General features: G+C 64.5%; 48 protein-coding genes and 1 pseudogene (1 of these 49 only partly in view). 36 read left to right on the top strand and 13 right to left on the bottom strand.

The window, feature by feature from the left end:
* Positions 1 to 27: 27 nt before the first annotated feature.
* Both ACPFMJ_RS06660 and ACPFMJ_RS06655 read right to left on the bottom strand, forming a co-directional pair.
* Positions 28 to 1029, bottom strand: coding sequence for a DMT family transporter (locus tag ACPFMJ_RS06660; protein ID WP_424363049.1), 1002 nt, complete (start codon positions 1027 to 1029; stop codon positions 28 to 30).
* Positions 1030 to 1246: 217 nt separating this feature from the next.
* Positions 1247 to 1441, bottom strand: coding sequence for a hypothetical protein (locus ACPFMJ_RS06655; RefSeq protein ID WP_424363048.1), 195 nt, complete (start codon positions 1439 to 1441; stop codon positions 1247 to 1249).
* Between the two features lie 131 nt (positions 1442 to 1572).
* Here ACPFMJ_RS06655 and ACPFMJ_RS06650 point away from each other — a divergent pair.
* From ACPFMJ_RS06650 to ACPFMJ_RS06570, 17 genes and pseudogenes are all read left to right on the top strand, one after another.
* A pseudogene (locus tag ACPFMJ_RS06650) lies at positions 1573 to 2590 on the top strand (30S ribosomal protein S2).
* Between the two features lie 144 nt (positions 2591 to 2734).
* The gene (gene tsf, locus ACPFMJ_RS06645; RefSeq protein WP_424363803.1) at positions 2735 to 3661 is read left to right on the top strand and encodes a translation elongation factor Ts; all 927 of its coding nucleotides are present in this window, start codon (positions 2735 to 2737) and stop codon (positions 3659 to 3661) included.
* A 389-nt stretch (positions 3662 to 4050) separates the two neighbouring features.
* Positions 4051 to 4947, top strand: a complete 897-nt coding sequence (locus tag ACPFMJ_RS06640) for an SDR family oxidoreductase (RefSeq protein ID WP_424363802.1) — start codon at positions 4051 to 4053, stop codon at positions 4945 to 4947.
* Positions 4948 to 5044: 97 nt separating this feature from the next.
* A complete protein-coding gene (gene pyrH, locus ACPFMJ_RS06635) occupies positions 5045 to 5770 on the top strand; it encodes a UMP kinase (protein WP_424363047.1) in 726 nt (241 codons plus the stop codon).
* Between the two features lie 149 nt (positions 5771 to 5919).
* Positions 5920 to 6480: a ribosome recycling factor gene (gene frr, locus ACPFMJ_RS06630; RefSeq protein ID WP_424363046.1), complete on the top strand. Its 561-nt coding sequence runs from the start codon at positions 5920 to 5922 to the stop codon at positions 6478 to 6480.
* A gap of 83 nt (positions 6481 to 6563) precedes the next feature.
* Positions 6564 to 7340, top strand: a complete 777-nt coding sequence (locus ACPFMJ_RS06625) for an isoprenyl transferase (protein ID WP_424363045.1) — start codon at positions 6564 to 6566, stop codon at positions 7338 to 7340.
* On the top strand, positions 7337 to 8191 hold the full coding sequence (locus ACPFMJ_RS06620) for a phosphatidate cytidylyltransferase (protein ID WP_424363044.1): 855 nt from the start codon (positions 7337 to 7339) through the stop codon (positions 8189 to 8191). The genes ACPFMJ_RS06625 and ACPFMJ_RS06620 overlap by 4 nt, the downstream gene beginning before the upstream one ends.
* Before the next feature lie 7 nt (positions 8192 to 8198).
* Complete coding sequence (gene dxr, locus ACPFMJ_RS06615) at positions 8199 to 9431, top strand: 1-deoxy-D-xylulose-5-phosphate reductoisomerase (protein ID WP_424363043.1); 1233 nt, start codon at positions 8199 to 8201, stop codon at positions 9429 to 9431.
* Positions 9432 to 9508: 77 nt separating this feature from the next.
* Entirely contained in the window at positions 9509 to 10648 is a 1140-nt protein-coding gene (locus tag ACPFMJ_RS06610; RefSeq protein WP_424363801.1) for a M50 family metallopeptidase, read from the top strand.
* Between the two features lie 292 nt (positions 10649 to 10940).
* Entirely contained in the window at positions 10941 to 13433 is a 2493-nt protein-coding gene (gene bamA, locus ACPFMJ_RS06605; protein WP_424363800.1) for an outer membrane protein assembly factor BamA, read from the top strand.
* A 73-nt stretch (positions 13434 to 13506) separates the two neighbouring features.
* Entirely contained in the window at positions 13507 to 14568 is a 1062-nt protein-coding gene (gene lpxD, locus ACPFMJ_RS06600; RefSeq protein ID WP_424363042.1) for a UDP-3-O-(3-hydroxymyristoyl)glucosamine N-acyltransferase, read from the top strand.
* Positions 14569 to 14618: 50 nt separating this feature from the next.
* Complete coding sequence (gene fabZ, locus ACPFMJ_RS06595) at positions 14619 to 15083, top strand: 3-hydroxyacyl-ACP dehydratase FabZ (RefSeq protein ID WP_424363041.1); 465 nt, start codon at positions 14619 to 14621, stop codon at positions 15081 to 15083.
* A gap of 24 nt (positions 15084 to 15107) precedes the next feature.
* Positions 15108 to 15911 (top strand): acyl-ACP--UDP-N-acetylglucosamine O-acyltransferase, encoded by an 804-nt coding sequence (lpxA, locus tag ACPFMJ_RS06590; protein WP_424363040.1) that lies wholly within the window; start codon positions 15108 to 15110, stop codon positions 15909 to 15911.
* Positions 15908 to 17047, top strand: a complete 1140-nt coding sequence (lpxB, locus tag ACPFMJ_RS06585) for a lipid-A-disaccharide synthase (RefSeq protein ID WP_424363039.1) — start codon at positions 15908 to 15910, stop codon at positions 17045 to 17047. Before lpxA ends, lpxB begins: the two co-directional genes overlap by 4 nt.
* A gap of 124 nt (positions 17048 to 17171) precedes the next feature.
* Positions 17172 to 18602 (top strand): amino acid permease, encoded by a 1431-nt coding sequence (locus ACPFMJ_RS06580; protein WP_424363038.1) that lies wholly within the window; start codon positions 17172 to 17174, stop codon positions 18600 to 18602.
* Between the two features lie 68 nt (positions 18603 to 18670).
* Complete coding sequence (locus tag ACPFMJ_RS06575) at positions 18671 to 20089, top strand: cryptochrome/photolyase family protein (RefSeq protein ID WP_424363037.1); 1419 nt, start codon at positions 18671 to 18673, stop codon at positions 20087 to 20089.
* A gap of 72 nt (positions 20090 to 20161) precedes the next feature.
* A complete protein-coding gene (locus tag ACPFMJ_RS06570; protein WP_424363036.1) occupies positions 20162 to 21061 on the top strand; it encodes a metallophosphoesterase in 900 nt (299 codons plus the stop codon).
* A 263-nt stretch (positions 21062 to 21324) separates the two neighbouring features.
* Here ACPFMJ_RS06570 and ACPFMJ_RS06565 read toward each other — a convergent pair whose 3' ends face one another.
* From ACPFMJ_RS06565 to ACPFMJ_RS06555, 3 genes are all read right to left on the bottom strand, one after another.
* Positions 21325 to 22656: an AmpG family muropeptide MFS transporter gene (locus ACPFMJ_RS06565; RefSeq protein ID WP_424363035.1), complete on the bottom strand. Its 1332-nt coding sequence runs from the start codon at positions 22654 to 22656 to the stop codon at positions 21325 to 21327.
* A 92-nt stretch (positions 22657 to 22748) separates the two neighbouring features.
* Entirely contained in the window at positions 22749 to 23156 is a 408-nt protein-coding gene (locus ACPFMJ_RS06560; RefSeq protein WP_424363034.1) for a VOC family protein, read from the bottom strand.
* Positions 23153 to 24142, bottom strand: coding sequence for a small ribosomal subunit Rsm22 family protein (locus ACPFMJ_RS06555; RefSeq protein WP_424363033.1), 990 nt, complete (start codon positions 24140 to 24142; stop codon positions 23153 to 23155). Before ACPFMJ_RS06555 ends, ACPFMJ_RS06560 begins: the two co-directional genes overlap by 4 nt.
* A 239-nt stretch (positions 24143 to 24381) precedes the next feature.
* On the opposite strand from ACPFMJ_RS06555, the gene leuC reads away from it, so the two are divergent.
* Entirely contained in the window at positions 24382 to 25797 is a 1416-nt protein-coding gene (leuC, locus tag ACPFMJ_RS06550) for a 3-isopropylmalate dehydratase large subunit (RefSeq protein ID WP_424363032.1), read from the top strand.
* A gap of 69 nt (positions 25798 to 25866) precedes the next feature.
* Here the strand turns inward: leuC and ACPFMJ_RS06545 are convergent, their stop codons facing one another.
* Complete coding sequence (locus tag ACPFMJ_RS06545) at positions 25867 to 26613, bottom strand: GGDEF domain-containing protein (protein WP_424363031.1); 747 nt, start codon at positions 26611 to 26613, stop codon at positions 25867 to 25869.
* A gap of 159 nt (positions 26614 to 26772) precedes the next feature.
* On the opposite strand from ACPFMJ_RS06545, the gene ACPFMJ_RS06540 reads away from it, so the two are divergent.
* Together ACPFMJ_RS06540 and ACPFMJ_RS06535 are read left to right on the top strand one after the other, a co-directional pair.
* Positions 26773 to 27216: a metallopeptidase family protein gene (locus tag ACPFMJ_RS06540; RefSeq protein WP_424363030.1), complete on the top strand. Its 444-nt coding sequence runs from the start codon at positions 26773 to 26775 to the stop codon at positions 27214 to 27216.
* A 2-nt stretch (positions 27217 to 27218) separates the two neighbouring features.
* Positions 27219 to 27617, top strand: coding sequence for a YbaY family lipoprotein (locus ACPFMJ_RS06535; protein ID WP_424363029.1), 399 nt, complete (start codon positions 27219 to 27221; stop codon positions 27615 to 27617).
* A 9-nt stretch (positions 27618 to 27626) separates the two neighbouring features.
* On the opposite strand, the gene ACPFMJ_RS06530 is transcribed toward ACPFMJ_RS06535, so the two are convergent.
* Complete coding sequence (locus tag ACPFMJ_RS06530) at positions 27627 to 28448, bottom strand: EAL domain-containing protein (protein WP_424363028.1); 822 nt, start codon at positions 28446 to 28448, stop codon at positions 27627 to 27629.
* A 243-nt stretch (positions 28449 to 28691) separates the two neighbouring features.
* On the opposite strand from ACPFMJ_RS06530, the gene ACPFMJ_RS06525 reads away from it, so the two are divergent.
* From ACPFMJ_RS06525 to ACPFMJ_RS06510, 4 genes are all read left to right on the top strand, one after another.
* Positions 28692 to 29831 (top strand): hybrid sensor histidine kinase/response regulator, encoded by a 1140-nt coding sequence (locus ACPFMJ_RS06525; protein WP_424363027.1) that lies wholly within the window; start codon positions 28692 to 28694, stop codon positions 29829 to 29831.
* A 50-nt stretch (positions 29832 to 29881) separates the two neighbouring features.
* The gene (locus tag ACPFMJ_RS06520; RefSeq protein ID WP_424363026.1) at positions 29882 to 31123 is read left to right on the top strand and encodes a TadE/TadG family type IV pilus assembly protein; all 1242 of its coding nucleotides are present in this window, start codon (positions 29882 to 29884) and stop codon (positions 31121 to 31123) included.
* 38 nt (positions 31124 to 31161) lie between these two features.
* Entirely contained in the window at positions 31162 to 33957 is a 2796-nt protein-coding gene (locus ACPFMJ_RS06515; protein WP_424363025.1) for an ATP-binding protein, read from the top strand.
* 65 nt (positions 33958 to 34022) lie between these two features.
* A complete protein-coding gene (locus ACPFMJ_RS06510) occupies positions 34023 to 35720 on the top strand; it encodes a class I SAM-dependent methyltransferase (RefSeq protein WP_424363024.1) in 1698 nt (565 codons plus the stop codon).
* Here the strand turns inward: ACPFMJ_RS06510 and ACPFMJ_RS06505 are convergent.
* A complete protein-coding gene (locus tag ACPFMJ_RS06505) occupies positions 35687 to 38125 on the bottom strand; it encodes a glycosyltransferase family 4 protein (RefSeq protein ID WP_424363023.1) in 2439 nt (812 codons plus the stop codon). The two genes, ACPFMJ_RS06510 and ACPFMJ_RS06505, sit on opposite strands and share 34 nt — an antisense overlap.
* A gap of 207 nt (positions 38126 to 38332) precedes the next feature.
* On the opposite strand from ACPFMJ_RS06505, the gene ACPFMJ_RS06500 reads away from it, so the two are divergent.
* The 5 genes from ACPFMJ_RS06500 to ACPFMJ_RS06480 all read left to right on the top strand — a co-directional run bounded on the left by ACPFMJ_RS06500 (position 38333) and on the right by ACPFMJ_RS06480 (position 46128).
* Positions 38333 to 39955, top strand: a complete 1623-nt coding sequence (locus tag ACPFMJ_RS06500) for a glycosyltransferase (protein ID WP_424363022.1) — start codon at positions 38333 to 38335, stop codon at positions 39953 to 39955.
* Between the two features lie 15 nt (positions 39956 to 39970).
* The gene (locus ACPFMJ_RS06495) at positions 39971 to 42817 is read left to right on the top strand and encodes a glycosyltransferase family 4 protein (RefSeq protein WP_424363021.1); all 2847 of its coding nucleotides are present in this window, start codon (positions 39971 to 39973) and stop codon (positions 42815 to 42817) included.
* A gap of 483 nt (positions 42818 to 43300) precedes the next feature.
* Entirely contained in the window at positions 43301 to 43717 is a 417-nt protein-coding gene (locus ACPFMJ_RS06490; RefSeq protein WP_424363020.1) for a hypothetical protein, read from the top strand.
* A 33-nt stretch (positions 43718 to 43750) separates the two neighbouring features.
* Positions 43751 to 45595 carry an FG-GAP-like repeat-containing protein gene (locus ACPFMJ_RS06485; RefSeq protein WP_424363019.1) on the top strand — a complete coding sequence of 615 codons (1845 nt, stop codon included), beginning with the start codon at positions 43751 to 43753 and terminating at the stop codon, positions 45593 to 45595.
* 239 nt (positions 45596 to 45834) lie between these two features.
* On the top strand, positions 45835 to 46128 hold the full coding sequence (locus ACPFMJ_RS06480) for a hypothetical protein (protein ID WP_424363018.1): 294 nt from the start codon (positions 45835 to 45837) through the stop codon (positions 46126 to 46128).
* Positions 46129 to 46163: 35 nt separating this feature from the next.
* On the opposite strand, the gene ACPFMJ_RS06475 is transcribed toward ACPFMJ_RS06480, so the two are convergent.
* The 4 genes from ACPFMJ_RS06475 to ACPFMJ_RS06460 form a co-directional block, all read right to left on the bottom strand.
* Complete coding sequence (locus ACPFMJ_RS06475) at positions 46164 to 46808, bottom strand: hypothetical protein (RefSeq protein ID WP_424363017.1); 645 nt, start codon at positions 46806 to 46808, stop codon at positions 46164 to 46166.
* Complete coding sequence (gene gspM / locus ACPFMJ_RS06470; protein ID WP_424363016.1) at positions 46805 to 47395, bottom strand: type II secretion system protein GspM; 591 nt, start codon at positions 47393 to 47395, stop codon at positions 46805 to 46807. The genes ACPFMJ_RS06475 and gspM overlap by 4 nt, the downstream gene beginning before the upstream one ends.
* Positions 47392 to 48522 (bottom strand): PilN domain-containing protein, encoded by a 1131-nt coding sequence (locus ACPFMJ_RS06465; RefSeq protein ID WP_424363015.1) that lies wholly within the window; start codon positions 48520 to 48522, stop codon positions 47392 to 47394. The genes gspM and ACPFMJ_RS06465 overlap by 4 nt, the downstream gene beginning before the upstream one ends.
* A gap of 114 nt (positions 48523 to 48636) precedes the next feature.
* Positions 48637 to 49353, bottom strand: a complete 717-nt coding sequence (locus tag ACPFMJ_RS06460) for a DUF1190 domain-containing protein (RefSeq protein WP_424363014.1) — start codon at positions 49351 to 49353, stop codon at positions 48637 to 48639.
* A 130-nt stretch (positions 49354 to 49483) separates the two neighbouring features.
* Between ACPFMJ_RS06460 and ACPFMJ_RS06455 the strand changes: the two genes are divergently transcribed.
* From ACPFMJ_RS06455 to ACPFMJ_RS06430, 6 genes are all read left to right on the top strand, one after another.
* On the top strand, positions 49484 to 51235 hold the full coding sequence (locus ACPFMJ_RS06455) for a GspE/PulE family protein (protein ID WP_424363013.1): 1752 nt from the start codon (positions 49484 to 49486) through the stop codon (positions 51233 to 51235).
* Between the two features lie 4 nt (positions 51236 to 51239).
* Entirely contained in the window at positions 51240 to 52460 is a 1221-nt protein-coding gene (locus tag ACPFMJ_RS06450; RefSeq protein ID WP_424363012.1) for a type II secretion system F family protein, read from the top strand.
* Positions 52461 to 52504: 44 nt separating this feature from the next.
* Entirely contained in the window at positions 52505 to 52921 is a 417-nt protein-coding gene (locus tag ACPFMJ_RS06445) for a GspH/FimT family pseudopilin (protein WP_424363011.1), read from the top strand.
* Entirely contained in the window at positions 52906 to 53322 is a 417-nt protein-coding gene (locus ACPFMJ_RS06440) for a type II secretion system protein (protein ID WP_424363010.1), read from the top strand. The genes ACPFMJ_RS06445 and ACPFMJ_RS06440 overlap by 16 nt, the downstream gene beginning before the upstream one ends.
* On the top strand, positions 53319 to 53975 hold the full coding sequence (locus ACPFMJ_RS06435) for a PulJ/GspJ family protein (RefSeq protein ID WP_424363009.1): 657 nt from the start codon (positions 53319 to 53321) through the stop codon (positions 53973 to 53975). The genes ACPFMJ_RS06440 and ACPFMJ_RS06435 overlap by 4 nt, the downstream gene beginning before the upstream one ends.
* An 80-nt stretch (positions 53976 to 54055) precedes the next feature.
* Positions 54056 to 54961: a right-handed parallel beta-helix repeat-containing protein gene (locus tag ACPFMJ_RS06430; protein WP_424363008.1), complete on the top strand. Its 906-nt coding sequence runs from the start codon at positions 54056 to 54058 to the stop codon at positions 54959 to 54961.
* A gap of 22 nt (positions 54962 to 54983) precedes the next feature.
* Here ACPFMJ_RS06430 and ACPFMJ_RS06425 read toward each other — a convergent pair whose 3' ends face one another.
* Complete coding sequence (locus ACPFMJ_RS06425; RefSeq protein ID WP_424363007.1) at positions 54984 to 55631, bottom strand: prepilin peptidase; 648 nt, start codon at positions 55629 to 55631, stop codon at positions 54984 to 54986.
* Positions 55632 to 55977: 346 nt separating this feature from the next.
* Here ACPFMJ_RS06425 and gspD point away from each other — a divergent pair, with 346 nt between their 5' ends.
* Positions 55978 to 57671: the 5' portion of a type II secretion system secretin GspD gene (gspD, locus tag ACPFMJ_RS06420; RefSeq protein WP_424363006.1), read on the top strand. The gene runs 652 nt beyond the window's last position; only the first 1694 of its 2346 coding nucleotides appear in the window; it begins with the start codon at positions 55978 to 55980; its stop codon lies off the right edge, out of view.

The raw sequence follows: 57671 nt of genomic DNA, 5'->3' as shown, positions 1-57671 counted from the left end.
GAGATCGGGTCTGGAAGGGAGAGTTCCCTAATTGTTCCGGGCCTCGGTCGGCGGCTCGAAGTCCTTGCGCAGGAAGCCTATTCGCGAGGCGCCGCCTTGCCAAGGCGCATTTGCGGAAGGAGCCGTTGGGGCGCGTTTCGCAGTGCGGAGCTTGATGTTGCGCATCGCGGGCCCCACTTCGGCGAGCGCGACGCCCAGCAGGATAAGAACGCAGCCCATGATCGCCGGGCCGCTCAGGCGCTCGGAAAGAAGCGCGGCGCCGGCCAGAGCGGCGAAAACGCTTTCGAGCGACATGATGAGGCCGGCCTCGGCCGGGGGCGTATATTTCTGGGCGACGATTTGAAGCGTGAAGGCGACTCCCCCCGAGAGAAGGCCGGCATAGAGGATCGCGGGAAGCGCCGTCGCGACCCCCTCCAGGGAGAAAGACTCGAAGCCGAGCCCGCCGAGGACGCCCAGCGTCGCCGCGACGCCATATTGCGCGAAGGCGAGGAAGAACGGGCGATTGGCGCGCTTCAGGAAGATGGGTACGAGGCTGATTCCCGTCGCCCATGCAATGTCGGAGATGAGCACCAGGCCGTCGCCGCTATTCCATCCCTCGAACCGGCCTTGTTCCGTCAGCAGCCAGGCTCCGGCAATGGAGATGACGCTCGCGATCAGGACCATCGGCCGGGGCCGGGCGCCCGTGATCATCCATACGATGAAGGGGAGGAGAATGACGTAGAGAGCGGTCAAAAATCCCGCATTCGTCGCAGTCGTCGCGACAAGGCCGATCTGCTGCAACGTCGAGCCCGAAAAGAGGCAGAGACCGATCAGCCCGGCAAGGCCGATATCCTCGATTTTTAGCGCCGAGCGCGCCCTTTTGCTTTCGAATAGGGCAAGCGGCAGCAGGGCCGCCCATGACACAAGGAAGCGCGCGCCGACGAAGCTGATCGGCCCCATGGCGGCGTTGCCATGCTTCTGCGCGATGAAGGCTGTTCCCCAGATAACCGAAACGGCCAGAAGCAATAAATCGGCGCGCAACCGGTTCATCAGGGTCCTGATTGTTTGGGAAGGGCAAGTTCTTTAGCCGCACCGCGTCGGAAACGCCTGTCCCGAGAGCGAATAAGCGGGGCCAAAAAGCGGAAGCCGACGCCCGAACAAGTCGAGAGCGTCGGCTCCAAATCGATCTGCGCCGTTACCGGGCGGATCGCCCTTCCATAGACAAGACCGGGAGCGTGAACCCCCGGCAAGTCGTTCGGCAGGGGTATTACTGGATCATACGAGCGGTCGAGCCGGTGCCAGCGGTGCCGAGAGCATCGCGGCCATTGCCGGTGCCGTTCGTGCCCTCGGGGGAGATCCAATCCGGAACCCACGTAAGAGCGACGACGACGAAGCCGACGAAAGCGGCAACCCAGATCAGCATCTTGCCGACGTCGCCGGAGTTGTGAACGTTGACGGCCATGCGTTTTCCCCCTGTTTGTGTTCATCCCACAGGCGAAGGTAGTACGGCGTCTGATCCAAGACGTCGTTTCCGGTGGCCGGCTTCCGGCCTCTACACCTTGCTTTCGCCGAGGCTCAACCGGAGAAATGAAAATGGCGCTTCCTGACTTTTCCATGCGCAGCCTTCTCGAGGCGGGCGCGCATTTCGGCCACCAGTCGCACCGCTGGAACCCGAAGATGTCCCCCTACATCTTCGGCGCGCGCAACAACATCCACATCATCGACCTCGCCCAGACGGTGCCGCTGCTGCACCAGGCGCTGAAGACGGTTTCCGACACGGTGGCCAAGGGCGGCCGCGTTCTCTTCGTCGGCACCGAAGCGCCAGGCGCAGGACCAGATCGCCGACGCCGCGAAGCGCAGCGCGCAGTATTACATCAATTCCCGCTGGCTCGGCGGCACGCTGACCAACTGGAAGACGATTTCCGGGTCGATCAACCGCCTTCGCAAGCTCGACGAGATGCTCTCCGCCGGCGCCCAGGGCGTCACGAAGAAAGAGCGCCTCCTGCTGACGCGCGAGCGCGACAAGCTCGAAAAGGCGCTCGGCGGCATCAAGGACATGGGCGGCACGCCGGACCTGATCTTCGTCATCGACACGAACAAGGAGCAGCTCGCGATCAAGGAGGCCAACCGCCTCAAGATCCCGGTCGTGGCGATCCTCGACACCAACTGCGATCCGGACGGCGTGACCTATCCGGTTCCCGGCAATGACGACGCCGGCCGCGCCATCGCGCTTTATTGCGACCTGATCGCGCGCGCGGCGATCGACGGCATCGGCCGCAGCCAGGGCGCGCTGGGCCTCGATCTCGGCGCCTCCGAGTCTCCGGAAGTCGAATCGGCGGTCGCCGAGGCCGACGCGGGCGAAGCCTACGCCTCGGCCGAAGTGTTCGAACTGCTCGCGGCCCCGCGCGGCGCGCCCGACGATCTCGCCAAGCTCAACGGCGTGGGCCCGCAGCTCGTCAAGAAGCTGAACGACGCCGGCATCTTCCACTACTGGCAGCTCGCCGCGATGACGCCGGCGGACGTCGAGAAGGTCGACGCCGACCTCAAGCTCAACGGCCGCATCGGCCGCGACGGCTGGATCGATCAGGCGCGCGCGCTGCTGTCCGCGTAAGCCTGACCGTCATCTTTCGCTTTTCCGTTCGAGGAACGCCGTTAGGCGTCCTGTCGCATAAACACCCGTCATCTAAACGCCCCCCGAGAGCCCGGAATGCCGCGATCCGACGCGCTTCCGCGGCCGAAACAGAAGGATTTCAACATGGCCACGATCACCGCCGCCCTCGTCAAGGAACTGCGTGAGAGCACCGGCGCCGGCATGATGGACTGCAAGGCCGCCCTGACCGAGACCGACGGCGACTTCGAGGCCGCGATCGACTGGCTGCGCAAGAAGGGCCTGTCCAAGGCCGCCAAGAAGGCCGACCGCGTCGCCGCCGAAGGCCTCGTCGCCGCGCTGACTGGCGACAAGACCGGCGTCGTCGTCGAGGTGAACTCCGAGACGGACTTCGTCGCGCGCAACGCCGACTTCCAGGCGCTTGTGAAGAACGTCGCCGAGGTCGCGCTGAAGACCGGCAAGACGGACGCCGCCGAACTCGGCGCGCAGGCCTATCCGGGCGGCGGCACGGTCGCCGAGAACGTCACCAGCTCCATCGCCACGATCGGCGAGAACCTCACCTTGCGCCGCGCCGCCAATCTGACGGTCAGCGACGGCGTCGTCGGCCGCTACGTTCACGGGCAGGTCGTCGACGGCCAGGGCAAGATCGCGGTCATCGTCGCCCTCGAATCGACCGGCGACAAGGAAGTGCTCGCCAAGCTCGCCCGCGAGATCGCCATGCATGTCGCCTCGGCCAATCCGCAGGCGATGGACGCCGCCGGCCTCGACCCGGCCGTCGTGGAGCGCGAGGCGAACCTGCTGCGCGAGAAGAACGCCGGCAAGCCCGCCAATGTGCTCGAAAAGATCGTCGATTCCGGCATCAAGACCTTCGCCAAGGAAGTCTGCCTGCTCGACCAGCCCTCGAACCATCCCGAGCACAACGGCAAGACCGTCGCTCAGGCCGTGAAGGAGCTGGAAGGCAAGGCCGGCGCTCCGATCGCGATCAAGGGCTTCATCCGCTACGCGCTCGGCGAAGGCATCGAGAAGCAGACCAGCGACTTCGCGGCGGAAGTCGCGGCGGCCGCGAAGGGCTGACGCGCCAACAGCCGATATCGCAATCTGAAGAAGGCGGACGCAGGAGCCTGCGTCCGCCTTTTTTGTTTCGGCTATGCGCTCGTCATGCGCGCGTTTCGTCCCGGGAATTCAAGCGACGCGGCTACGGCTGGATAGCAGGTCAGCTACGTTGGTCGGTGGGGCGGCCTCGCGCGGTGGATGGCCGGGACAAGCCCGGCCATGACGGCTTCGGCGCAGGTTGAAACCGACCGCAAAACCTTGCAGCGAAACATTTTCCCCACCCCCCGCGTTTGGCCCGACTGGCGGGGCGCCGGGAGGTCGCGATGCCTGCGCAGGAACAATCGGTCCAGGAAACGATCCGGGAAAACGTCTCGGTGAACGGCATAGAGAGCGAGGCGCCGCTGCCGGCCATGCCGATACAGGCGGACGGGCTCAAAAACCCGCGCGACCTCCATCCAAAGCCTCCCTTCGAGAAGCAGCCGCAGCCATGGCCGGGACTTGCGAGCAAGATGAATCCCGTCCCGGATCACGGCGAGAGGAGCTATCGCGGCTCTGGGCGGCTCGCGGGGCGCAAGGCGCTCATCACCGGCGGCGATTCCGGCATTGGCCGCGCGGCGGCGATCGCCTTCGCCCGCGAGGGCGCCGACGTTGCGATCAGTTATCTCCCCGAGGAGGAGCCCGACGCCCGGGAAGTCGCCGAACTCATCTGCGACGCGGGCGGCAAGGCTGCCACGCTTCCGGGGGACATTCGCGACGAAATGTTCTGCAAGCGTCTCGTGGAGGACGCCGTGAACGAACTGGGCGGGCTCGACATTCTTGTCAATAACGCCGCCCGCCAGCATGTTCACGAGTCGATCATGGAGATCACGACGGAAGACCTCGACTGGACCTTCCGCACCAATCTCTATGCGCTGTTCTGGATCACCAAGGCGGCGATCCCGCATATGCCGCCCGGCGCCACCATCATCAACACGACCTCGATCACAGCGTTCGAATCGTCGCAGCATCTGCTGGATTATGCAGTGACCAAGGCCGGCATCCTGAATTTCACCTGGGGCCTCGCCAAGCAGCTCGCTTCGAAAGGCATTCGCGTCAACGCCGTCGCGCCGGGGCCGTTCTGGACGCCCTTGCAGCCCTCCGGCGGCCAGACGCAGGACCATCTGACCGAGTTCGGCGGCGACACGCCGCTCGGGCGTCCGGGCCAGCCGGCGGAGATTGCGCCGCTTTATGTTTTGCTCGCCTCGGCCGAGTCGAGCTATGCGACGGGACAGGTTTTCGGCGCGACCGGCGGCGAGGTGGGGCCGTAACGCTTTGTTGAGCCTGTCGTGACGAGGGTCACTTGCCGGGGCGGCGCGCGGTTCGTATGTAGATTGCGCCCCGCCCAAGCCAGCAAAGAGACCCGCCATGACCGATCGCGCATCGAAGACGTATAAACGCGTGGTCGTGAAACTTTCCGGCGAGGCGCTGCAGGGGGCGTCGTCACATGGGCTAGACGCGGCCACCCTGGAGCGCATCGCGAAAGACCTCGCGACGGCCTCCGAGAACGGCCACGAAGTGGCCGTCGTGGTGGGGGGCGGGAATTTCTTCCGGGGCATAAAGGGCGCCGATACGGGCATCGAGCGCGCCCGCGCCGATTCGATCGGCATGCTGGCGACCGTGATGAACGGCCTCGCCCTGGAGCAGGCGATCGAAATGCAGGGTCGCCCCGCACGCTGCCTCTCCGCCATTCCAATGCCCGCGCTCTGCGAATCCTTTTCGCGCCGCGCCGCCCTTCATCACCTGAACAAGGGCAGGGTGGTGATCGCCGCCGGCGGCACCGCCAATCCGTTTTTCACCACCGACACCGGCGCCGTGCTGCGCGCGGCCGAGCTTTCGGCCGACGCCGTGCTCAAGGCGACGCAGGTCGACGGCGTTTACACAGCCGACCCAAAGCGCGACCCGAACGCGCGCCGCTATGAGCGTCTGACGCATGACGAGGCCATCGCCCAGAACCTGGCCGTGATGGACACCGCCGCCTTCGCGCTTGCGCGCGAGAACAAGATACCCATTATTGTGTTCTCGATTGCGGAGCCGGGGGCCATCGCCTCGGTCCTTTCGGGCGGGGGGCGCTCGACACTCGTTGCGCCATAATTGCGCGCGCCTTTCTGGCGCGCGAATGAAAAAACATGCCATAAGGGCCCGCCGCTCGTCGTCTGCTGAAAGCGTTTCATGGGTCAGATGGCGGATGGCCGGCGCGCGCCTCCGGACGCGCCGGCTCGACAAGACAGGTTGTGGAGATCATGACGGATAAATTCGATCTCGCGGATATTAAGCGCCGCATGCAGACCTCAATCGCGACGCTGAAGCACGAATTTGGCGGCCTGCGCACCGGCCGCGCCTCGGCGAGCCTTCTCGATCCGGTGCATGTCGACGCCTATGGCCAGCATTCGCCCCTCAATCAGGTCGCGACCGTCAGCGTGCCGGAGCCGCGCATGCTCTCCGTCCAGGTGTGGGACAAGGCGCTGGTCATCGCCGTCGACAAGGCGATCCGCGAGGCGAATCTGGGTCTTCAGCCGACGGTCGAGGGCCAGACCCTGCGCATCCGCATGCCGGAGCTGAACGAGCAGCGCCGCAAGGAGTTGGTCAAGGTCGCGCATAAATACGCCGAGGAGGCCCGCGTCGCCGTCCGTCACGTGCGCCGCGACGGCATCGACGTTCTCAAGAAGCTCCTGAAGGATCACGCGATCCCCGAGGACGACGAGAAGCGGCACGAGACGGAAGTTCAGAAGGCGACGGACGAGGCGGTGAAGGAAATCGACGCCGCGCTGGCCGCCAAGGAAAAGGAAATCATGCAGGTCTAGGCCCTTTGGGAGCGACCAGTTGAGCGCGACAGCGCGCGCCCGCCTCCTTTGCTAAGATCGGCCGGCGATTCGGACACGCAACGATGGCGGAAGGCGATTTTCTCGAAATGGCGACGACCGCCCTCGGCATAGAAGCGCCCCCGCGCCACGTCGCCCTCATCATGGACGGCAACGGCCGCTGGGCCGCGGCGCGCGGCCTGCCGCGCTTCGAAGGCCATCGGCGCGGCGTCGAGGCGCTGCGCCGGGCGGTCCGCGCGTCGATCGAGCTCAAGATTTCCTATCTGACCGTCTACTCCTTTTCGGCCGAAAACTGGTCGCGTCCGCGCGAAGAGGTGCAGAGCCTGCTGGGCCTCCTGCATCGTTTCATTCGCAACGATCTCGCCGAGCTTCACGCCAATCATGTTAGGGTCCGCGTCATCGGCGCCCGCGCCGATCTCGCGCCCGAGATCGCCGATCTGCTCAAGGAGGCGGAGCAGGTGACGCAGGGCAATACGGGCCTGACCCTCGTCGTCGCCTTCAATTACGGCGCCCGCCAGGAGATCGCCGCAGCCGCCCGCGCGCTGGCCGCGATGGTGGCCGAGGGTCGCCTCAAGCCGCAGGACATCGACGCCGACGCCATTTCCGCCCGACTCGACACGGCCGACATACCCGACCCGGACCTCATCATCCGCACCTCGGGCGAGCAGAGACTCTCTAATTTCCTCTTGTGGCAGGCGGCTTACGCCGAATTTGTCTTCCTCCCGATCCTCTGGCCGGACTTCGACCGCGCCGCCATGATTGCGGCCTTGCAGGAATATGCGCATCGGGAGCGCCGTTTCGGTAGGGTCGCGGCGCCGCGCAGCGCCAAGACGGCCTCATGAGCGGGGCCGTGGAAAAGGGGCCCGCCAAGGGCGGGGGATTTGCGGATCTTGGGCCGCGCGTCGCCTCCGCCGTCGTGCTCGTGGCTGTGGCGGTCGTCACGCTTTACCTGGGCGGCGACGTTTTCGCCGCCTTCTGGCTCGTCGCCGGTTTCGCGGTGAACTGGGAGTGGCAGGGCCTCGTCGGCGGCGAGCGCCGCATGGCTCGGGTCATCGCCGGAGGCGCCGCGGTCGCGGCGGCGGCGGCTTTCGGCCGCTACGGACTCGCCGGCGTCGCGGCGCTGGAGATTGCGGTTTTCGCAGCAATCGCCGCCATTCTGGCGGGGGCAGGGAGCCGTGTCTGGGCGGCGACCGGCGTCGTCTATGCCGGCGTCTTGACGTTTTCTGTCTGCTGGCTGCGTGAGTCGCCGGACTTCGGCGCGCTCGCAATCGGCTTCCTCTTCGCGATCGTCTGGGGCACGGACATTTTCGCCTATTTCGGCGGCCGACTGATTGGCGGGCCGAAACTTTGGCCGCGCGTCTCCGCCGGCAAGACATGGTCCGGCACGATCACCGGCGTCGTGAGCGGGGCGCTGCTGGGCCTTGCGACGGCCTATGTTGCGGGCGGTCCGTCGCTTGCAAGCCTTCCGACCTTTATGGTCGCGCTGGCGACGGCGGCCATCTCTCAGATGGGCGACCTTTTCGAATCCTCGGTGAAGCGCCGCTTCGGCGTCAAGGATTCGAGCCAGCTCATTCCCGGCCATGGCGGCGTAATGGACCGCCTGGACGGCTTCATCTTCGCCTGCGCCTTTGCGGCGGCGCTCGGATTGGCGAGAGGAAACCCGTCGGCGGCGGCGAACCTCTTTTTCTGGTGACAGACTGATGGCTTTGAATAATGGACACGCCAACGGCCGCGCGAAAGCGCCGCGCCGCATCGTCCTCCTAGGCGCGACAGGCTCCGTCGGCCGCTCCACCGTCGATCTTCTGGAGCGCGATCCCGAAGGATTTTCCGTTTCCGCCGTCGCGGGCGGCCGCGACGCCAGGGCGCTCGCCGAGATCGCGCGCCGCACCAAGGCGGAATTCGCGGCGATCCGCGACGAAAACGCCTATTCCGAGCTGAAGGAGGCGCTCGCCGGGACCAACACGCAGGTCGCGGCAGGCCGCGAAGCGGTGATCGAAGCCGCTGTGCGGGAGGCCGACCTCGTGGTCTCGGCCATTGTCGGCGCGGCCGGCGTCGAGCCCACACACGCAGCCCTTGCGGCGGGCCGGGACGTCGCGCTCGCCAACAAGGAATGCCTCGTCTGCGCCGGCGCGCCCTTCATGCGCACGGCCAAGAAGATGCAGGTCCGCCTCCTGCCGGTCGACAGCGAGCACAACGCCATCTTCCAGGCTCTCGGCGGCGAGGATCCCTCGCGCATCGAGCGCATGATCGTCACCGCCTCGGGCGGTCCTTTCCGCACCTGGAGCAAAGAGCGCATCGCCGCCGCGACGGTCGAAGAGGCGCTCAACCACCCGAATTGGGCCATGGGCCCCAAGATCACGGTCGACTCCGCCGGCATGATGAACAAGGGCCTCGAGTTGATCGAGGCCCACCATCTCTTTGGCGTGCCGGCTGAAAAGCTCGAAGTCGTGGTGCATCCGCAGTCCATCGTCCACGGCCTCGTGGCCTTCTCGGATGGCTCCGTCACGGCCGGGATGGCGCCGCCGGACATGCGCGTGCCGATCGCCCATTGCCTGGGCTATCCGGACCGGCTGACGACGCCGGCGCCCCGGCTCGACTTCGCGAAGATTGCGACATTGACCTTCGAGGCCCCTGATTTCGAACGTTTTCCGGCCCTGAAACTGGCGCTCGACGCTCTGGCTCATGGCGGCGGCTTAACGAATGTCCTTAACGCGGCGAACGAAATCGCCGTCGCCGCGTTCCTCGATCGTCGCATTCCTTTCTCCGGAATCGTCGGCCACGTGGCCGACGCCTGCGAGACGGCGCTGCGAGAAGGCTATGCACAAGCTCCTGAAAGCGTTGAGGAAGCGCTGGGCGTTGACCATATTGTCAGAGAAAGGTCCCGGGCCGTCTTGGCCGTCGACGCGCCATCGGGCATGTTAACGCTTCAGTAACCAAACCCGAGCCCCCACGCTGGCGCGGGTCCTGGCCCGAGTGAAGCGTTGGAGGCGAGACCGTGCTGGACCTCTTGATGACCTTTGCAACCTACGTCATCCCCTTCGTCATCGTCCTCAGCGTCGTCGTCTTCATTCATGAATACGGCCACTTCATCGTCGGTCGCTGGTGCGGGGTTCGGGTCGACGCCTTTTCGATCGGTTTCGGCCCCGAGCTTTGGGCCAGGATGGATCGCCACGGGACCCGCTGGCGCATCGCCGCCATTCCGCTGGGCGGCTATGTGAAATTCCACGGCGACGCCAATGGCGCCAGCGTCCCGGATCCCGATGCGGTCGAGGCCATGCCCGCGGCGGAGCGCGCCGTGACCTTCGCCGCGCAGCCGGTGTGGAAGCGCTCGGCCATCGTCTTCGCCGGCCCCTTCGCCAACTTCCTGCTCGCCATAGCGATATTCACCGGCATGTTCGCCTATTACGGCCGGACCGTCCTGACCCCGCGCATCGGCTCGGTGGTCGAGGGCGGGGCGGGCCAGGCGGCCGGCTTCATGCCCGGCGACCTCGTGGTGACGATCGACGGCGCGCCCATCCCGACCTTCTCCAAGATGCAGGAAATCGTTTCGGTTTCCGCCGACACGAAGCTCGTCTTCGTCGTTCGTCGCAATGACAGGGATGTGGCGATCACGGCGACTCCCGCCTGGCGCGAGGTCGACAGCGCCGCCGGCAAGATGCGGATCGGCATGCTCGGCCTGAAGGCGTCGACGGCTCCCGCCGACGTTCACGAGGAGCGCTTCGGCCCCGTGCAGTCGCTCGGCATGGCGCTGGACGAAACCTGGCAGGTCGTTCATCGCACCGGGACTTACGTCGGCGGCCTGATCTCCGGCCGCGAAAGCGCCGACCAGCTCTCCGGCCCGATCGGCATCGCGCAGATCTCCGGCCAGATGGCGCAGGCGGCGACCAAAGTGGGGTTGGCGCCTTTCCTGAACCTCATCGCCATCCTCTCGGTGTCGATCGGCCTTCTCAACCTGATGCCGGTCCCGCTTCTCGACGGCGGCCACCTGCTGTTCTTCAGCATCGAGGCCGTCCGGGGGCAGGCGCTCAATGAGCGCGCGCAGGAAGTCGCCTTCCGGATCGGCCTCGCCATGGTCGGCATGCTGATGATTTTCTCGACTTACAACGATATTGCGCGACTCATTCAGCGGCTCACGGGCGCCTCGTCCTGATCCGGCGCAGCTCGAGTTGCGCGATTATGGCGAAACCGCGGCCAGGCGCCGCGGTTTCTGCATTTTTATTGACCGCATTCGGGGTCGGTTAACCAATCGCTGACCATGAATCGTGGCTTTGACGCCACGCCTTCGACAAATTGAACAAAGAGAGTTTTATTCTGGATTTGCAGGGGTGGTTAAACCCTGTAGAAGATTCGGCGAACCCGGAATGGCGCCATTCGCCCGCAAGGGAATGAACAAATTCGCGCCGCGCTCCGGGCGGCGAAGTTGCGACGAGGACCAGCTTTACATGCAATCCATCAGCGGCATTTGGAAATCTTCGTCACTTCTGATCGTCGCGTTGGCGGCAATGGTGGCGTTTTCCGCGCCGGTCTCGGCGGGCATCATCGTCCAGGGCAACACCCGCGCCGACGCGGAGACGATCCGCTCCTATTTCACCGGCACGAGCCCCGCAGAGGTCGACAAGGGCCTCGAGGCGCTGCGCGAAAGCGGCCGGTTCGCAACGGTTTCGGCGAGCCGCAAGGGCGGCGACGTCATCATCCGCGTGACGGAAGGCAATCAGATCAACCGCGTCGCGATCGAGGGCAACAGCAAGGTCAAGACCGAGAATCTCGAGCCCGAACTGCGCACCAAGTCGCGCGGCGCCTTCAATCCCCAGGTCGCCGAGGCGGACGTCGCTCGTCTGACTGAAATCTATCGCCGCGCCGGCCGCGGAGCCGCCAAGGTCTCCTACCGGACGGTCGAACTTCCCAACGGGCGCGTCGACGTCGTCTTCACCGTCGTTGAAGGCAGCAAGACCGGCGTGAAGGAAATCAAGTTCGTCGGCAACAATGTCTACTCCACGCGCCGCCTCGTCGGCCTGATGGAGACGACCGAGATGAACTTCATGTCGTTCTTCAAGACGAGCGACGTGTATGATCCGGACCGTATCGCCGGCGACCTCGAGCTCGTTCGTCGCTTCTATCTGAAGAACGGCTACGCGGATTTCCGCGTCGTCAGCTCGGATGCGCAGTACGACCCCGCCCAAGAGGGCTATGTCATCACCATCGTCGTCGAGGAGGGGCCGCAGTACCACGTCTCGTCGGTCGACGTCGAATCGCATCTTCCCGATATCGACGGCGCGTCGCTGCAGGACGATCTGAGGCTTGCGCCGGGCGACGTCTATAATGGCGACGCGGTCGAGAAGACGGTCGAGGCGCTGACGCGTCAGGTCGCCAAGAAGGGCTACGCCTTCACCCAGGCGCGTCCGCGCGGCGAGCGCAACCCCGCCGCACAGACGGTCGCCATCCGCTTCGTGCTGGACGAAGGTCCGCGCGTCTACATCGAACGCATCAACATTCGCGGCAACACGCGCACGCGCGACTATGTCATTCGCCGTGAATTCGATATCGGCGAGGGCGACGCGTATAACCGCGTCCTCATCGATCGCGCGGAGCGTCGCCTCAACGGCCTCGGCTACTTCAAGAAGGTCAAGATCACCAACGAGCCCGGTTCGTCGCCGGATCGCGTGATCGTGAACGTGGATGTCGAGGACCAGCCCACCGGCAACTTCGGCGTCTCCGGCGGTTATTCGACGAACCAGGGCTTCATCGCGGAAGTCTCGGTTTCGGAAAGCAACTTCATGGGCCGTGGCCAGGCGGTTCGTCTCTCGGTGCAAGCGGGCCAGATCGCGCGCGGCGTGACGTTCAGCTTCACGGAGCCCTACTTCCTCGACCAGCGCATCTCGGCCGGCATCGACGTGTTCGCGCGCCGCCAGGACGCCTACAACTACTCGATCTACAGCTCGACCTCGATCGGCGGCACGGTTCGCTTCGGCATTCCGATCACCGACGAGCTGAGCCTCTCGCCGCGTTACTCGATCTATCAGACCACGATCTCGATCCCCAACTCGACGAGCAAGCCGTATAACGACTGTACGGTTCCGACGGCGATCACCCCCGGCTTCTCGCCGTTCTTCCCGGCGCCCGGCTATCCGAACCTGTTCTACAACTGTCAGTCGAACGGCGAAGCGTCGCTGGCGATCAAGGAGTCGCAGGGCACGATCGTCACCTCGCAGATCGGCTATGCGCTCAATTACAGCACGATCGACAACTTCCGTAATCCTCACAACGGCTGGCTCGTCAGCTTCAACCAGGATGCGGCGGGTCTCGGCGGCTATTCGCGCTATCTCCGCACGACGGGCGACGTCCGCTACTTCCACGAGATCCCTTATCTCGACGACGTGGTCGGCATCGCCCGCCTGCAGGGTGGCGACCTGACGACCTTCGGCGGCTACACGCCGCGCATTCAGGACAACTTCAACCTGGGTCCGAGCCTCGTTCGCGGCTTCGCTCCCGGCGGCATCGGCCCGCGCGACTCGAATATCTTCACGACCTACAACTCGCGCTATGGCAACTCTCTCGGCGGCTCCAACTATGTCGGCGGCTCGCTGGAAGTGCAGTTCCCGCTGTGGGGCCTCCCGAAGGATCTCGGCCTGAGGGGCGCGCTCTTCGCCGACGCGGGCAGCCTCTGGAACTTCCAGGGCCGCACGAATTTCAGCAACAACCTGCCGACGATCCCGAACGTGACCTGTCTCGCGGCCTACACCCCGCAAGCGGGCTTCGGCCAGGGCACCTGCGTGGTTCCGAACTCGAACGAATTCCGCATTCGCTCGTCGGTTGGCGCCTCGGTGCTCTGGAACTCGCCGATGGGGCCGATCCGCTTCGACTATGCGGTCGTGACCTCCAAGGCGAACACCGACATCACGCAGAACTTCCGCTTCAGCGGCGGCACGAACTTCTGATGACAGTCTCGACCCGCCGGGCGCCACTCGTCCGGCGGGTCTTTTTGTATCCAGCGTCAGGCGAACGGCTCGCATGAGCGTAGCGGCCTTCTTCCATCTTTCGCGACCCTACTCGGTGTCGGAAATCGCCGAGCTGACGGGCGCCGAGATCCGCGAGTCTCAACCCGGTTCGGACACCCCCGTCGTCATCACAGGCGTCGCCCCACTCGCCGCGGGCCATAAGGGCGACCTCTGCTTCTTCGTTTCTCCGCGATATGTCGAGGCGCTCGCCACCTGCCGAGCGACGGCCTGCTTCATCCGACCGCGCCATTCGCATTTCCTGCCGGAGCGCATTATCGGCCTGCTGGTAGAGGATCCTCAGCGCGCCATGGCGGTCGCCGCCGCCGCGCTCTTTCCTCAGGCCATGCAACCGGCGTCGCTCTTCGGGGCGAGCGGCGTTTCTCCGGGCGCCGTCGTCCATCCCGACGCGCGGCTGGAGCCGGGCGTCATTGTCGATCCCGGCGCCTTCATCGGCCAGGGGGCCGAGATCGGGACCGGCACGACGATTGGCCCGCAGGCCGTCATCGGACCGAATGTTCGTATCGGCCGCAACTGTTCAATCGGCGCGCAGGCAAGCGTGATCTATTCCCTCATCGGCGATCGCGTCATCATCCATCCCGGCGCGCGGCTCGGTCAGGACGGCTTCGGATACGCCCGGGGCGACAAGGGTTGGCTCAAGACGCCTCAACTCGGCCGTGTGATCGTCCAGGACGATGTGGAAATCGGCGCGAACACCACGATCGATCGCGGCGCGACTCGCGACACGATCATCGGGGAAGGGACGAAGATCGATAATCTGGTCCAGATCGGGCACAATGTCGTGATCGGCCGCTTCTGCGCCATTGTTGCGCAGACCGGCGTCGCGGGCTCCTGCGTGATCGGCGACTACGCCGCGCTTGGCGGCCAGTCGGCGGTGGCCGGTCATCTCACGATTGGAGAGGGGGCGGCGATCGCCGCTAAATCAGGCGTGATGCGAGACGTGCCCCCCGGAGCCCGCTATGGCGGTTCCCCTGCGCGCCCCCTGCGACGATTCCTCCGCGGCGAAGCGCTGCTGGACACAATGGCGCAACGCGACAAGCCCGACGAGGCGTTATAAAAGACCCCTAAGAGGGCGCGGCAGACGCCCGATTCACGGAGGGGGAAACAATGTCTGGAAAGGAAGCCGGCGAAACGCTGGAAAGCGTCGATATTCTCGAGATCATGCGCGCGCTGCCGCATCGCTACCCGTTTCTGCTCGTCGATCGCATCACGAACATCAAGGGCGACGAGTCCTGCGTCGGCGTCAAGAACGTGACCATCAACGAGCCGCAATTCATGGGCCATTTTCCCGAACGGCCGGTCATGCCGGGCGTGCTGCTCGTCGAAGCGATGGCCCAGACGGCGGGCGTGATCGTCATGCGCGCGCAGGGGCAGGCGGAGCGACCGAAGCTCGTTTATTTCATGACGATCGACGGCGCCAAGTTCCGCAAGCCGGTCACGCCGGGCGACCGCGTGGAATTTCACATGACCAAGACGGCGCAGAAGCGGAACATCTGGTGGTATCAGGGCAAGGCCATGGTCGACGGCGCGCTCGTCTGCGAGGCGCAGATCAGCGCGATGATGGGCGTCTGACCTCGAGCCGCGCGCGGTCGCACGATGCAGACGCTGGTTCATTCCACGGCGATCGTCGAAACCGGCGCGCGGTTGCGCGAGGGCGTGGCGATCGGTCCCTTCTGCCATATCGGCGCCGGGGCCGAGATCGGCGCGGGGTCGGTGTTGCAGTCGCATGTCGTCGTCTCCGGACGCACGACGATCGGCGCCCGCGCGCGGATTTTCCCTTTCGTTTCGATCGGAACCCCCTCTCAGGACCTGAAAGCCGCACTCGCCGAGGGCGTCGCGACGATCGGCGACGATTGCATTATCCGCGAGGGCGTCACCATCAACTCCGGCGTGGGCTCCGGCACGAAGGTCGGGTCAGATTGCGCCTTTCTCGCCTATTCCCATGTCGCGCATGATTGCCGCCTCGGGGACGGAGTCATTCTCGCCAACCAGGTCCTGCTGGGCGGCCATGTAGAGATTGGCGATCACGCATCCGTCGGCGGCGGGACGGCCGTGCATCAGAATGTTCGCATCGGCGCGCACGCCTTTATCGGCGGATTGGCGGGCGTCGAAGGCGACGTCATTCCCTTCGGGCTTGCCGGGGGAAATCGCGCCCACCTCTTCGGGATCAATGTCGTAGGGCTGCAAAGGCGCGGGTTTTCGGTGGAACGCATTTCGCGCTTGCGTGAGGTCTACCGCCGACTTTTCATCGGCGCGAGCGGGCGCGCCCTCGATGAGCGCGTCGACGAAGTCGCCGCCGCCCATGCCGGCGACCCGGACATCGCCGACATCGCCGCCTTTCTTCGCGCACCCTCGCAACGCCCGCTTTGCGCGCCGCGCGCGCGGGGCGAAAAGGCGTGACGACGCCGCGCATTTTCCTCATCGCCGGCGAAGCGTCCGGGGACGCCCTGGGCGCCTCGTTGATGCGCGCTTTGCGGTCCGCACATGGCGAGGCATGTTTCTCTGGTGTCGGGGGAAAGACGATGATCGAGCAAGGACTCGACTCTCTCTTCCCGATCAGCGACATCGCCGTGATGGGCCTCGCGCCCGTCGTCGCTCGCCTGCCGACGCTGCTGGCGCGCATCGATGAAACGGCGCGAGCCGTGGTCTCGACGAAGCCGGATTGCCTCGTCATCATCGACGCGCCCGACTTCACGCATCGCGTGGCGCGCAAGGTGCGCCGCGCGCTACCCGATCTGCCGATCGTCGATTATGTCAGCCCCACAGTCTGGGCGTGGCGGCCGGGGCGCGCGAAGAAAATGCGCGCCTATGTCGACTGCGTGCTGGCGCTGCTGCCTTTCGAGCCCGAGGCCCATGCGCGGCTCGGCGGGCCGCGCTGCGTCTATGTCGGCCATCCGCTCGTCGAGCATCTGGACGAACTCGCGCCCGACGCGCACCCGGAGGAAAGCCCGCTTCTGCTCGTTCTTCCCGGCTCGCGTCTAACCGAGATCGAGCGCATGACGCGGCTTTACGGCAAGACGCTCGCGCTGCTGCTGCGCGACCATGCGAAGCTGGATGTGGCCGTCCCCGTCGCGCCGCATATGGAGGCGCCTTTGCGCAGAGCGCTGCAAGATTGGCCGATCGCGCCCCGTCTGCTGTCGCAAGCCGAGAAATTCGACGCTTTCCGGCGCGCGCGCGCGGCGCTCGTGACCTCGGGCGTCGCGACGTTGGAGCTTGCGCTCGCGAATACGCCGATGGCCGTCGCATACAAGGTGTCGCGTTTCGAGGCGTGGCTGCGGTTTCTTATCGACGTTCATTCCATCGTTCTCCCCAATCTCGTTATTGGCGAGAACGCGGTTCCCGAATTCCTGCAGGAAGAGGCGACGCCGAAGGCGCTCGCCGCTGCTCTTGCGCCCTTGCTCGGAGACGGGTCCGCGCGCGCGGCGCAATTATCGGCGTTCGGGCGGGTGCGCGGACGGCTCGTCGCGGCTGGCCGAAATCCGAGCGCGCGCGCGGCGGAAATTGTATTGGAATATGCGCGGCGTGGACGCGCCTAGCGGCGTGCGCCGGGGCACATCCGAGCCGGGGCTTTTCCGCTTGTATCTTTTTGCGTCGCACCCATAATCGGCGCAAATCCCCTGACGCGGCGTAACTCGCCGCGCATTGGCGAAAGGGCGAGCCTTGTCCGCAGTCGCGAAGAAACTCTATCTCACGCGAAAATCCGTCGTCGCCATCATCGCCGCGCATAATGCGGAGCAGGATGGCGATGGGCTCAAGCGCGCGCTCGGTTGGGCGTCGCTGATGGCGCTGGGCATTGGCGGCATAATCGGCGCGGGTATTTTCGTGCTCACCGGCACGGCCGCCGCCAATTATGCGGGCCCGGGCGTGATGCTCTCCTTCGTGCTGTCGGGGCTCGCCTGCGCCTTTGTCGCGCTGTGCTATGCGGAGCTCGCCGCGCTCATTCCGGTTTCGGGCAGCGCCTATACGTACACTTATGTCACGCTGGGCGAAATCTTCGCCTGGATCATCGGCTGGAATCTCGTGCTGGAATACGCGGCGGGCGCCGCGACCGTCGCGGTTGGCTGGGCGGGTTATTTCAATCGGGTCATGGAGGGCTTTGGAATTCACATTCCGCCGGCCTTCACCAGCGCCTATCTCGCGGGACCGCACGGATTCTTTAATGTGCCCGCGGCCGGCGTCGTCCTTTTGCTGACCATGTTGCTCGTGCGCGGCACCAGCGAGTCGACGCTCTTCAACAATGTGATCGTCGCCTTGAAAGTCACCGTCGTGCTGATGGTGATCGCCTTCGGCGCAGCGCATGTGAACACAGCGAACTGGTCGCCTCTCGTGCCGGAAAATTCCGGCGAATTCGGCGTCTTCGGCTGGAGCGGCGTGGCGCGCGGCGCCTCCGTCGTCTTCTTCGCCTATGTCGGCTTCGACTCCGTCTCGACGGCCGCTCAGGAGGCCCATACGCCGCAGCGCGACATTCCCATCGGCATTGTCGGATCGCTCATCATCTGCACGGTTCTCTACGTCGCCGTCGCCGCCGTCGCGACAGGCGTCGTGAACTACAGGGAACTCGGCGTGCCGGACCCGATGGCGCTGGTCTCGGACCGCACGGGCATATCCTGGCTCGCCTGGGTCGTGAAGCTCGGCGCGCTCGCCGGCTTGACCACCGCAATCCTCGCGCTGCTCTACGGCCAGACCCGCGTCTTCTTCACCATGGCGAATGACGGCCTGCTGCCGCAGGTCTTCGCCAAGCTCCACCATCGCTACCGGACGCCGGCGGTAAGCCAGATCGTCGTCGGCGTCATCGTCGCGCTTGCGGCGGGCCTGCTGCCAATCGACATTCTCGGCGAAATGGTGAGCATCGGCACGCTGGCGGCGTTCGCGCTCGTATGCATTGCGGTCATTCATCTGCGCAAGTCGCATCCCGAGCTGCACAGGCCGTTCCGCGCCCCCGGCATTCCGGTCATGCCGATCCTCGGCATTCTGTCCTGCATCGCGCTCATGGTCGCGCTGCCTCTCGACACCTGGCTGAGGCTGCTTATCTGGACAGGCGTGGGCCTCGCCATCTACATGTTCTACGGGATCAATCACGCGAGGCGGTAAGAGAACGCGAGCGAAAAAGCGGCCGCCGGCTTTTCGCGCAAAGCGCTCTCTAACGGAAGAGAGGCTTTATGCCCGCGCCCTGCGTTGTCTGGTTTCGCAACGATCTTCGTCTCGACGACAATCCTGCATTGACGGCGGCGGCGCGTTCCGGCGCGCCGCTGATTGCGCTTTATGTGCTCGACGACGAGAGCGCTGGCGACTGGCGCATGGGGTCGGCGAGCCGCTGGTGGCTGCATCATTCGCTGGAGTCGCTTGCGCGCGACCTCGCGCGACTGGGCGCGACATTGATCCTGCGGCGCGGGCGGGCGGAATTCGTTCTGGAAAACATCGTGGCGCAAACAGGCGCCGGCGCCGTCTATTGGAACCGGCTTTACGAGCCCTGGGCCATGCGTCGCGACGGCGAGATCAAGGCGAGCCTGCGTGCACGGGGGCTGGCGGTCGAGAGCTTCAACGGCGCGCTGCTTTTCGAGCCTGCGCAGATGCGCAACAAGCAGGGCGAGGTCTTCAAGGTCTTCTCGCCCTTCTGGCGCGCCTGTCTAGCGACCGGCGGCCCCGAGGCGCCCCTGCCTGCGCCGGAGAGTTTCGTCGCGGCGCCGGCGCCAGAGAGCGATGCGCTCGACGATTGGCGGCTTTTGCCGTCAAAGCCGGATTGGGCCGGCGGCTTGCGCGAGACCTGGCGGCCGGGCGAGGCGCGCGCGCGGGCGCGGCTGGCGGAGTTCGCGAAGAGCGGCGTCGCGGATTACAAGGTCGCCCGCGATTTCATGGCGGAGGAAAGCACGTCGCGCCTCTCGCCGCATTTGCATTTCGGCGAAGTCTCGCCGCGCCGCGTCTGGGCGGAAATCATCGCCGCGGCGGGGGAGGCGGGGCTGCCTTTCCTGCGCGAGATCGGCTGGCGTGAATTCTGCCACCATTTGCTCGTCGCCAATCACGACATGCCCGACAGCGCGCTCGATGCGCGCTTCAACGACTTCCCGTGGCGTCATGACGAGGGGGCGCTCAAGGCCTGGCAAAAGGGGCTGACAGGTTATCCTGTCGTCGACGCGGCGATGCGCGAGCTATGGATCACCGGCTGGATGCATAACCGCGCGCGCATGGTGGCCGCGAGCTTTCTCATCAAGCACCTGCTCCTACCGTGGCAGGAAGGCGAACGCTGGTTCTGGGATACGCTCGTCGACGCCGATCTCGCCAATAATAGCGGCGGCTGGCAATGGGTCGCCGGCTGCGGCGCCGACGCCGCGCCTTATTTTCGTGTGTTCAATCCGGTGCTGCAGGGCGAGAAATTCGATCCGGACGGCGATTACGTGCGTCGTTACGTGCCGGAGCTCGCGAAGGTCGGCGCCAAGTGGATTCATCGGCCATGGGAAGCCCCGGCGGATGTCTTGCGTTCGGCGGGTGTGACATTGGGCAAGACCTATCCGCTTCCGATCGTGGATCACGCCAAAGCGCGCGCGCGAGCGCTCGCGGCTTTCGAGGAGATGCGCACATAACGCAACCGGCCGCCAGCCTCGTCGGGGCTTTGGGGCCATGGTAGAAATATGCTTTGCGTTCAGGCCGCGCCTATGACCGAGAAGCTGAAAATTGTCGCGATGAGCGACCTGCACAATGAATTCGAGCGGGAAGGAGGCCCGGGCGATCCGTCCCCGGCATGGCTCGATCTGCAGCGGAAGCGGCAGGCCATTGAAGGCCACCCGCATGTCGGCCCCATGCTCGATCATCTGCGCGGGGAAGGAGTCGATCTCGTCATCTTGGCCGGCGATATCGATCTAGAGGATCACGGCGTCGCCTATGCCGACCGCGTATCGTCCTTTCTTGGCGTTCCCGTCGTCTATGTGATGGGTAATCACGAAGCCTATGGAGCGGATCTGGACAACTTGGTTCCCCATCTGCGCGCGGCTGCGGGGGCGACGGGCGGACGCGTCGCCTTTCTCGAAAACGATTCCATGTTCTTCGACATAAAGGGGCGCCGGATTCACCTGCTTGGGTGCTGCCTCTTCACGGACTACCGGTTGAACGGAAACGGGGAGGCCGACATCTCTCTCGCGATGCTCGACGCGGGCTCGGGATTGAACGACCATTTCCACATCCGCATGCGCGGAAGCCTTTTTTCCCCGGCGATGGCGCGGGAGATTCATGACGGGAGCCGCGCTTGGCTGGCGCGGGAAACAGCCCGCATCCGGTCCGCCGAAGGCGATGAGGCGGAGATTGTCCTCGTCACGCACCATGCGCCAATTCCGGAGGCCAACGCGCCAGACTATCGCGGCAACCGTCTCGCCCCTGCCTTCGCTTCGGACATGCGAGCCGAGATCGCCGAATGGCGCCCAACGGCCTGGATATGGGGGCACACGCATTGGACGATGGAGGCGGCCATCGGCCAGACGAAGCTGCTCTCGTCGCAGCGAGGCTATGTCTGCATCGAGCCCGGCGCGGAGAGCTTCGTTCCGACTGTCGTCGAGTTGTGAATCTCGGCGCGCGAGCGACAGCCACATCACGGCGCCGCCCCCCACCCTTAATCCCTCCCCGCCGCAAGCGGGGGGAGGGAGGTGGCCGTCCTTCCGAGTTTGTCGCTGTGGCTCGTTCGCGATCCCGCATAGCGCCGCTCTGATCCCTCCCTCACGAAGTGGCGGGGAGGGGCGGGGGTGGGGGCGATCAGCTATTGTATTTTGCAAATCAACACGCGCCGCCAGTTCGTCATTGCGAGGGGAGCGACGACGTCAGAGCAAAATCAATCCGTCTCCGCCGCGCGCTCCGGGCTCGTCTCGGCGAGCAAGTCTTCGCCTCGGCGCTCCTGCTCGCGCCAGACCCACCAGGCGAGAATGGCGACGGGGATTCCCAGCAGCGACGTGCCGACGAAGAAAGTCGGAAAGCCGGTGTGCTTTATGATGAAGCCAGAAGCGCCGGCGAGCACGCTGCCGGGCAGGGCGCAGAGCGAGGTGAGCAGCGCGTATTGGCTCGTCGCGAACTCCGTCGAAACCAGCGACGACATGTAGATGATGAGCACGACCTGCGCGAAGGCGTAGGCGAATCCGTCGACGCCGACGGCGAGCGCAAAATCGGTGAAGTCGTGGCCATGCGCCGCGAGCCAGGCCAGCGAGAGATGCGAGGCCGAGCCGGCGATCGTGCCGATCAGCAGGCTCTTCATCATCCCGAACTTCTTCACGACAACGCCCGCGAGCAGCGTGCCGCCGAGCGCGATCCAGAAGCCGAAGACCTTGGTGACGGTCGCGATGTCGGCTTCCGAGAAATGCAGGCTCTTGAAGAGTGGCATGGCCATGGCGCCGGAGACATAGCCCGGCATGCGGAAGCCTGCGATGAGAATGAGAATGGCGAGCGCCATCGGTCCAAGGCGACGCCAGAGCTCCTTGATCGGCTCGGTGACGGTGAAGAGAAAATCCGGCCGTTCGCGATGCGGCTCGAGATCCGAGGGCGGCTCCGGCGCGACAAGGGCGGCTGTAAGCCCGAAGAGCATGATGCCCGCCATGCAGAGATAGGCGGCGCGCCAGCCGTAGAAATTTGCGATGTAGAGCGCGCCGGCGCCCGCCGCGAGCGTGCCGACGCGATAGCCCATCTCGGCGACAGAGGTCATGAAGGCGAGCTTCTCACGCGGCGCGACGGTGATGCGCCAGCCGTCGACCGTGATGTCCTGAGTCGCGCCGGCGATGCCGAGCGCGAAGGAAAAGAGCACCGTCCAGGGGAGCCAGTTGGCAGGGTCGCCAAATGCGACGCCGATCAGCGCGAGAATGGTGGCGATCTGCGAGACGACGATCCATCCGCGCCGGCGCCCCAGGAGCTTTGAGAAAAACGGCGCGTCATATTCGTCGAGGAACGGGGCCCAGACCCATTTGAACTTGTAGGCGAGCGTCATTTCGCTCAAGAGGCCGATGGTCTCGATCGGCACCTTGGCCTCGTAGAGCCAGGCCGATTGCGTGCTGTAGACGAGGAGGAAGGGAAGGCCCGTCGAAAAGCCCAGCACGATGGCGGCGCCGATGCGGCGCGGGTCGTTCTTGAAATGAGTGAGGAAGGCGGTCTTGTCGGAAGGCGCGGCGATGTCGTGCAAGGCAGCCTCTATCGGTCATCCATAGTGCGGGGTCGTAACGCCAGCCTAGGATATGGCGAAGATCGATAACAGCCGCGCGTCGCTCGATAGGTTTACTTCTCCAGAGGACCGTTCAAAATCCAGCGATGGCCGAAGGGGTCTTTCAGGCTGGCGTAGCGCGTGCCCCAGAAGGAGTTCATCGGCTGCGTTTCGATCTTGGCGCCGAGCTTGGCGGCGCGGGCGCAGACGTCGTCCACTTCCTTGCCGTTGTCATATTCGAGGCTGATCGAGACGGTCGCGTTGTCGCCCGGCATGGGAACGCGCGTCTGGCCGAATTCCGGGAAGAAGTCGGCGAGCATCACCGAGCCGCCATTGATCGACAATTCGCAATGGGCGATGCGCAGGCCGTCCACGGAGGGCATGATCGCGCGCTGGGTGGCGCCGAAGGCGCCCGTATAAAAGGCGATGGCCGCAGCGGCGGGGCTGACGGTCAAATAAGGCGCAACCCTCGGTCGTGTCATTCGGCGTCCCCTGGCAGAGCGGCGAGCGCGTCGCCCCAGTCCTTCCTGCGGTTCTCTTCATAGCGAGCCTTGTCGCGCTTTGGCAGGAAAATTTCGCGTATTCCGCGCGTTTCGCAAAGCTTCAGCGTCAGGCCCGCCTTTCCCCGACGCGCTGGCGCGAGAATGCGCGCCGCCGCGCCCACACCCGCCCGCGCCGCGACGAGATAGGAAAACTTCTCGTCCTCGAAGGGCGCGTCGGCCCCTTTGAGCAATTTATGTTCCCGCGAGCGGGGCAGGCGCACGGAGAAATGGCACCAGTCCGGCGGCGCCAGCGGGCAGGGGCGCGCATGGGGGCAAGGCGCGAGGATCGCCGCGCCTCTTTCGATCAGGCAGGCGCGCAGGCGCATCAACCGCTCATGGTCGCGCGGCGTGCCGGGCTCGACGAGGACAAGGGCGGCGTCCGTCCGCGCCCAGAGGGCGTCGGCGAGCGGCGCGAGGTCTGCGTCCGCGATCTCCGTGAGCGCATAGGCGAGGACGACGAGGTCGGCCTTCTCGACAGTCCCGGGCAGGCGGGTGATGTCGGCCGTCGTGACGGTCGCGCCTGCAACGGGAGAGACCCCGCTCCCGGCGGCGAGCGTTCCCGCCAGCGTCAGAAAGGCGCGGCTGCGGTCGACCATCTCGACCGGGCCGATGCCGGGCCAGACAGCGGTCGCGGCATAGGCCGCGGCGCCGAGGCCGCAGCCGACGTCGAGCAGGCTTTTTGGCGCGAAATCAGGCTGCTCTTCCGCCAGCCGCTCCAGCGCGGCGGCGACGGCTGCGTGGGTCGCCGGCATGCGGGTGAGTGCATAGGCGAGGGCGTCGGTCTCGTCGCGGATGGCGTCGGTCGTGGGCTTGCGGGCCCGATAGCTCTCAGAGAGGCGCTGCGCGCTCTCCGCCAGCGCCTTTCGGGGCCGCCGCTCGAGCTGGGCCGCGATGGCGGCGGCGAGCCCCGCGGGCAGGGCGCTCAACGGGGCCTCGCGGCGGTTCGGGGGCGCGAACTCTCTTCCATGACGCTTGCGTTACGGTTAGAAGACCCTCAATTCAAGGGGGCGTTAGCGCCGCAAGAGCGGCGCGCACACCTCCCCCTTGAGGGGGGAGGTCGATCGCCGGAGGCGATCGGGAGGGGGTGAACACCCCACCCCGAACCGCTCGCGCGGTTCGACCCTCCCCCTCAAGGGGAGGGTGAAACGCCGGTAAGGGAAAGACCATGTCCAATTCGACCGGGCCGCGCACGCTTTACGACAAGATCTGGGACGACCACGTCGTCGACCAACAGGATGACGGCGCCTGCCTGCTCTATATCGATCGCCATCTCGTCCACGAAGTGACGAGCCCGCAGGCCTTCGAGGGGCTGCGCATGTCGGGCCGCAAGGTCCGCGCGCCGCAAAAGACGCTCGCCGTCGTCGATCACAACGTCCCGACCACCGACCGCTCGCTTCCGATCGAAGACCCGGAGAGCAAGGCGCAGGTCGAGCAGCTCGCCGTCAACGCCAAGGAATTCGGCGTCGAATATTACAATGAGCACGACAAGCGTCAGGGCGTTGTGCACATCGTCGGGCCGGAGCAGGGCTTCACCCTGCCGGGCATGACCATCGTCTGCGGCGACAGCCACACCTCGACGCACGGCGCCTTCGGCGCGCTGGCGCATGGCATCGGCACTTCGGAAGTCGAGCATGTTCTCGCGACCCAGACGCTGATCCAGAAGAAGGCCAAGAACATGCTGGTGCAGGTCGACGGCAAGCTCGCCGACGGCGCCACGGCCAAGGACATCATCCTCGCCATCATCGGCGAGATCGGCACGGCCGGCGGCACCGGCTATGTCATCGAATATGCGGGCGAAGCCATACGCGACCTCTCGATGGAAGGCCGCATGACCGTCTGCAACATGTCGATCGAAGGCGGCGCCCGCGCCGGCCTCATCGCGCCGGACGAGAAGACCTTCGCCTATCTGAAGGATCGCCCCAAGGGTCCGAAGGGCGAAGCTTTCGACATGGCGCGCAAATATTGGGAGACGCTCTTTACGGACGAGGGCGCCCATTTCGACAAGGTGATCAAGCTCGACGCCAGCAAGATCGCGCCGACCGTCACATGGGGCACGTCGCCCGAGGACGTCGTCGCCATCGACGGAACCGTGCCGACGCCCGACAGCGCCAAGACGCCGCAGAAGCGCGCCGCCATCGAGCGCGCTCTGGCCTATATGGGTCTGAAGGGCGGCGAGAAGGTCACGGACATCGAGATCGACCGCGTCTTCATCGGCTCCTGCACCAATGGCCGCATCGAGGATCTGCGCGCCGCCGCGAAGATGGTGGAAGGCAAGAAGGTCAATGCGCGCGTCAACGCCATGGTGGTGCCGGGCTCGGGCCTCGTGAAGGAGCAGGCCGAAGCCGAGGGTCTCGACAAGATCTTCACGGCGGCTGGCTTCGAATGGCGCGAGCCGGGTTGCTCCATGTGTCTCGCCATGAACCCCGATCGTCTCGCGCCGGGCGAGCGCTGCGCCTCCACCTCGAACCGCAACTTTGAAGGCCGTCAGGGCTTCAAGGGCCGCACGCATCTCGTCTCGCCCGCCATGGCGGCGGCGGCGGCGATTGCGGGCCGCTTCGTGGATATCCGCGACGGGAAGTGAACGCCGATATATAAGACTTGGGAAGGGGATCGCTCTGCGGTCCCCTTTTTCGTTGCGGCGGCTCCCGCCTCAAGCTGCCGCGCGCACGCGGTTTCGGCCGGCGGACTTGGCCGCGTAGAGCGATTGATCCGCGCGCTTCAGCATTGCTTCCACATTGGCGTCGTCGGGATCGGCGACAGATACGCCGATGCTCGCCGTCACCTTCAGCCGCTCGTCGTCGTGGAAGAAGATCGTATGTTCGAGGGCGTCTCTCAGACGCTCGGCGAGGATCATGGTTTCTTCCAGCGATCGGCCGACAATGAGGGCGGCAAGTTCATCTCCTCCTGGCCGACCGATCGCGCAGTCCTCCGAGCCGGTGATCAGGCGCAAGACCTCCACTGCGCGCGCAATGACCGCGTCCCCCGCCGAGTGGCCGAAATTGTCATTGATCGACTTGAACCGATCGATGTCGAGGACGATCGCCGAGAGGGGCTTCCGCATTCGTGCGGAAAAGGCCTTGTCGCCAAAGTCCCTGAGACCGCGGCGATTGAGCGCGCCGCTCAGCGGATCGGTGACAGCGAGACGCTCATATTCGTTGCGCAGGTCGTGGAGCCTGATCGCGTAGTTTGCGACCGTCCACGTCATCCATGGCGCGACAAGGAAGGGGATGGAGACGGCGGGGATCAGCGCGGGGCCGACATTCCAGCCATTCGCCCGCGCGAACACATAAGTCGCCGCGGCTGAAACTGCCACGGAGATGGCCGTGTAAACGAAGACAAGCCGCCAGGCCTCACGCCTGTCTCGCGGTTCGTTCCATTGTCGGAGGGCTGTCAGCATGTGGCTTCCTGCGGAGAAGCGACAGCATCTCATAAAGCCGAGTTGACCTGTGGAAGATAAACTCCCTAAGCTTAGCTAATGGTTGCACCCAAATGCGGGAATGCAGCAGGTGAAGGCGTTTGGCTGTCAAGTCGTGCGCGGGGATGGCATAGTCGCGAAATGGCTAACATATCATCATATCCTTGGGCGCAACTTGTCGCTCCAAACCTATCTGAAATCGAAGCGCTCGCCGACGGCGCGTTTGCGTCGCTGCCGGAGAAATTCCGAGCGCTGTGTGAAGGCGTCGTCTTTCGCGTCGAGGACTTCCCCGACGACGAGACGCTGGACGAGATGAAATGCGAAACCGAATTCGATCTCCTCGGCCTCTTTCGCGGCCGCGGCCTGATCGAGGGCGAGCATCTTGCCGAGACGGGCGCGCAGCCGAACATGGTCTGGCTTTATCGCCGGCCGATCCTCGATTTCTGGGCAGAGAGCGAAGACACGCTCGGCGACATCATCACCCATGTGCTCGTGCATGAAATCGGCCACCACTTCGGGCTGTCCGACGACGATATGGAAGAGATCGAACGCAGCGCCGGCGTTGCTGGCGGAACTGGGGTCTGACGATGCATAAGCAGGCGATCTTGCTCGCTCTCGCGCTCTCGGCCATCGGGGCGCCGGCTTTCGCGGCGAGCGTGACGGGCAGCGTGACCTATCGCGAGCGCATCGCCTTGCCGCAGGGCTATGTTCTTCGCGTGGAGCTGCGGGACATTTCCCGGCAGGACGCCGCATCGGAGGAGATCGCGTCCATTGAGATGCGGCCCCGGCGCCAGGTCCCGATCCGCTACGCCTTGCGCTACGATCCCAGGCGCATCGATCCCGCACATATGTATTCTGTGTCGGCGCGCATCCTGATCGACGGGCGGCTGGCCTTCATCAGCACGCGGATCAATTCGGTCCTCACGCGCGGCGCGTCAAACAAGGCAGACATAATGCTTCAAGCCGTCGGCCGCCCGCCGCAATAAGTCGCCTCTTCAGCTCGCCAGCGGGAGTCGGGCGCGGTTACGCGCCTGATCTTCCGCCGCAAGCCGCTCCGAGATGGCGACGGCCTCGATCGGGCGTGAAAAGCGGAAGCCCTGGAAAGAGTGAACGCCTGCAATTCGCAAAAATTGCTGTTGTTCGGCGGTTTCGATTCCTTCCGCGGTGACATGCATGCCGAGCGCCCGGCCGATGCTGACGATTGCGTGAATGATGGCGGCGCTCGCGGCGCCCGTTTCAATCTTGGAGACGAAGAGGCGGTCGATCTTCAGCTTGTCGAAGGGCAGGGACAGAAGATAATTCAGGCTCGAATGGCCGGCGCCGAAATCGTCCAAAGCGAGACGGACGCCCGTCTCCTGCAGCGCCCGCATCTTTGCGCCCGCGAGGTCGAGGTCCGAAATCAACAGGTTTTCGGTGAGCTCTAACTCAAGCCGCGTCGGCTCCAGGCCGGTTTCGGTAAGCACGCCGCGGACGATGTCCGGGAAGCGCGCCGCTTCGAACTGCTGCGGCGACACGTTGACCGAGACGATGACGCCGGGCCAGTTGCGCGCATCCGAGCAAGCCTGCCGCAGGACGAACTCGCCCAGCGCGGCGATCATGCCGGTCTCTTCGGCGATCGGAATAAAGACAGAGGGGGGAATGTCGCCGCGCGTCGGATGGCGCCAGCGGCAAAGCGCTTCAACGGCGACGGTCTGCTCGTTCTTCGCGTCCAGGATCGGTTGGTAAACGAGATGTAAATCGCCTGCGTTCAGCGCGCGGCGTAAATCCGTCGTCAGCTGTTCTTGATCGCGCGTCTCCCGGCGCATGATTTTGAACATGACGAGTTGCTCCAAGGCTTGGGCTTGTTGACAACATCGCTTCGGCAACAATTCAATGCAACCGAAATTTGCGCCTAACGCGTCGCCACACTTAACGGTCGATTAACCCGTCCCGCGAGCGGGACGGGCAATGCGTGTCCCCGCCAAACGCTCGTAAACGCTGGTTTATTCCAGCAAGCTGAGCCGTGAAACTCAATCTTAAAGTGGAGGTTGTATCAGAAAGGACGTTTCCTGGAGTCGAAAGTGTCGGTCGAAAACGCAAACAAATGGACGTTCGTGATCGAGGAGGGCACGCGCATCCTGTTTGTGGATGACGACCTGATCCTCGCCGAATTCGCGAAAGTCCACCTCGCCGGGCCCGCGACGACGGTAGAGGCCGCTTCAAATGGCTCGGACGCGTGGGAGCGCGTGAACGCCGAGCGCTACGACATTGTTCTGCTCGACATCGAGATGCCGACGCTCGACGGCTTTGCGCTTCTGGAGAAGCTTCGCGCCGACGCGCGTTTTGCACAGCTTCCCGTGGTCATGCTGACTGGTCGCGAGGACATCGCCTCCATCGACAAAGCTTTCCAGCTCGGCGCCAACTCCTTCGTCACCAAGCCGATCAACTGGCGCCAGTTGAGCTACTCGATCCGTTATGTGCTGCGCACGACCCGGATGGAAAACGAGCTGCTGCGCGAGCGCAAGCGCTCCGAGGAATTGCTCGCGCTCACAAACAATCTTCTTTCTCTCATCCGCCTCGAGGCGCGCACGCCGCTCAGTTCCATTATCGGCTTTTGCGATTGCATCAGCCAGCAGATCGATGGACCGGTCCCGGAAAGCTATCTGAGATACGCCGAGCAGATCGACGCGGCTGCGCGTCAGTTGCAGGGCAGTCTGATGGATCTCATACAATACGCGCAATTTTCGTCCGGCGCCGCGACGCTGTCGGAAGACGAATACGCCGCCTCCAAGCTGCTCGACGCCGCGGTCGCCGGTCTCGCGGTCCCGCCCGACCGGTCGCTCGAGGTGAGAAAGCCGGATGAGGTCTTTTTTCTCCAATGCGACCTCATGTGGCTGTCGCGCGCCATAAGGCACTTACTGGAAGTGGCGCTGGGCACGGCCGCCCAAGTCGAATTGTCCATAGCGCAGATCGGGGACGGCGGGGCGAAGGTGACCATCGCATCCACGGCGACGGATCTTTTCCCGTCGCGCACGACGTCGCTCGAGAGCGTCCGGCATGGCATGGGCGTCGGCGTCGCTTTCGCGCGCTGCGTCGTCGAGCTTCAGGGGGGCACGCTGGCGATAGCCGCGACGCCGGAGGGCGGGGCGGTCACGACCATTCTTCTTCCCAAGCGCGTCCCCCAGGACGGGAACCGAGCGTCGACGATCGAGGCCGCGTAATGAATCACACGAACATCGGAACGAGACTGCGCCAAGGGAGCCGCAGGCTCATGGATGCGCTGACGCACGCAGTCGCCGATCGTCGGGGCAATGTCGCGATCTTGTTCTCTCTGTCGCTCTTGCCGCTGATGGCGGTCGCCGGCGCCGGTTTCGACTTCATGGCCATGAGCACCCTCCGGAGTCAGTTGCAGGCTGCGGCCGACGCCGGGGCTTTGCGCGCGGCGCGGGAGTTGCGGCTGGCGCGGATGGGCAATTTCGATGTCACGCCCTTCGCGAAAACGGCGGCCCAGGCCGTGCTGGCGCGCTCCGTTCAGCCCTTGAGCGCAATCACCGTCTCTGCGTCGCTGATCGACAGCAACCGCGCCGTGCAGGTGAATGTCAGCGGCGTGTACGAACCCAAAGTGCTCCGCGTCGTCTATAAGCAGACCGTGCCGCTCGCTGCGCAGTCCGTCGCGCGCACCAACGGCTTTCCGATCTGCGCGCTCGGTCTCGACCAGAAGAACAAGGGCGCGATCTTTCTGCAGGAAAACGCCAGAGTCACCGCGCAGTTCTGCTCGGTCCAATCCAATTCCAAGCATCCACAAGGTCTCGTGGGTGCGAACAACTCCGTCCTGGCCGCCGGCATGATCTGCACGGCCGGCGGCAAGTTTGGAAACAAGATCAATTTTACGCCGGACCCGATCACCGATTGCCCTGTCGTTCCCGATCCCCTCGCCGCGCGCGCCCCTCCGCCCGTCGGCGGTTGCACGCATACGAACGAGGTGGTCTCCAGCGGCACGCTCACCCTCATGCCGGGCACATATTGCGGCGGATTGAAGGTCTCGAACGGCGCCGCCGTCACGCTCGCCCCTGGCGCGTATGTCATCAAGGACGGGCCGCTTGTCGTCGAGGGCGGAGCCAGCTTCAAAGGCGTCGGGGTCGGTATTTATTTCACGGGATCAAACGCCACGTTCAAATTCGCCCCTGAGTCTTCCCTCAGCCTTTCTGCCCCAACCTCGGGAGCGCTAGCGGGAATATTGCTGTTCGAGGATCGAAACGCCACGCCTTTGCAGCAATATGAGATCCTCAGCAACGACGCGCCGCTGCTGCTCGGCACGATTTATCTGCCGCAGGGCAAGCTCTATGTGAACGCCAACAAATCGATCGCCCAGTCCTCGGCTTTCACCATCATCGTGGCGCAGCGCATGGAGCTTTATGGCGGTTCCAACCTAATTCTTAACTCCAACTATGATAGCACCAACGTTCCCGTGCCAGGCGGGCTGAATCCCGGCTACGCCTATCTCAGCAAATAGAGCGTCGGGAGCGCCTCGCTCTCGCGGGGGATCAAAGGATGAGTGACGCCGCCTCTTCCCGCGTGGTCGCTAACAGGGCGCCCAAGCGCTCTATCGCGCGCAAGCTCGCTTTCCTCGTCACCATTGCGGTCATGACGTCCGCGATGTCGATGGGCTGCGTGCTGATGTGGCAGGTGACCCGCCGTTATGCGGAAACGAAGTCTCAGTCGCTCTTCGCTTCGGCCCATGTCTTCGCTTCGGCGGCCGCGCAGGGCGTCGCGGCGCGCGACCAGGCCGCGGTCTATCAGGCGATCAAGGCGATCGGCCGAATTCCCGGGCTCATCTATGCGCGCGTCGAAAACAACCGCGGACAGCTCCTCGCCGCGATGGGCGGCGCGACCCAGCTCGACGGCGATTTGCGGATCAAGGATGGCGAGACGCTCTCCATATCGCCTTTCACCGTGCTTTCGAGCCGAAGCATTGAGGTCGACGTTCCGATTGTGAATGGCGGCGTCAATGTCGGCCGTTTCTTCCTTGTCGCGGACACCAACGATCTTGTGTCCAAACTGGTCGACGCGCTTGAAGGCACGGCGATCGGCGCCGTCGTCGCGCTCGCCATCGGCCTTCTCGTCACGTCTCGCCTGCAGAAGAGCTTCACCCGGCCCGTTCTGCAACTGAGCGAAACAATCTGGCGCATCCGCCGCAATCATGACTATGGCGACCGCGTCGAAGCGAAGAGCAACGACGAGGTCGGTCTTCTCATCGACGGCTTCAACGCGATGCTGGAGGAGCTGGAGGCGCGCGACAAGAGTCTCGACTCGCATCGGCGCAATCTTGAGCGTGAAGTCAACGATCGAACCCGCGATTTGCAGGACGCCAAGGACGTTGCGGAAAACGCCAACGCCGCGAAATCCGATTTTCTCGCCACGATGAGCCACGAGATCCGCACGCCGATGAACGGCGTCATGGTCATGGCGGAGCTGCTTGCCGCCTCGGATCTTCCCGAGCGGCAGCGACGCTATGCGGAAGTCATCTCGAAATCCGGACAGAGCCTTCTCGCCATCATCAACGATATTCTCGACTTCTCAAAGATAGAGAGCGGCAAGCTGGAGCTCGAACGGATCGCGCTGAATCCGGCGGAGCTCGCCGAGGACGTCACGAGTCTCTTCGCCGCCCGGGCGCGGGAGAAAGACCTCGATCTCATTGCCTACGTCTCGCCGGCGACGCCGCGCTTCATTTCTGGCGATCCCATCCGCATCAACCAGATCATCTGCAATCTCGTAAATAACGCGCTCAAATTCACCGAGACAGGCTCGGTTATCCTGAAGGTCGGTCCAGATCCCAAGCGTCCCACGCGCATTCGCTTTGCGGTCACCGATACGGGAATCGGCATTCGGGCGCACAAGTTGAAAGACATATTCAGCGCCTTTACCCAGGCAGATCAATCGACGACCCGCCGCTTTGGCGGCACGGGGCTCGGACTCGCGATCAGCAAGAAGCTGATCGACGCCATGGAGGGCGAGATCGAGGTCAAGAGCGTTTACGGCCGCGGCTCGACTTTCTCCTTCTCCATCCCCTCCGGCGCTGCTGAGCATGCGGATCCGTGGCCGCGCGCGCGGCAGCCGGGAATGACCGCCGTCGTCGCGGTGAAGGGCGAAGCCACGCGCGCCACGTTGCTACGCTATCTCAGCGAAGCGGGCTATGAAGCCGCGCCGGCCAATGACGGCGCAGCCTTCACCGCGGACGTCATGATCGCCGACCCGGAGTCCGTGAAGGATGCGCGCCGCACGGAGGGCGGCTATCTGCTTTGCCTCGCGACCTTCGGAGATCCGGCCGCGCATCGCCTGGTCCATGACGGGCTCGCCGACGCGGCGCTGTCGCGTCCCCTTCGTCGATCCGAAATCTTCAAGCTCTTGCGCCGCATTCGCGCCGGTAAGAAACTGGAAGACACGCCCGATCGGCGCGCCGCGCGCGTGGAGGCGCCGCCGCGGCACGAGGGGCTGCGCGTTCTCGTGGCCGACGATACGGCGATCAATCGGGAGGTCGCGATCGAGACTCTCCAGCAACTCGGCGCGGTGGTCGAGACCGCCGAGAACGGCGCCGAGGCGATCGCTTCCGTCGAGCGCCAGACTTTCGACGTGGTGCTGATGGACGTCAGCATGCCGGAGGTCGACGGGTTCGAGGCGACGCGGCGCATCCGCGACGCCGAGAAAGCGGCCGGCCGTCACCGCCTTCCTATCGTCGCAGTGACCGCTCATGTGGTCGGCGACGCCGCGGACGCCTGGCGAAAAGCCGGCATGGATGGCGTGCTCTACAAGCCCTACACGATCCAGTCTCTCGGTGAATGCCTGTCGAAATTCGCTCCCGCTGAGGCTGTGGCGGCTGAAGGTCCGGTGGAGCAGCCATCGCCCGTCGTGGGGGCGCCACGCGACGTCGCGTCTTTCGCGACGCCGCTGGTCAATGAGGAAAAGCTGCGCGAGCTGAAGTTGCTTTCCGAGGACGGGCCTACGCCGTTTCTGTTGCGGGTCCTCGGTCTCTATCTCGACCATGCGCCGCGATCCGTCGCCGAGATGCGCCGCGCCCTCGCGCAACAGGACGTAAAGGCGGTCGGACGCGCCGCGCACGCGCTCAAATCGATGAGCCTCAACATTGGGGTCGACCGCGTCGTGTCCATTGCCGAAGACATCGAGCGGCGCGCCGCAGCGCCCACCCCAGGAATAACGGCTGAGGACCTCGACAATCTCGACGCCGTGATGGGGGAGACCCTTATAATCATTCGGCGGTTCGGACCCCCTGGCGAAAGCGGAATGCAACAGTCGGACCAGCAGGCCGCTGCGCTCGCGAAAGCGGGCTGATCGATTTTTGAGAATCGCCGGTCACTGGATATGATCCGGCCTCGCGCCCCGCACGGTGACCGTTGATGATCGATCTGACCAAAAGAGATTACTGGACCCGCTACGTTCCGTTCATGCATCCCGAGAGTCCTGCGCCTTTTTTCGAGCGGGCGTTTCAGGAGTATAGCGTGCGCACGCATGCCGGGCTCGTCGACATCAAAAGCATGCTCTCGAGCTACGAGCTCTCGATCCTCTTTGCGCTGGCCAAGGATTATTGGCGGGGGGAGGGTGAGATTGTCGATCTCGGCTGCCTTTACGGTCTGACCACGCGCTGTCTTGCTGAAGGCGTGAAGCTGAACGAGAGCGTGGCGGCAGAAAGCAAGGCGAAGCGGATCTACGCCTACGATCTTTTTCTGGCGCAGGACTATGAATGGTGGACGCAGAGCAGCGAGACCATCCACGCCGGAAGCTGGTTCGCCGAATTCCTGTCGGTCAACAAGGACGAACTCGGCTACATCGTCCCTTGCCCAGGCGACCTGCTGAAGATGAATTGGGGCCATAAGCCGATCGAGATCCTCATGATCGACGCGGCCAAGGCGTGGCCGCTCAACCACTTTGTGATCAGCCGGATGTTCCCGCGCCTCATTCCGGGGCGGAGCGTGGTCATTCAACAGGATTACATGCATTACGTGGAATACTGGATCGCGATCGCGATGGAGTATTTCGCCGACTATTTCCAGCCGCTCGATTTCGTTTACGGAGCCTCGGGCCTTTTCCTCGCAACGAAGCAAATTCCCGACGAGGCGGCGGCTTTCGATCTGTCGACGCTGCCGGCGCAGGAGAAGATTCGGCTGATGGATCAGGCGATCGCCAAGGCGCGGACGTCCGGGGCCGAAGTTCTGAAGACGGCGAAAGCGAAGCTCCTGCTCGATCTAGGTCTGATTGCCGAGGCGCAATCGCTTATCGACTCTGTGCACACAGGCAAGCTCTTGGACGAGAGCTATAACGACTTCTCGGGCATCGCGGAGAGTTGCGCCGCAAGCGTGCGCGCCTGCATCGCCAGTGCGCTCCCCGCTGCGACGCCGTCTTCCGCGCCGTCGGCAGAAACAGTCGAGGAATTGCTGTTTCCCAACGTCCTGCGTGACAACTGGCAGATGATGCCCTGGGAGCAGATCGCGCTGACGGGCGTTCTGTCGCGGCTGCGCCCGAAAGGCGCGATCGAGATCGGCGTCTATTACGGCGGCAGCCTGTCGCTCGCCGCGCCCTTCTGCGAAAAGATCGTGGCGATCGACATCGACCCGGAAGTGCGCAAACGCTTCGCGGTCCCCGAGAATGCGGAGATCTGGATCGAACCCTCCTGCGACGCCGTGCCGAAAGCCTTCGCGCATTTCGACGCTTTGGGCGTTCCCGTCAATTACGTGCTAATCGACGCGGATCATTCCGTCGAGGGCGTGAAGCGCGATATCGAACTGGTGCTCGATTACAGACCGAAGGAGCCCATGCTCGTGCTCATGCACGATTCCGGCAATCCGGCGACGCGGCAGGGCATTCGCGAAGTCGACTGGGCGCGCAATCCGCACGTGCGCCTCGTCGATCTCGATTTTGTGCCGGGACAGATCATCGAGCACAGCGTGGCGGGCGACCGCGGGGAAATCTGGGGCGGGCTTGCGATCGCCTTTCTCCATCCGGAACCGCGAGCGGACGCCCCGATCATCCGCGAATCGGCGCGGACGTCGATCGCCTGCATCCATCATTGCGCGCAGGATCTTTCAATCCTGCGGTAGGCTGAACTGTTCGGCGCGCGGATGATCTGCTGGAGGCGCGCATCGATGCGGCGCGCGAAAGCGTCCAGCGAAAAATGCGCCTCGACATAAGCTCTGGCGTCATGTGCGATCCTCTCGCGGGCGGCGTCATCGTCGCGCACCCGCCGCATGGCTGCAACGCTCGCTGCGAAATCGGGCTCCGCCCATGTCTGGCTTGCGGAGGCGCGGTGATAATGGCCGTGCTCGATATTTGTGAGCGTATAAGGGATGAGATAGGCCGTCGCTTCGTTGCAGAATTCCATATTGCCGGAATAGGCCGTGGCGATGACCGGCGTTCCGAGCGTCATGGCCTCGAGCATGTGATAGCCGAAGCCTTCGGCGCGGTGGAGCGAGACCAGGCAGTCGGCCCCCTCGAGCAGCGCCACATGGTTGGCCTCGTCGACGTAGCGGTCGAGCAGCACGATGCGGGAGCACTGTGCGGCGAGCGCGGCGACGCGGTCCCAGATGCGCTTTTCATTCGGCTCCCCGACTCGGTCCAGGCTATGCGCCTTGATGACGAGCTTGACGTTCTCGTCCTTGGGGTAGGCATGCAGGAAGGCGCGGATGACGCCGAGCGGATTTTTTCGATAGGCTCCGGAGAGCGCGTCGCAGGCCGTGAGGAAGATGAAATCGTCGGGTTCAGCGATCCCGGCATAGGCGAGCTTGCGGGCTGCGACGCGCCCGATCGCTTTCACGGGCCGGCTCGCCGTTCCTACGATCTGGGTCTTTTGAGGCGCACCGACGGCGTCGGCGACAAATTTTGACGCCGCCCAGATTTCGTCCGCCAGCGAAAGTCCCAGCAATTGCGAGGGACCGAGCTTCGGCGTTTCGAGATAGGGCATTCCCACGACATGGGCGCCGGCGAAAATGTCGGGAAGATAGGCGAAAGCGGCTGGGGTCTCTTCCAGATTGAGATGCAGGAGAGTCACGCGCGCCCGACCGGGCGGCGCCGTGCGAGCCTCGTCATGCGCCCGCACCGCGTTGGGATGATCGAGCGTGAAGTCGCAGAGGCGCGTCGAATAATCGAGCTTGTCGAGCGCATAAGCGAGCGCCCTGCAGCTGTCCGAGATGCCGAGGCGACGGCTGAAAGGCCCAATCAATTGAACGTCGACAGTACGGTCGTCGGACAAAATCAGGGCTGGCGCGAGAAGCCGGTCGCCCCCGGCCGAAAAGGATCGGAAACGCTTCGCCGCGAGATCGTAGCCTTGCCCGTCGACAGCAGCGCGCCAGTCGTCGCGCGTATAGGCGATCTCGCCAAAAACGCGCCGCGCTATTTCGTCGAAAGGCGAGGCGGCGCCGTCTAAAAAGCGGTCGATCCAAAAAGCGGGCATGTAGCCAAGAAAATGCGGGTTCGCCGTCGCGAACAAGAGCAGGGCGAGATAAGCCGTCTTGCGATCGCTTTCTTTGTCGGCGTCCAGTCCCGCGAGGCACGGGTTTCCGGCCAGGAAGCGGCGCATGAAGCGCGAGAGCGGGAAGGATTCGATCTTGTCGTCGCAGGAGAGAAGCGCGTGGCTTTGTGGCTCCGGCGTGAGGCAATCTTCGACGCCGAACGCAGCGCTTTCATAGGCGGCCCAAAGAAACGCCTTTTCGAAAACGCTGGCGCCCGGCGGGGCCGAGCGCTGCAGAAGCTTTTGCGCAACGCTCTGCGCAAGAGGGCGATCCGCGGAAGGTCCTTCATTCATGAGCGCAATGTCGCCGGCGGGAAGGGGCGCGCGCAATCGGCCCCTGCGGCTGACGTAATTTTTGAGATAATATTTCAGATAGGCGGCGTAATCCTCTTCAGAAACCGTCGTATCGAATTGCGACGCAACGCCGTGACGATGGCGGATGTAGTCGAGATAGGCCGATAGCGGCCGTCCCAAGATTGTCGGCGGGCTCGGCGCCGGCGAGGGGCCGAACAAGCGATCGAAGGCGCTCGAACCGCTTGCATGCCGGCTCGGCGCTTCGCCGGAGCGCATGGGAGTCGTGAGCAGCGACGAAAATGTCTCGCGCAAATAGGCGTGAGCGTCGAGCGAATTTTGTCGCGCGACAGGGCGCCCCGTTCGGTTCAGCTCATAGCGACGTTTGCCGAGCGCGAAGACGCGAATCGCGCCGTCGTCAAGCGCGGGGAGATCCGGGTCGAGATTGAGCAGGAAAGCGTGACGTCCGTCCCCGATGCCGGCCTTGGTCAGATCCGGACGGGGGAGATTGGCGAGGCATTGCCCGGCGAATCGACCGTGAACAAACACGTCCACGAGAAGTCGGGCGTCGGGCCTGCCGGGGCTCCACGCCCATCCGCGCACGGCGCCGTGACGGACCTCGTCGAGATGGCCGGCGACCTCGAGACCCCGCCAAGCGCGCCAGGCCCGCGAAACGCCGGCGCTGGTCGATCGGAGCCACGAAGCCATCTTTGTATCCATTTTGACCGCGCACCGCCCAGATTTGGCTTGCCTAGCAAATTTGATAATTCTGCGCTACGGCTGGAACTATGAAATAGCGCCCGAGCCATTGACGGTTATTGCTCCCTTCGCCCTCCAGCCGCCGAGACTTTGGTCGTGCGAATCCTCGTCGTTTCGAATCTTTATCCGCCCCGCGCTGTCGGAGGGGCCGAGTTGGTGGCGCACCGGCATGCGCTCGAGTTGAAGCGCCGTGGATATGAGGTGAGCGTTTTCGCCGGGCGCCCCCCCAAGTCGAACCAATCCGGCGGCGAGCTGGAGCTGGACAATGTGGATGGGCTCGACGTCCACGTCCTCTCGCTACGCTCGTTGGAGCCGGACCGCGCCTTCCATTGGGACGCAGCCGGCCGTCGCTTCCGGGCGATCTTGAACGACGTCCGCCCCGATGTCGTGCATTTCCACAATGTCTCCGGCCTCGGGGTCAATCTCATTCTGGAAGCCAAACGATTCGGCGCGCGCACGGTTTGCACCGTTCATGACCATTGGGGTTTCTGCGCCAGGAACACCCGCTATCGCGACGACGGCCATCTCTGCGAGAACTTCGAAGACTGCCATTTTTGCGTCTCGAACGTTTCCGACGAAAAAGGCAAGGCGTTGCCGACGCGCCTGCGTCGCGACTTCGTCATGACCTGCCTTTCCGAGGTGGACCATCTCGTTTTCCCGAGCGCGTATCTTAGAGGCGCCTACGCCGCCGCCGGGTTCCAAACAGGTACCGCGCTGGTGCAGAGCAATGGCGTCGAAATCGCGAGATTCGATCCGGCGGATCGTCAAGGCGGCGGCCCGGTCCAGTTCGCCTTTATTGGTTATCTCGGGGCGCATAAGGGCGTCGATCTGCTTATCGAGCTGGTGGAGCGCCTTCTCGCCGACCCCGGGCTCAACGGTCGCTGGCGGCTTGTGATCGCTGGCGACGGGCATTTGCGCGCGGCGATCAGCCGGCTTGCAGAGGAAACGCCAAACCGCGATTACGTGAATTTTTTCGGCAAGCTTGATACGAGCGAGATTCCCACGCTGCTTGCGGCCTCGGATGTGGTGATGCTTCCCTCGGTCTGGCCGGAGAATGAGCCGGTCGTCATGCTCGAAGCCATCGCCGCGGGGCGCGCACAGCTTGCAAGTCGAATCGGCGGGCATGCGGAGCTCGTCGTCGACGGACAATCGGGTCAGCTTTTCGCGTGTGGCGACATTGACGACCTCGTCGCCAAGGCCGTCGCCTATATCGAAGCGCCGGAGCTTGCGCGTCGCCACGGGGCGTTGAATCGCATGCGCCGGGACTCCTTTGATCAAAGCGCCGCCGTCGCCGCCTATGAGGAGATCTACCGGACAGCGCCGGCCCACTCGCCGCGCGAAGATGTGATCGTCCTGTGTGACGGCCAATGGCCGACGCTTGAAACGGCGCAGCTTTTCAATAATTTTTCGATGTTCGAGACGAAGGCCAAACTGCGGTTCGTCTACGCCGAATGGGCGGATGCGCAAATATGGGAGCGAGCCTCGGCGGTCTTCTTTTGGTCTCCCGATGCGAATGCGCAATTTCTTCTCAGGGCGGCGCGCATGAACATCCCCGTCATCGCGCCCGCCGGCGGCGCTCTGGCGCGGCTTTGCGAAGAAGAGGCGCTGGGCGGTTTCGCTTACAAGGACTTCGCCGAAGCGATCGCGGCGCTCACGATGCTTTCCGCCGGACAAGATCGCACGCCCTGCGACGCCTCGGCAGAAGACCTCATCGACTGCGCCACGGGCCTCATTGAGCCGGGGGCCTTCAGCCTCTGCGCCGAAAACCCCGCGATTTGAGGCCGGAAGCTGGTCATGCCCGTCGCCGTCCCGCACATACTCATCTGCAACGAGCGGATCATCTTCCGCTACGGCGTCGACCGCATTCTCATCGAGATGGCGCGCACGCTTGTCGCCGAGGGTTGGAGCGTCACCTTTGTTTGCCTCCGCTGCGAGCAGGACGTCGTCCATGCGATCACCCCGCATATTCGGATCGTCGAAAACACGGGGGGCGGCGATCTCTATCAGGTCGAGGCGGACTGCGCGCGCTTCCTTGATGAGAATTGGAAGGACATCGAGGGGGAAAGGCCCATCGATGCGATTGTCTGCGGCGGCTGGCCGTTTTTTCATGTCTCCGCGCTTGGCGAGCGGCGCGGCGTTCCGACCGTTTTTATCGACGCCGGATCTGTTCCGCATGATGGATTGAACGGACCCGCAATGGCCGCGCAGCGCGCGGTGCGACGGATGCGCGCCCTGTCGCTGCCCCGTTTCGATTGCGTTCTGCCGATCAGCGATTTCATCAAGGAGAGCCAGACGATCCCCGACCGCGGTTCGAGCGCAGGCGTCCATGTCGTGCGCCTTGGCGTGGATCACCTCACCGCGAAAGTCTTCGCCGCAAACGAGCATCTGTCGCGCGAAGAGGATTTCCAGATCCGGCGCCTCGAGCGGCTCGTGGCTCGCAAGACCGCGTTGATCCTGAACCTAGGGAGATTCGAGGCCGAGGGGTACAAGAATTCTCCCGCGTCGTTCCTTCTCCTTCGGGAATTGTTGCGCCGCGCGCGCGACGCGGACGGCGGCGACTACTGCCTGCTGCTATTGGGCCACGCGGATGAAATCGACGTCCCGCAGGATCTTCGGAGCCACGTGATCTGCCTCGGCGCGCCAAGCGACGACGCCCTCAATCGCGTGATGGCGCTGGCGCATGTCGGCTTCAGCCCCTCTCTTTGGGAGGGCTTCAATCTGCCGATCGGCGAGATGCAAATTCTCGGGAAACCGGCCTTCGCCTTCAATGTCGGGGCGCATCCGGAAGTCATCCTGCATCCATGGTTCCTGTGCGCGACGGTCGCCGAGGCTGCGGAGAAGATCGAGCGCGCGCTTTCCGAGCGCCTGCCGGCTGGCGTTTTCGACGCCAAGCGTCTTTCGGCCTATCGCGAGCGTTTCACCTGGCGGAACGCCACCGCCGCCTACCGCGCCCATCTGCTCGAATCCCTCGCGGAACGCAGGCAGCGTTCGCGTCAGAAGCTGCTTTTCGTCGATGTGACCAATTCGTCACGCGACACGGCGAATTCCGGAGTCGTGCGCGTCACGCGCCGATTGTCCGCGCAATTGCAGGCGCTTGGCGATGCGCGCCTGTTCTTCATCCATTGGGACGCGGAACGCCATGCCTATCGCTTCGTCTCCCGCGAACGCGCGACTCTGCTCGCCGCCTATCACGGCCCGGACGCAGCGATAAGCACGGCTGCGGCGTCGACTGAATCCGAAGCGACTCCGGACGATCTGCTCGTCCGCCTGCCAGACGCGGCGCGGCGCGCGACTCTGCTCTTGCCGGAGGTGGTGCTCGACGGCGAGGCCGCGCGCAGGGTCGAATGGGCGCGCCGCGTCGGCGTCGAGACGGCCGCGATCCTCTACGACCTGATCCCCATTGAATTCCCGCAATATTGCGGCGATGCGCTGCGTGAAACCTTCCCCGCTTATATCGAAGCGCTCACACAAACCGACCGCATCATCGCGATTTCCGGTTACAGCCTCGAATGTTTGAACGCCTACGCCGCGCGTGCGGGCATCGATGTGCGGGCGCAGATGAGCGTCGCCTGGCTGCCGGGCCAACTCGCCGCCCTGAAGCGAGTCAAGACGGCGGCGACCGGCAAGCCATCCGACGCGATCTCGATCGTCTGTGTCTCGACCATCGAACCCCGCAAGAACCATCGCGCGCTTCTCGCCGCTTATCGGCGGCTTCGCAAATCGGCCCCAGGCCTTCCCCTGCGCTTGACGCTCATCGGGAACGCCTATCGCGGCGCGGACGAACTCGCGGGCTTTGTGCGCGAGGCGGTTGCTCAAGACCCGACGATTAGCTGGCTGGTGGCCATCTCCGACGACGAGCTCATTCGGGAAATGCGTCGCGCCGCCTTCACGGTCTATCCGTCGCTGGTCGAAGGTTTTGGTCTGCCGATCCTTGAAAGTCTCTGGGCCGCGAAGCCCTGCATATGCCACGACAAGGGCGTGATGGCCGAGCTGGCGGCGGGCGGCGGGTGTCTTTCCGTCGACATGAACGACGTCGACGCCCTTGCCGACGCGATGAAGGCGCTCGCGACGGACGCCGTCTTACGGTCCCGCCTTGCGCAAGAGGCGCGCGGCCGGGTGATCGCCGATTGGTCGGATTACGCGCGCGCAGTCTCGCAGCTTTTATGGCCGGATGCAGCGGCGCCGGCGCGCAATCCGGCGCCTGCGCAAATCGACAGGGCCCGCGTCGAGCGCGACGCTTATTTTCTGCGTCACCGTCTCAAAGGCCTCGGCCTGTTGGGCGGACAAAGCGCGGCGACGGGCGCCCTCCAGGCGCGCGCCGACGAAGAGGCTGCAAGCGACGCCCGCCTCGCGACGCAACGACCGTCCCTGTGGGCCCGGTTGTTTGCCATTAAAAGGCTAACCGCAAGAAAAGTCTCGTCAACCGGCCTGTTCGACGCGGAATGGTACCTTTCGCAATATCCCGATGTGCGCGAGGCCGGGGTGGACCCGCTCATTCATTTCGTCAAATTCGGGCACTGGGAAGGGCGCTCTCCGGGGCCGGGTTTTGATTCGAAAAAATACATTTCGGAAAATCCGACGATTAAAGGCGCCAATCTTTCACCTTTCGAGCATTATCTCGCCACGCGCAAAGAGCGCTGAAATGGTTGCTAAAGCGCGTCAAATCAGCCCGCGGCCTGATGGGGGCGTGCGCGGAACCCGATCAGACTCTTGACGAGTTCGGCTTAGTTTAAGATTCTCCCGCAGCCGTTTGAAGAAGCGGGCGGGACCGGCTGCGACTCCTTGTGAGGGAAATGACACATGCGACCCATGCGCGCTCTTTTTTCTGTGCTTGCACTATTCTTCGCATCGACCGTCTTGGCCCTCGCGGATTGTCCGCCCGGCTTCGAACTCAAGGACGGACGCTGCGACATCAAGCGCGATTGTCCGCCCGGACACATGATGCGCGAGGGGCGATGCGTTCCGTCGTCCGCCTGTCCTTACGGGACCACGTTCATGGATGGCTTCTGCGTGACCAAGCCCCAATCCGGGGGCGTCAAGTAACGTGGCGCGGGCCTGCGCCAAATTTACTCATCGCGTCCATCGGAGCATTGGGCGGGCGCGCCAGATTGGGAGAAAAAGTCGATGACGTTCGGAGCATTCAAATCCGGCCTCGGCCGCATCCTCGGCGCCAGCGCCATCGGCTTTGGAGGAGTTCTTCTCCTATCCTCGCCCGCCCGGTGCGCCGACGAGCAGGCCAAGCCCGCCACCGATGAGGCGGCCGTCGTCGAGGCGCCGGGATACAAGGCTTATAGGGACGCGACAGGGAAGATCGTGAGCGCGCCGCCGGCTAACGCCGCGCCGCTGGCGATGTCGGCCGCCGAGAAGAACTCGGCGAGCACCTCCAGCGACGGCCTTCACGAGGAGGCTGTCGCGACGGGTGGTTACAAGGTCGATCTGCAGGGGCGTTTCCAGAGCCCGATGCTCGGGAAGACCGAAGAGGACGGCAAGGTGGCCACTTATCACCCGCATCCCTTCGCCATCACCAAAACCGCGGAATAAACCTCTTTTCCTGCGACGAGCTCGGGGGCTCTGATGATTTCCAAGAAAAATTGGCTGCGGTCGGCGTCCGCATGCGCGCTGATTCTATCCTCTTCCATCGCCAGCGCCACGACCGTCATCGTCGTGAACAAGAACGCCGCCGGCGTGGGTTTCAACGATCCTACGCCCGCGACGCCCGTCGGCGGAAACACCGGCACGACCGTCGGCGCTCAGCGGCTGATCGCCTTCCAGGCGGCTGCGGATCTCTGGGCCACGCATGTGGTCAGCAACGTTCCGATCCGGGTGGGCGCACAGTTCACCGCCTTGACCTGCAATGCGACGTCAGCCGTTCTCGGCTCCGCGGGCCCCGCGACCGTGCACCGCGATTTCCCCGGCGCGCCCGTCGCCTCGACCTGGTACACGCAGGCGGAGGCGAATTCGCTCGCCGGCGTCGACCAGGATCCGACCAACGACGACATCAACGCGAACTTCAACAGCAATCTCGGCCAGACCGGCTGTCTCGAAGGTAGCGGCTGGTATTACGGCCTCGATTCGAAGCCGCCAGCCGGCATCATCGACTTCATGTCCGTGCTCATTCACGAGCTCGGCCACGGTCTCGGCTTCCTGAGCCTCGTCAATCTCAGCACCGGCGCCAAGTTCAACGGCGGCAATGACGCTTACATGTTGAACCTCGAAAATCACGGCGCCACGCCGCCGGATTATCCGAGCATGTCCGACGCCCAGCGCGTCGCAGCGAGCATTTCCGGCGCGAACCTGCATTGGACCGGGCTCAATGTGCGAATCGCAAGCCCCATCCTCACGGCGGGTAAGACGGGCGACCACGTTCAGATGTACGCCCCTAATCCCGCGCAGGGCGGCTCCTCGGTCTCGCACTGGAATACCGCGGCTTTCCCCAACCAGATCATGGAGCCCAGCTACACGGTTCCGCTGCATTCCCCGATCCTGGAGCGCCCTTTGTTCCGCGACCTCGGATGGAAGCTGCTGACGCCGCGCATCGATTTCACCGGCGACGGCAAGGCGGACATTCTCTGGCGCGACACCTCCAATGGCAATGCCGTCGTCTCCGTCATGAATGGCGCCGCGATTACGTCTTCAACTTTCGTGGCCAATCTACCGACGTCCTGGACCGTCGCTGGCACGGGCGATTTCAACTTCGACGGCAAGTCGGACATCCTGTGGCGCAACACCACAGGCGACGCTGTCGTCTCGCTGATGGACGGCGCCAACATCACATCGTCCACTTTCGTCGCAAATCTGCCGACGTCGTGGACTGTCGCCGGCACGGGCGACTTCAATGGCGACGGCAAGAGCGACATCCTCTGGCGCAACAGCACCGGCGACGCCGTCGTCTCCTTGATGAACGGGCCCCTGATCGCGTCGTCGACCTTCATCGCCAATCTGCCTTCCACCTGGTCCGTTCCGGGCGTCGGCGACTTCAATGGCGACGGCAAGGCGGACATTTTGTGGCGCGACAACAACGGCAACGCCGTCGTCTCGCTGATGAACGGTGCCGTCATTGCCTCGTCGACGTTCATCGCCACCTTGCCGTTGACCTGGTCGGTCGCCGGCACGGGCGATTTCAACGCCGACGGCAAGAGGGACATTCTGTGGCGGGATTCGACCAACGGCAACGCCGTGGTGTCGATCATGAACGGCGCGACGATCATCTCATCGACGTTCGTCGCAACGCTGCCGCTGTCCTGGGCCGTGTCGCAGGTCGCGGACTTCAATTCGGACGGCAAGAACGACATTCTGTGGCGCGACACGAGCAACGGCAACACCGTGGTCTCGCTCATGAACGGCGCGAGCATCGTCTCTTCAACCTTCGTCGCCAATCTGCCGACGTCCTGGGCGGTACAGGGCGTCAACGCCAACTAAGACGTCGGGCCGAGCGCGTATCTTTCAGAAGCCCCCGCAGCGATCGCCGCGGGGGCTTTTTAATGCGCTCCCGCTCGAAAAGGGCTAGCGTCCGCAGAACCAAACGCTCGCCGGTTCCAAATCCGGCGGCGAACGCTCGAAGCGTTGCGAAAGCCGGTAGGGGCTCCTAGCTCAGAATGAGCGGGCGCCGCTCAACGGGAAGCGGCGCGATAAGAAGCGGGAATTTGAAGGGAGACGCCATGCGCCGCATGCTTCTGATTTCATCCGCATCCATCATCTGTCTTGCGGCGGCGGCCGCAGTCGCAGCGGGGGAGAGCCGCATGGGCGAGAAGATCATCATGGCCGAGGGCATGACCGTTCATATCGATCCCAAGACCGGCAAGATCGTCCCCCCGCCGGAAGGCGCGGCGCCGCTTTCGCAGTCCCCGTCCGAGAAGGATTCGACAAGCACCTCCAGCGAGGGACTGAAGGAGGAGCCGGGGGCGCATGGCGGGGCGAAAGTCGACCTGAAGGGTCGCTTCCAGAATCGTTGATTGCTCCCGCCGGGGCGGGGGGCGCTCTTGGCCAATCAGTCTGACACTGGCGGTCGCGCCAGCCCAGGCTGGGGCGGGGCAGGGCTGTCTGGACCCACGGTGTCGTCGGGCCAGAGTTTCAACTTGGCCATTTGCTGGCCGTTCTTCAAAATCAGTTCGGCGCGGTCGATCGTTGCGATCGTCCAGGAATCGACGGTGTCGCCCACTTTTTTCCAGGCGCCTTCCGGCGTTTCCGGAGAGACGATGAAGGCCTGAGTCGCCTTCTTGTTCTTGACGATGGCGCCCACGGTGATTCCCGACGGCGCGGCGGTGAGCGGGCCTGTCTCGGTCGCCTGCTGCCTGGCGACCTTTGGCGCCGGCCTGCGGCTCTTCGTGAAAATCGGACGTGAAAGAGCCTCGACGTCCGCCGAGGGCGGCTTGGGCGGGTCGAGATCGACGACCGCGAGCGTCGGGGGTGTCCAGTCCGGCGCTTTCACATCCGCGTCCGAGCCGAGAGGACCAATAAACGCATAGGCGGCGAACAGCGCGGCGAAGAGCGTCGTCGTTCCAAGCAGCGTGAGAACGATGCCGGCGAGGGGCGACAGATGCGCCTTTTGCAAGGGCGTCGCGAACGTCTGCGCGAAGCCGCCCATCCTTCCAGCGACGCCCGCGAGTCGCTCCTTGACCTCGAAGCGATTCATTGGCGGCCTTTCTGCGGCGCGCCGCCAAACACGTCGAACTGCGCCTCTATGTCGGGATCGCCCTGATTTGCAGGCGCGCCCCAGAACATCGCTTGCCCGCGCAGCGTTGCGGCGGTGATGATCATCAAGGGCGGGGCGCCTTCGAGGGCGCGCGCCAGCGCATGTATGTTTTCGTAACTGCCCGAGACGTCGAGCCGGGCGCCGACGAGCGTCACGCCCTGGAACGGCTTTTCAGGCAGCATCTGTATCGAGCGGACAGTGACCTGCGCCGCTTCGGCGATGGATTTCAGCCGCGCCTGCAGATTGGCGTTGATGACGCCATCGCTGTCGCCATCCAGAAGCTCGCCGCGCCCGTTAATGTCGGCCACCTGCCGCGCATATTCCTGAATCTGCTCTTCATGCGACGCGACGGCTTCATAGCGCGCGAGCGTCTGGCGACGCTGTGCAATGCCTTCGGCGCCGTCGGCGATCATGCGGCGCGCCGGTTCGATAAAGATCAGATAAAAGAGCACAAGCGCGAGAAGATTGACGCCGATGAAAAGCGCGCGTCGGCCGGCGGGCGTTTCTGAGATGGTCTTCCAGTTCATTTGCCGGCCGCCGGTTTTTTCTGTTCGAGCTTGGTTTGCAGCGAAAAGCCTTCCCGCTTCTCGCGCGGATCGGGCGTAATCGGCGCGGTCAGGCCGGCGTCGGCGAACAGCGGCGACTTGTTGAACAGGGCCGGAAGTCCGACGGCGGAGTCGGCGAAGCCCACGAGGTCGACAGTCCTTTCATTCGCCTTCGCATCGGAAAGGCGGAAGTCCGTCAGGAAGGCGCCGTCGGGCAGGATGCGCGCGGTTTCTTCCCATAAATCGGCGAATTGCGGGCTGTTGCGACGCGCATTGCGCAGCACGGAAAGCAGCCGACTCTCCGACGACGCGCGATCGACGATCTGGCGCACACGGGTCGCGCGGGTCGACGCTTCCTGGATTTTAGCGTCGAGTTCCTCGGCCAGGGCGGATTGGCGCCAAAGCGTCGCGCCGACGCCGAGGGCGCCAAAAAGCGCGGTGGCGACGCATAGTCCCAGAGCGATGTTGCGAAACTTGTACGAGGTCTCGCCGGCGCTTTCGAGCGTGATGATCGGCGCCTGATCGGCGGTGTCCTGCAGCCCCACCGGGCGGATGAAAGACACGTCGGCGACATCGAGCCCCGCATTGGCCACGGCGCTCTCGACAAAGTCGCGGCGCAAAATCCACAGGCTTACGCGCAGCTTGTCGGGGGAGTTTGGATGCTTCCCGGTCGTGTAGCCATAGACGACATCGGCGAGACGGAACGGCGTCTTGCGTTCGACGTCCGAAGCGAGCAGCCTGGGGAGATTGTTCAACGCGACGGCCGGAATGTCGAAGCGGCGGACGAAAAAGGCCGAGCCGTCGATCTCCAGCCCAACCTTCGCCGCATGCCGGGCGACGCCCCGGCGCGCGAGCGCCTCCTCGAGCGAGGAAGCGGAGATTTCATCCGCGCCCACGCTCCATAAGGGCGTGCGCCTCTGATCGACGCACCAGAGGTCGCGCTCTCCCGCCCGCAGGATCAGTTGTCGATCGCCGCGATCGGTAAGCCAGGCGACCGTCTCGGGCGGGAAGAGGCGGAAAAACTCGCGGCGATACCAGACGAAAAACCGCTTGGCCGCGTTTTTCAGCGAGCCCTCGATCACATCCCGCGTCCAGAATTCGCTCGACAAGGACTGGCGACTCCGCGCGAAAATGGTTGGACGCTACAGGCCTCGCGCCAACGAGAAAGCCGTGGGACCATAACCGCCAGCCGGAATGCTGGCAATGCGAGGCGCCCTGATCCTCTATTCTATGAAGGGCGCCGCCTTTAGCCGTGCACGGCGTTGTTCAGGGGTCTCGGCGGGGCCGGCCTCATGCGTCGCGCCCTCGATCGCGCCGAGCGCCGAGGCCGTGAAAGTGGTCACGCTTCCGATCGCCTTGCGTTTCGAGAACGGCTCGAAGCGACCAGGCGCGAGAATGCTGGGATTCTCCTCGACTGCGCCGATCTGCGCGGGTTCGTCCCGGTGTGGCTCATAGGGGCGCGAGACGGGAAAATAGGGGAACAGTCGCGCCCGCGTGTCGACGGCGAGCGTCGGCGCGGCCTCTGCGCCGCGGGCGGAGGCCACCATTTCGACTCCGAGCGCCATGGGCGTGTAGGCGACCGCGTCCTCTTCCTGCGCATAGGCCATGGCTTCGCCCGACTGGGGCTCCTCGCGGGCTGCTTCACACATGCGAAATTTGATGCGGCATTCGCCGGCGGACGAGAAGCGCGGGGCGCGGTCGCGAAGTTGCGCGCGCGCATTGATGAAGGCCGCCGCGCATTCTCGCGCGCTGAAGGCGGCTGAGGCGACGCAGGCCTCGCGCGTTGCGAAGAAATAGATTCGTCCGGGCGCAGCGGTCGTGGCGGCTCCGGCCTCTGCGGTCAAAGCCAGTAGGCCGACCGTAACGGCGAGAAGGCAAGGCGCGCTCGGTCGCGCGCGGGCGGCGGACGCTTGAGAGGTCGGCATCGAAAAAGAAATCACTCGACTGATTCTCGGGCTGATGATGCAATTGACTCACAAATGTGTCATTCCCACGTCGAATGCCAACGTTTATTGGTACGAAACCGTAGGCGACGAGCGTTTCGTCGGTCAATCCTTTGAAGGGGCGTTCATGCAGGCGCAGACCGAGATTGCCTTGGGCGGCGAGGCTGGCGCGATGGCCTGGCCCGACGCAAACAGTCCCGCTTTCGCCGAAGCCTTCGGCGCTTTTCTCGTTGGCGAAAAGGCGATCGACGAACTTGCCCTCCAGCGCTCGCAGCGCGCCGCGGCGCAGAGCGGCGAGCGTTTCGACCATGTCTTGACCAAGCTCGGCCTCGTCTCCGAGGTAGATCTCTGCGCGCATCTCGGCAAGTTCCTCGAAATTCCGCAGCTCGAGCCGAGCGACGTGCCGATGGAGCCGCCGCTGCGCGGCGAAATTCCCGAGAAGTTCATTCACGCCAACCGGCTCCTGCCGCTCGCAGTCGAAGGCGGAAGGCTCAAGCTCGGCGTTACCGATCCGCTCGATCTCGAGCCGGTGCAGGCGCTGGCTTATTCGACCGGCTATCAGATCGAGCTGCGCCTTGCGACGCCCGCGCAGTTCGACAAAGTCTGGTCTTCGCTTTACGGCGCGCGGCAGGACGGCGTGTCGCTCGTCGACAGCGACGCGCGCGCGAATGACGCCAGCGAATTCGACCTGCAGCGTCTTCGCGACATCGCCAATGAAGCGCCGGTCGTTCGCCGCGTGAACCAGATCGTCGCCGACGCGATCGAGGCGCGCGCCTCGGATATTCACATCGAGCCGTCGCTGGACGGCGTGCAGGTTCGCTATCGCATCGACGGCTCGTTGCGCACGGCCGAGGTTCTGCCGCCCGGCCTCAAGGCCGCCATAGCCTCGCGCATCAAGATCATGGCGCGGCTCGACATCGCCGAGCGCCGTCTGCCGCAGGACGGACGCATCAAGCTCGCCATCCGCGGCGTGGACATCGACTTCCGCGTCTCCACGCTGCCGACGGCGCATGGCGAGAGCATCGTGCTGCGCATTCTCGACCGCAGCCAGATCGCGCTCGATTTCGACAGGCTCGGCTTCGAGCCGAAGACGACGGCGCAACTGCGTCACGTGATGCGCAATCCGAACGGCATCGTGCTCGTTACGGGTCCGACCGGCAGCGGCAAGACGACGACGCTTTATACGGCGCTCAAGGAATTGACGACGCCGGACGTGAAGGTTTTCACGGTCGAAGACCCGATCGAATATCAGCTCGCGGGCGTCAATCAGGTGCAGGTGCAGCCGGCGATCGGGCTCGATTTTCCGAGCACGCTGCGCGCCATCCTGCGTCAGGACCCCGACATCGTGATGATCGGCGAAATTCGCGACGCCGAGACGGCGAAGATCGCCATTCAGGCCTCGCTCACGGGCCACCTCGTCTTCTCGACGCTGCACACGAACAGCGCCGCGGCGTCCATCACGCGCCTCATAGACATGGGCGTCGAGAATTATCTCATCGCCTCGACGGTGAAGGCCGTGCTCGCGCAGCGCCTCGTTCGCCGGCTCTGCTCGAGTTGCGCCGTTCCGCTGGAAACGCGCGTGCAGGTTCGCGCGCAATTTGCGGGCGAGGAGTTCGCGAAAGGCCCCGACAAGCTGTCCTCGCCCAAGGGCTGCCCGCAATGCCGCGGCCTTGGCTATTCGGGCCGCTCCACCATCGCCGAACTCCTCATCATGAACGAGCGCATGCAGCGGCTCGTTTGCGAAAGCGCGCCCGACGCGCAACTGGAGGCCGCCGCGCGCGAAAACGGCATGACGACCATGTATCAGTGCGGCATGACCAAGGCTTGGCGCGGCGAGACGACGATCGAGGAAGTGGCGCGCGTCACGAGGGTGGAATAGCGCCATGCCGACCTTCAAATATCGCGCTTATAGCGGCGCCGGCGATCTACTCGAAGGCGAGATCGAGGCGCGCACGGCGGAAGAGGCGGAAGACGCGCTTTTTCGGCGCGGGCTGACGCCCTTCGAAACGCGCGAGGCGAAGCCCGCCGGGGGAGGGCGCCTCACCCAGATTTCCTTCGGAAAGCGCGGATTGAACGCGGCCCAGGTCGCCTCTTTCACTCGTGAATTCGCGACGCTGGAGCAGGCGGACGTCCCGCTCGACCAGAGCCTGCGCATCCTCTCCGCGCAGGGGGCGACGCCGGCGCTGCGCGAGCTTGCGCAGGAAATTCTCGCGCGCATCGTCGACGGCGCTTCCTTGTCAGACGCGCTGACGCGCCGGCCCGACGTGTTCGGTCCCGAATATGTCAACGTCGTGCGCGAGGGCGAGACGGTGGGCAAGGTCGGCCCCGCGCTCAGCGATCTCGCCGACATGCTCGAGCGACGGCTGGAATTGCTGGCGCGCGTCCAGAGCGCGCTCATCTATCCGGCCCTGCTCATCACGCTCGCCATCATCTCGACCGGCGTCGTACTGGGGACGCTCGTGCCGAGCATCGCCCCGATCTTCGCCGACAACAACAAGGAGATGCCGTCGGGCCTGCAGTTCATTCTGGATATACAAGCGAACGCCGGCACGATCGGCATGGTCGTCGCCGTCATCATCGGCGTCGTCGTCATCTTCTACAAAATGGCGCAGTCGCGCCCGGCCTGGCAGATCGCGATCGCGCGCTTCTACCTGCGCATTCCCGTCGTCGGTCCCTTGCTCGCGCAATTCGCGACGGCGCGTTTTTCGCGCACGCTCGGCTCCATGCTGAAAGCGGGCGTCCCGCTGCTGCAGGGCCTGGAAAGCGCGCGCACGGCGGTCTCCAATCATTTTTTCAACAACGAACTCGGCGAGGTCATCGAGGCGGTGCGCGGTGGCGCGAGCCTCAGCGGCTCCATGGGCAAGGTTCCCTACATCCCGCCCGTCGCGGTGCAGATGATGACGATCGGCGAAGAGACCGCGCAACTCGGCGACATGCTGCTCCGCGTCGCCGTCATGTTCGAGCGGGAGACGCAGCGCTCCATTGAGCGGGCGATGGGAATGCTGACGCCGGCGCTCACAATTTTCATCGCCACGGTCGTCGGCGGCCTCATCATGACCGTTATGGACGCGGTGCTCAGCATCAACGATCTCGCGGCGAAATGATGCGGCGGCTTCGCTCTCATCAGCGCCGGCGCGCGGGCTTCACCATGCTGGAATCGATCGTCGTGCTCGCGCTCGTAGCGCTGCTCGCGGGGATGTCGTCGCAGCTTCTGCGTCCGCCCTCGGCGCGTCTGCGGCTGGAGAGCGCGACGCGCTCCTTCTGCGCGACGCTTCGCGCGACGCGGTCCCGCGCCATCGCCACCAATAACGAGGCGGCGGTGGTCGTCGATCTTTTCAACAAGACCTACACGTCGCCGGTCGGCGGCGTCGGGCAGTTTCCTGCCGAGGCTGTGCTGACGCTGGACGTCGCCAGCACGCAGCATGTCTCCGAGCGCGCCGGCGCCATCACTTTCTTCCCGGACGGAGCTTCCACCGGCGGCGACATGACGCTGCAAATTCCCGAGGCGCGCGCGACTGTCGCGGTGAATTGGCTGACGGGGGAGGCGTCATGCGTCTTCGCCTGAAGTCCCGGGAGGGTTTCTCTCTCATCGAGTTGCTCGCGGCTTTTGCGATTCTGGCTATGACGCTGACGCAATTGCTGAATGGCGTGAGCGGCGGCGCGCGTAACGAGTCGCGCGCGGATTTCCTCTTTCGCGCCGCGCGGCAGGGGGCTGCGCATCTCGAGGCGCTGGGCGTTGACAACCCGCCGCCTTTCGGGGAGACGAGCGGCCGCTATCCCGACGGGCTTTTCTGGTTTCTCTCCGTTACGCCGGGGCGCAGCGTCACTGGGCCCATGAATCAGGCGCCGATTGCGACGAGCTTTCATGCGCGCCTCGAAATCAAGAAGCCTTCGGGCTACGGCGAAACCTTCACGTTGTCCACGGTGAAGATCAAAGCCCTCGAGCCGCAGCTTTTCTCGCCATGAAACGCCGCGCGCGCGACGGCTTCACTCTGTTGGAGCTTCTCCTCGCGGTCAGCATTCTATCGCTGATCACCGCATCGATCATGGGTGGCATCCATCTCGGCGCGCGCGCCTGGGACACGACGCGCGCGAGCGAGTCGCTCGACGAGGTGGAGAGCGCCATGCGCGCGACGGCCGGCTTGATCGGACGCGGCTACAGCGTCTCGACCGAGCAATTGCAGCAGCAATCAACGACGGAGGGGCCGCCGCCCCCTTTCGCGGGTACGGCGAACGCGGCGAGCTTTGTCGCGCTCAGCGAAGGCGGCGCGCAATGGGGCGGGCTCATTCTCACGGAAATCGGCGTCGACAAAGGCCCGGAGGGCTCGGAGCTGGCCGTCTGGACGAGGCCGTATCGCCCGCGCGAGGGCCTCGCCGTGGGCCGCGGCGCGATGAAAAAGACCGTCGTTCTCAAGAATGTTGCTTATTTTGAACTTTCCTATTTCGGCGCGCAGCAGGCGCAACCGGGCTTTGGACAGCAGCAGCGTCAGCCGCCCGCGTGGAGCCCCGCATGGGCGAGCCGGACCGGCCTGCCTGAACTGGTCTCGATCAAGATCGGCGCGAATCGTCTTGGCCAGGTGATCGAGACGCAGGCGACAGTCGCCATCAGGCAGCGGTGATTCGCGTGTGCGCCAGCGCATACGCAGGCGCGCACAATTGCGGATAAGCTCAGGCTGTTTCTGCAACGCCGGGGATTATCATGATCAGAACACTGAAGGCCGCCGCCCTCATTGCGCCGGTCGCGATCGCCGTCTCGACGACAGTTCGCGCCGCCGCCACAGCTCCAAACGCCTGGGTGTCGGGAAAGGGCGTCGATCAGGCGGGCTGCGGCCCCGCCGCTACGCCCTTCAGGACGTTCCAATATGCGCATGACAACGTCGTGGGGGTCGGCGGACAGATAAGGGTCCAGGACTCCGCAGGCTACAGCCCGATCATCATCAGCAAGGAAATTTCGATCATCAATGAGGGGTCGAACGCCGGCATCTCCGCGACGGGCGGAATTGCGATCACAATTCAGGCCGGCGCCGGCGACGCCGTTTTCCTCAAGGGGCTCAGTCTGGACGGGCAGCGCACCGGAGTCGCCGGGATAAAGATCCTCTCGGCCGCGAAGGTCACCGTGGCCAACTGCACCATCACCGGCATCAGCTCGGGCGGAGCGGGCATCGATATCACGCCTGCCGCCGGCAAGGTCTCCTTCACCGTGTCCGACTCGATGATCTCCGGAAATATCGGAAAGGGAATTTCGATTATTCCGTCGCTCGGCTTTCTCGTCGGGGGATCGACGGCGTCGGTGCGCGGCTCGGTTAGCCGAACGGAGCTCAACAATAACAGCAAAGATGGGCTATTGCTCAATTCGGGCTATACGAGCGGGACGATCTCCCTCTATGCGAGCGAAGTGAATGCGAGCTTCAATGACGCTTACGGGCTCATTGCAGTCGGCGCCAATGCAAGTCTCCACTTGAAGCGCTCGATGGCCACCGGCAACAAATTCTATGGCGTGGGCAATAATGGTGCAGCCGTATTCACCTATGGGGACAATGCGTTAGACGGAAATGACATTGGCGACGCCTTCGGCGGCATGTCGACGGCGGATCATTTGCAATAGCCCTTCCTCCCAAAAGGGGGCCTCATCCTGCCTCCAACGCACCGAAGACCCAGACCAGCCAAAGCCCCAGCGCCAGATGCGGCCCGAAGGGGATGGGGTGGCGGGCGCCGTCGAGCGACCCCTGGCGTATCGCCAGGGCGGCCGAAAGCAGCGCGGACAGAACGCCATAGATCAGAGAGCCGGGCAGGCCGGCAAAGCCAAGCCACAGGCCCGCGAGCGCAAAAAGCTTGGCGTCGCCCTGGCCCACGCCGGGCGTCCCCCGTAGCCGTTCATATGCGAGATCGATGAGCCGCAGCGCAAGATAGGCCGCGGCTGCGGCGGCGAGGCGGTTGGGGGTCTCCTGCGGAGCGCTCGCAAGCGAGGTCGCGACGCCGCAGAGGCCCAGCGCGGCCAGGGGCCCGTCGGGAATGACGAAGTAGCGCGCGTCGAAAAGCGCGATCAGGCAAAGCCCTGCGAAGAGGAGGAGGCCCGGCGCGAGGAAATATCCGACGGCCGGCGCCTCGGCGACATGAGCGAGCAGGGAGAGAATCGCCGCCCATGCGGCCGGAGCCAGCGGGCGGCCGTCGCCACGCGCGAGAATTATGTCGCGGGCGAGAGGGGCGAGGGCGCCCGCCCGCCGTCGGCAGGTCGAGCCTGTTAAGGTTAACCTAAAGTATCGTCGTTCAACCAATTTTTCTCGCTCACACTTTTGATTGTAGCGGACATCGCCCCCATCTCGCCGCCTTTTTCAGCTTTTAGCCGAGTAGAAGCCGATTCTCAGAATCTTTGAACGTCGGCGTCTGAGGGATAAAACGCTGTTCACGACTAATCCGCGGTATTGTCGAATCATGGCGCAGGTTTCGTAAACGTGTTAAGCCCTGCCGAGTCAGTTCAGAGCCCGCGTTCAACCACAGGTTCTAAATTTGCGTTTGGTCATACGAGCATTTGCCCTGGCTTTAGCTGTCGCGAGCGTCTCCGGATGCGAGTCCCCGACCGCTGGGGGCGGACCGCCTATTGCGGAATGGAATTTTGAGCACATGCCGCGCTCGGCCCACGGCGAGGGCGGCGGCGCTCGCTCCGAAGGCCTGCTGCGCCCCCGAACCGCGACCGGCAAAGCGATCGTCGCAACCGGCACCGGCAAGTTTATCGGCTCGTCGCGGGGCCGCTCGGAGTCTTCTGAACCGGTGGGGGACGACGGCGTTACCCTGAACCTGGTCAACCTCCCTATCTCCCAGGCGGCCAAGATCGTCATCGGCGACATTATGGGGGCGGATTTCGTCGTCGACCCCAAGCTTGACGGCAAGGTGACGGTGCATACCGCCAGTCCGGTCCGCAAGCGCGCCGCGCTCGACCTCTTCCAGTCGGCGCTCCGGGTCTCGGGCGCCTCCGTCGTCAAGTCGGGAAACATCTACAAGATCGTTCCGAGCGAACAGGCCGCGATCTCTGGCGAGGTCATCACCAGCGAAGGCCCGTCCGCGCCGGACGCCAGCGACGCGCTGGGCGAAGGCGCGCGGGTGGTGCAGTTGCGCTATGTTTCCGCCTCGGAAATGAAGCGCGTGCTCGAGCCGATCGCGGCGCGCGGCAGCATCGTGCGCGCGGACGACGCGCGCAACACGCTGACGATTTCCGGCACCCCGCAGGACGTCGCGACGCTGATGGACGCGATCGGCATGTTCGACATCGATACGATGAAGGGCATGTCCTTCGCGATGGTGCCGGTTCGCAGCGGCGATGCCGACATGCTCGCCGACGACCTCAAGAACGTCTTCGGCTCGGAGAAGGAAGGGCCGATGGGCGGCATGATCCGCTTCATCGGCAATAAGCGGCTCTCCGCCATCCTCGTCATCTCCTCGCAGCCCCAATATATTGCGCGCGCCCGCGCCTGGATCGACAAGCTGGACGCCCGCGCGGAGCATACCGAGAAGCAGTTCTTCACCTACCGGGTCCAGAACCGGCCGGCGAAAGAGCTGATGGTCGTTCTCACGTCGATCTTCGGCGCCAAGGGTCAGGCCGACGCCAGCGTGTCGCCGCGCTTCGGCCAGTCCTCCATGTCCTCGGGCGGCCTGGGCGGCGGCGGGCAGGGGTCGTCGGCTCCGCTCGGCGCGCTATCGGCTTCGGGCCCGACCGGCGGCGGCGGCGGCATGGGCGGCGGCGGTCTCGGATCGAGCGGCGGGCTTGGATCGAGCGGCGGCCTTGGCTCGAGCGGCGGGCTTGGCGGCGCGGGCGGCATGGGCGGCGGCGGCGGCATGGGCGGTGGAATGGGCGGCGGCTTTGGCGGCTCGGGCGGGCCGAGCGGCGTCAGCGGCCTGAGCGTTCCCGGCGGCCAGCAGAACGGCATGGGACCCGGACCGACCCCGGCCGTGAGCTTCGACAACGACCGCTACAAGATCGGCGTCGACGACGCCAAGAACGCCCTGGTCATCATGGCGACGCCGGAGGATTACCGGCGCATTCGTCAGGTCGTCGAAGGTCTGGACGTGCTGCCGAACCAGATTTTCCTCGAGGCCACGATCGCGGAGGTGCGCCTCAACGACACGCTGCGCTTCGGCGTGCGCTGGTTCATGCAGAACCACTCCAATCTCTTTGGTTTTTCGAATGGATTGGGTCAGGCCCCGGCGGCCAACAACATCGTCGGCCCGCGAAACCTGCTAGGCGTTCCGACCGGGGCGTCTTTCCCCGGCTTCGCTTACGCCTTCAACTCGCTCAATCAGCAGGTGACGCTGAACGCGCT

Origin of the sequence: Methylocystis parvus (assembly GCF_049675845.1) — a bacterium.
Taxonomy (GTDB): Bacteria; Pseudomonadota; Alphaproteobacteria; order Rhizobiales; family Beijerinckiaceae; genus Methylocystis; species Methylocystis parvus_A.
This window is presented reverse-complemented; position numbering and strand designations above follow the sequence as displayed.

Coding starts and splice junctions, on each gene's coding strand:
- ACPFMJ_RS06660 (WP_424363049.1), bottom strand. CDS start 1,029: ATGAACCGGTTGCGCGCCGATTTATTGCTTCTGGCCGTTTCGGTTATC.
- ACPFMJ_RS06655 (WP_424363048.1), bottom strand. CDS start 1,441: ATGGCCGTCAACGTTCACAACTCCGGCGACGTCGGCAAGATGCTGATC.
- tsf (WP_424363803.1), top strand. CDS start 2,735: ATGGCCACGATCACCGCCGCCCTCGTCAAGGAACTGCGTGAGAGCACC.
- ACPFMJ_RS06640 (WP_424363802.1), top strand. CDS start 4,051: ATGCCGATACAGGCGGACGGGCTCAAAAACCCGCGCGACCTCCATCCA.
- pyrH (WP_424363047.1), top strand. CDS start 5,045: ATGACCGATCGCGCATCGAAGACGTATAAACGCGTGGTCGTGAAACTT.
- frr (WP_424363046.1), top strand. CDS start 5,920: ATGACGGATAAATTCGATCTCGCGGATATTAAGCGCCGCATGCAGACC.
- ACPFMJ_RS06625 (WP_424363045.1), top strand. CDS start 6,564: ATGGCGGAAGGCGATTTTCTCGAAATGGCGACGACCGCCCTCGGCATA.
- ACPFMJ_RS06620 (WP_424363044.1), top strand. CDS start 7,337: ATGAGCGGGGCCGTGGAAAAGGGGCCCGCCAAGGGCGGGGGATTTGCG.
- dxr (WP_424363043.1), top strand. CDS start 8,199: ATGGCTTTGAATAATGGACACGCCAACGGCCGCGCGAAAGCGCCGCGC.
- ACPFMJ_RS06610 (WP_424363801.1), top strand. CDS start 9,509: ATGACCTTTGCAACCTACGTCATCCCCTTCGTCATCGTCCTCAGCGTC.
- bamA (WP_424363800.1), top strand. CDS start 10,941: ATGCAATCCATCAGCGGCATTTGGAAATCTTCGTCACTTCTGATCGTC.
- lpxD (WP_424363042.1), top strand. CDS start 13,507: ATGAGCGTAGCGGCCTTCTTCCATCTTTCGCGACCCTACTCGGTGTCG.
- fabZ (WP_424363041.1), top strand. CDS start 14,619: ATGTCTGGAAAGGAAGCCGGCGAAACGCTGGAAAGCGTCGATATTCTC.
- lpxA (WP_424363040.1), top strand. CDS start 15,108: ATGCAGACGCTGGTTCATTCCACGGCGATCGTCGAAACCGGCGCGCGG.
- ACPFMJ_RS06575 (WP_424363037.1), top strand. CDS start 18,671: ATGCCCGCGCCCTGCGTTGTCTGGTTTCGCAACGATCTTCGTCTCGAC.
- ACPFMJ_RS06570 (WP_424363036.1), top strand. CDS start 20,162: ATGACCGAGAAGCTGAAAATTGTCGCGATGAGCGACCTGCACAATGAA.
- ACPFMJ_RS06560 (WP_424363034.1), bottom strand. CDS start 23,156: ATGACACGACCGAGGGTTGCGCCTTATTTGACCGTCAGCCCCGCCGCT.
- leuC (WP_424363032.1), top strand. CDS start 24,382: ATGTCCAATTCGACCGGGCCGCGCACGCTTTACGACAAGATCTGGGAC.
- ACPFMJ_RS06545 (WP_424363031.1), bottom strand. CDS start 26,613: ATGCTGACAGCCCTCCGACAATGGAACGAACCGCGAGACAGGCGTGAG.
- ACPFMJ_RS06540 (WP_424363030.1), top strand. CDS start 26,773: ATGGCTAACATATCATCATATCCTTGGGCGCAACTTGTCGCTCCAAAC.
- ACPFMJ_RS06535 (WP_424363029.1), top strand. CDS start 27,219: ATGCATAAGCAGGCGATCTTGCTCGCTCTCGCGCTCTCGGCCATCGGG.
- ACPFMJ_RS06530 (WP_424363028.1), bottom strand. CDS start 28,448: ATGTTCAAAATCATGCGCCGGGAGACGCGCGATCAAGAACAGCTGACG.
- ACPFMJ_RS06520 (WP_424363026.1), top strand. CDS start 29,882: ATGGATGCGCTGACGCACGCAGTCGCCGATCGTCGGGGCAATGTCGCG.
- ACPFMJ_RS06515 (WP_424363025.1), top strand. CDS start 31,162: ATGAGTGACGCCGCCTCTTCCCGCGTGGTCGCTAACAGGGCGCCCAAG.
- ACPFMJ_RS06510 (WP_424363024.1), top strand. CDS start 34,023: ATGATCGATCTGACCAAAAGAGATTACTGGACCCGCTACGTTCCGTTC.
- ACPFMJ_RS06505 (WP_424363023.1), bottom strand. CDS start 38,125: ATGGCTTCGTGGCTCCGATCGACCAGCGCCGGCGTTTCGCGGGCCTGG.
- ACPFMJ_RS06495 (WP_424363021.1), top strand. CDS start 39,971: ATGCCCGTCGCCGTCCCGCACATACTCATCTGCAACGAGCGGATCATC.
- ACPFMJ_RS06490 (WP_424363020.1), top strand. CDS start 43,301: ATGACGTTCGGAGCATTCAAATCCGGCCTCGGCCGCATCCTCGGCGCC.
- ACPFMJ_RS06485 (WP_424363019.1), top strand. CDS start 43,751: ATGATTTCCAAGAAAAATTGGCTGCGGTCGGCGTCCGCATGCGCGCTG.
- ACPFMJ_RS06480 (WP_424363018.1), top strand. CDS start 45,835: ATGCGCCGCATGCTTCTGATTTCATCCGCATCCATCATCTGTCTTGCG.
- ACPFMJ_RS06475 (WP_424363017.1), bottom strand. CDS start 46,808: ATGAATCGCTTCGAGGTCAAGGAGCGACTCGCGGGCGTCGCTGGAAGG.
- gspM (WP_424363016.1), bottom strand. CDS start 47,395: ATGAACTGGAAGACCATCTCAGAAACGCCCGCCGGCCGACGCGCGCTT.
- ACPFMJ_RS06455 (WP_424363013.1), top strand. CDS start 49,484: ATGCAGGCGCAGACCGAGATTGCCTTGGGCGGCGAGGCTGGCGCGATG.
- ACPFMJ_RS06450 (WP_424363012.1), top strand. CDS start 51,240: ATGCCGACCTTCAAATATCGCGCTTATAGCGGCGCCGGCGATCTACTC.
- ACPFMJ_RS06445 (WP_424363011.1), top strand. CDS start 52,505: ATGCTGGAATCGATCGTCGTGCTCGCGCTCGTAGCGCTGCTCGCGGGG.
- ACPFMJ_RS06440 (WP_424363010.1), top strand. CDS start 52,906: ATGCGTCTTCGCCTGAAGTCCCGGGAGGGTTTCTCTCTCATCGAGTTG.
- ACPFMJ_RS06435 (WP_424363009.1), top strand. CDS start 53,319: ATGAAACGCCGCGCGCGCGACGGCTTCACTCTGTTGGAGCTTCTCCTC.
- ACPFMJ_RS06430 (WP_424363008.1), top strand. CDS start 54,056: ATGATCAGAACACTGAAGGCCGCCGCCCTCATTGCGCCGGTCGCGATC.